The sequence below is a fragment of the Streptomyces sp. NPDC059534 genome (genome assembly GCF_042743475.1).
Classification (GTDB): Bacteria; Actinomycetota; Actinomycetes; order Streptomycetales; family Streptomycetaceae; genus Streptomyces.
In genome coordinates, this window is the sequence record NZ_JBHWAQ010000008.1 from 226,520 (window position 1) to 283,233 (window position 56,714).

Sequence of the window (56,714 nt, forward strand, 5' to 3'; positions counted from 1 at the left end):
GACGTCCTGACCCGCCTGCTGGTACGGGATCCCTCCGCCCGGCCCGGCCCGGAGGAACTCGACCGCGCCCTCGCGGCCGTCGCGGCGGCTCACCCGGAGACACGTCAGGACCTGGGCGGGGTGCGGGACTCGGTGCCGGCGACGACGCAGGACGGGCCGCGCCCCGGAGCGGCGGACCCCCGGACCGCAGGCGAGGGCGCGGGCGGTCCGGCGGAGACGACCTCGTTCCACCTGGCGGCCCCGTCGCCGTCGGAACCCGCGAAAGCACCGGCCGCGGTCATGGCGGCCGCCGCCGCGTCGGCCGCCGTCACCTCGGCCACCGCCTCGTCAGCCGACGCCTCGTCGGCCGTTCCCTCCCCCGTGACGACCGCCGCCTCCCCGGCGCGTACCGTCGGCGGGCGCCGGCGCGGGCGCACCGGACGGTTCCTGGGATCCGCGGCCGTGGTGGTCCTCGCGATCGGCGTCCCCGTCGGCGCCATGGCCTGGGAGTGGCAGCCGGGCGAGGCCGGCGGCAGTCCGACGTCCGCTCCTCCCTCGAAGCAGGGCACGGCGGGCGGGCGGGCCACGGCGTCCGCCGCGCCGGGGAAGGGCGCGACGACACCGGTGCGGCGCGATCTGCTGACCCCCGAAGGGGTCCGGGCGGCCGTCGCCGCGGTGCACGCGGCGACGGGCGGCGCCAAGGTGACCGGCTTCGTCGTCTACCCGGAGTACGCGGTGGCGGAGTCGCTGGTCAAGGGCAGTACCAAGCGGTACGACCGGTACGTGTACCGGGGCGAGGACGTGGCCGTCCGGCAGGGGCCCGGCGGCACCGCGTTCCCCGGCGCGGTGCCGACGGACCTGGACGCCTTCGACTGGGACGCCCTGCCGGCGCTCCTCAAGCGCGCCGACAAGGAGCTGGGTGTCGACAAGCCGACGAGCCGCTATCTCGTCGTCACCCCGGCGTCGACACTCCTCGGCAGCGACGCCGGCCTGAGCGTCTACCTCTCCGACACGTACGGCTCCGCCTATCTCAGCGCCGACCGGAAGGGCCGGGTGATCGCCACCTACCCGCGCGAGAACTGACCGCCGCCCGTCCCGGCCCGTACCACCAACGAGGCGAGTCCGGCCCGGGTCTCCACTCCCGTCTTGCGGTAGACCCGGGCGACATGGCTCTCGACCGTGCGCGGGCTGAGGCAGAGCCGGTCGGCCACCGCCTGGTTGGTGAGCCCCTCGGCCACCAGGGCCGATATCTCCCGCTCGCGCGGGGTGAGGACGGCGAGCCGCCCTCCGGCGGCGGGCGGGCCCGGCCGGGTCCGGTCGGCGAGGTCCACCAGCATCCGGGCGCCGCTCTCGGCGGCCAGCCGTCGGCCACGCCGCCACACCGCCGCGGCCTGCGGTCCGTCGCCCGCGGCCTGCAGATGAGGGGCGGCGAGGAGCAGGCTGTGCGCCTCGCGCACGACGGCGCCCGAGCGCGCGCTCTCCCGGGCCGCCTCGACGAACGCCCCCGCGGCGGCGGCCGGTTCGCCCCGCTGGGCCAGCACACGTCCCCAGGCGCGCCGGGCCGCGCCCCGCTGGACGGGCAGGCCGAGGGAGTCCGCCTCGGAGCGGGCGCGCCGGGCCACTCGCCCGGCTTCCGCGAGGTCGCCGGCGGCGAGCGCCGCCCCGGAGAGCAGTTCGAGGTAGCCGGGGCGCAGGGAGGACTGGAGCCGGGACAGGTCCGGGTCGCCCCCGGCGCGCGTGAGCACCTCCCGCACCCGGTGCGGGTCCTGGCCGAGCGGGACGCTGTAGCCGAGCAGGCAGCGGGCCTGTGTGGCCCACCAGCCCTCCGCGGTCCCGACGGTGGCGGCGGCCTCCTCGGCGGCGGCCAGCGGCTCGGGGTCCCCCAGGGGACGGGCGTGGAGCAGGACGGTGGCGCGGACCGCCCGGCTGAAGCCGAGGAGTTCGGCTCCGCCGAGGGAGCGGGCGACGGAGACCGACTCGTCGGCCAGGTCGAGCGCGGTGCCGATTCTGCCGGTCAGGAAGTGGACGTACGCCGAGCAGAGCAGGAGCTGGGAGAGCGCGAAGGGCCGGCCGGCGCGGCGGGCCATGGCGACCCCGCGGGTGGCGTGCCGCTCGGCCGCCGCGTACTGCTCCAGGAAGACCTCGCACCAGCCGAGGCGTACCAGCGACTCGGCGTGGCCCGCCAGGTCGCCGTCGGTGAAGGCGTCGGTGAGGGCCGCGGCCTGCGCCGCGTGGGCACGGGCGGCGGCGGTCTCCCCCTCGTACACCTCGCCGAGCGCGGCGAGGGTCAGGACCTCCGCCGTGCCCGCCTCGTCGCCCCGGCGGCGGGCCTCGTCGAGGGTCTCGGCGACCACCGGGCGCACCTCGGGGTACCCGGCGGCGAAGAGGGCCCGGCAGCCCCACTCCACGACGAGCCAGGTCCGCAGGTCGGAGCGGGGCCCGGGGTTCCGCTCCAGTTCCCGGCGGAGCAGGGCGTCCGCCTCGGGATAGCGGCCGAGGTGGCGCTCCATGAACGCGCACAGCAGGACGGCGGAGGTCCGCAGCTCCGCCGCGGCGGCGTCGTCGTCACCGCGGCATTCGTCGATGAGCCGGTGGAGCAGGTCCCGGCTCTCCGCGACGCGCCCCGCGCATCCCAGGGCGCGGGCCCGCCGGAGCTTCAGTTCCCTTCGGGTGGCGTGGTGTTCGGGGGTCTCGGGCAGCAGGGCGAGGACGGCGGCCAGCCAGTCGGCGGCGCGGGCGGGGTCGGCGGCGCCGACCCGCTCGGCGGCCTGGACGACTTCGGCGGCGGTGGCCGGGTCCCAGGCCGTCGCGGCCCGCACAAGGTGCGGGGCCCGCTCGGTCACGGGCGCCCCGGCCTCGGCGAGCGCGGCCGCGGCACGCCGGTGCAGTTCCCGGCGCCGCCAGGGGTCGAGAGCGTCGCGGACGAGCTCGGGCAGGGCGGGGTGGCGCAGACCGAGGCGGTGTCCGTCGTCGTCCGGCCGGACGAGGTCGCGGCGGGCCAGGGCTCTCAGCGCCGCGTCGGCCTCCTCGCGCCCGTCGGGGCCCGCGGTGGTGGGGGCCACGGCAGCGACCAGTTCGGCCGTCGCCCCCTGGCCGAGTACGGCGATCGCCTCGACGACGGCCCGTTCCGCCGCGCCGAGCGAGGTGAGTTCGTCGAGGACCACGGCCACCGGGCCCCTGCCGACCGGCTCGCCCCGGCGCGTCCGGGTGGCCGCGAGGGCCCGGTAATGGAGGGGGAAGCCGAGGCTCTCGCGGTGGACCTCCCGGGCCTCTTCGGGCGGCAGCCCGGGGGCGAGTCCCGCCGCGCAGTCCGCCGGCCCCAGCGGGCCGACGGCCAGCGGGACGACGGCCCCCGCGTCGATGCCGCGGGCCAGCACCGACGCGAGGCCGGGCGGGGTCTGGCGCTCCCGGCGGGCCACCACCAGCAGGACGGGCGCCCGGCCGGGATGCCGCAGGAGGTGGTCGAGGAGCTCCACGGACGCCGGGTCCGCGCCGTGGAAGTCGTCGAGGACGAGCAGGAGGCCGGGGTCAGGGACCTGTCCCAGCGCCGCCGCGACGCGGCGTACGTGGCCGGTCCGTACCGCGCCCGGCCCGCTCCGTCCGGTCGTGGGGCGGTCGCCGCCCGTCCCTCCCTCCGGCGCCGGGACGGGCGGCGCCTCCACCAGGTCCGCGAGCGCGGCGAGGGCCGGGGCGGTGGCGCGGTCCCGGTGGTCCAGGTCGGCGAAGGCGTCGGCGAAGACGTGGAAGGGGGTGCCGGGACGCTCCGGGCCCGCCGGTCCCGGGCGGCCGTGCAGGACGGTCGTCCCGCGGCGGCGGGCGCGGCTCGCGAACTCGGCGAGGAGCCGGGTCTTGCCGATGCCGGGGTCGCCGGTGACGTCCACGGCGAGCGGGCCGGTCCCCCCGGACCTGCGGCTCAACAGCCCGTCGAGCCGGTCGAGTTCCCCGTCCCTCCCGACGAGGGGCGCGCGGTCGGCGCACCCCCGGTCCGCGAAAGTGTCCACGTACAGTCCCCCTCGTACGGTCGTACGCCGTGCCGTGTGCCGTCTGTCTCTTCCCCGCCCCCAGTTGTACGGCACTCCACCGACAGCGGGCCCGCCGGTCGGTCGGGAGGTCCTCGGCGGCACGGCGGAGAGGGTCCGCCGCGAGCGGGCGTCCGGGGGGGGCGGGGGCGGCCGCTGTCAGGGGTGCATGCGCGCTCCCTTCAGCACCTTGTCGACCGCGTTGCGCGGCCCGTACACGGCGAGGCCGGCGAGGTCCAGCCGGTCCGTGCCCACGGCCCGTACCGCCGCCCGGTTGTCGCGGTCGTTGCCGGTGGTGAAGAGGTCGGTGGTGAACACCGCCCGGGGCAGCGCGCGGGTGAGCGCCCGGCCGTGCGCCGCGGTCAGCGTCTCCTTCGTCCCCTCGAAGACCAGGACGGGCTGGCGGAACATGGGCAGGTACGGGACGTCGTCGCCGTCGGCGTACGGTTCGCCGATCACCTCGGGCAGCTGCGAGCCGAGGCCGCTCACGAGGAAGGCGGTGACGTTCAGCCGCTGCCAGGTCTCCAGGTCCTCGCGGAGCAGCACGGCGATCTTGGTGTCGCATCGGACGGGCGCGGTGTCGGTGGTGTTCATGCACCGAGACTGCCGACCGCCCCGCCGCGCCGTCTTGTACATTCCTTGCATGCCTGCCAGGCAAGAGATCTCGGCGTGGCGGCCGCGGGTTCCGGGGGTCGTGGAGGTGTTCCACGCGCATTTCACCGAGCACGCGTACCCGATGCACGTCCACGACGTGTGGACGCTGCTGATCGTCGACGACGGCGCCGTCCGCTACGACCTGAACCGGCGCGAGCGCGGCACTCCGGACGACACGGTGTCCCTGCTCCCGCCGCAGGTCCCGCACAACGGCTCCCCCGCCACCTCCCGCGGTTTCCGCAAGCGGGTCCTCTATCTGGACCTGACCCAGCTGGACGAGAGCTTCATCGGCCCGGCGGTCGACGGGCCGGACCTGGTCGATCCGCTGCTGCGCCGCCGTGTCGGGCAGTTGCACACGGCGCTCGCGGACCCGGGCGGCGAGCTGGAGGCGCAGAGCCGGCTCGCGCTCATCGGCGAGCGGCTGCGCGACCACCTGCGGCCCCGGATCGCGACCCGCCCGCTGCCGGCGGCCGGTCCCGGCGTCGCCCACGGCCTGCGTGACCTGCTGGACGAACGGCTTCCGCAGGGGCTGTCCCTGGACGAGGCGGCCCGGCGGCTGCACGCCCATCCGGCGCACCTCGTACGGGCGTTCAGCGGGGCCTTCGGCATCGCGCCCCATCAGTACCTGACGGCCCGCCGGATCGACCGTGCCCGACGGCTGCTGCTCGACGGGCAGGCACCGGGCGACGTCGCCGCCGCGACCGGCTTCTACGACCAGTCGCATCTCGGTCGCGCCTTCCGGCGGTTCGTGGGGACCACCCCCGGACGCTTCGCCCGGCAGCAGCCCGGCGGGGTGCCCCTGCCGTAGGCCGGCCGGGCGCCGGACCACCTCGGCCCGCCGGGAACCTCCGGCGCCGCCTCCCCGTTGGACGATGTACCCCCTAGGGGTATACCGAGGAGGCTGTGTGACCACGAGAAGACTGACCGCGCTCACCCCTGAGCAGGCGCCCGGCCGCGCGGGCGAGTTACTGGCCGACATCGCCGAACGGCACGGCTCCGTCGGCGAGATGGTGTCGACGATGGCGCACTCGCCCGCGCTGCTCGACGGCTATCTGAGCCTGTCCCGGGCCATGAGGCGGGTCAGGATCCCCCGCGCACTGAGCGAGAAGCTGTCGCTGGCCGTCCAGGAGTGGATCGGCTGCGGCACCTGCCGCGACGCGCACCGCGAGGCGGGCCGGGCGGCGGGGCTGACCGACGGCGACATCGAGCTGGCCCGGCAGGGCACGTCCACCGACCCTCGCGAGGCGGCCCTCATCGGTCTCGCCCTGCGCGTCCTCGCCGAGCCGGGGTCCCTCTCCGACGGCGACGTCGCCGAGGTACGGGCGCACGGCTGGAGCGACCGGGTCATCGCGGAGGTCGTCGGGGTGGTCACCCTCAACCTCCTCACCGGCGCCTTCAACCTGCTCGCCGGCATCCAGCCGGAGCCCGAAGGCTGACCGGTCCGGCCCGGACCGGTCGGCAGCGCGTCCCGGGACGTCCCGTGGCCCGTCAGGGGAACAGCGGACGGCGGGGTGACGTTGGCCAGAACACGAGAGCCACCTGAGCGCGGACACGAGCACGCGTGCCCGTGCGAGCACCACCAACCCGGAACAGAAGGAAGCACCATGAAGATCGGCATCATCGGCGCCGGGAACATCGGCGGCAACCTCACGCGCCGTCTCAGCGCCCTCGGCCACGACGTCTCCGTGGCCAACTCCCGTGGCCCCGAGACCCTCGGCGCGCTCGCCGAGGAGACCGGCGCCACCCCGGTCGCCGCCACCGAGGCCGCCCGCGGCGCCGAGGTCGTCGTCGTGACGGTCCCCCTGAAGAGCGTCCCCGACCTGCCGGCCGGGCTGTTCGACGGCGCCGCCGAGGGGTTCGTCGTCATCGACACCGGCAACTACTACCCCCGGGAGCGCGACGGCCGCATCGACGCCATCGAGGACGAGGGCCTGACGGAGAGCCGCTGGACCGAGCGTCAGATCGGTCACCCGGTGGTCAAGGCGTTCAACGGGACCTACGCGCAGGACATCCTGGAACGGCCCCGCCCGGCGGGCGACCCGGGGCGGCTCGCCCTCCCGGTCGCCGGGGACGACGCGGCGGCGAAGGAGCGGGTCCGGAGCCTGATCGACGAACTCGGCTTCGACACCGTGGACGCGGGCGGCATCGACGACTCGTGGCGCCAGCAGCCGGACACCCCGGTCTACGGGCTCCGCGACGGCGTGGACGCCGTGACGAAGGCCCTCGCCGAGGCGTCCCCCGAGCGCCCCGAGGGCTTCCGCGGCTGAACCCCCGCCACCAGGACGGCACCCGCGCCGCGGGCCCTGCCCTCCGGGCAGGGCCCCGTGCGTCCGCCATGTTCCCGAAGCAGCAGCGTGCGCGCCGGGATTCAGCGCGCCGCGGATGCCCTGAAGGTGACGGCGGACGCGGGGACGGTGACCTCCGCGTCGCTGCCGAGGGCGTAGGCGGCGACGCGGGAGACCGTCGCGGCCGGGACCGGTTCGCTGACCCCCGGCACCGCCGGGCAGTCCTGGGTGGCGTGCGCGTCGTGCGGCACGACCACCCGGTAGCCGCGCGCCAGAGCCGTACGGGCGGTGGCCTGGACGCACATCTCCGACATGACGCCGCAGACGGCGACCGCCCGCACCCCCGCGTCCGCGAGCACGCCGCCGAGCGGGGTGCCGTGGAAGCCGTCGTCGCGGGGCTTGCGGATCACCACCTCCCGGGGGCCGGGCTCGACCGGGTGGTGGAGCTCCCAGCCCGGTGTGTGGGGCTCGTCCTCGGATCCGGGCGGACCGTCGTTCTGGAGGTGGGCGACGAGCGCCCCTTCCCTGCGCGCCCGGGCGATCAGGTCCGTCGTACGGTCGACGAGCCGGGCGGCCGCGGGCACGGCCCCGTCCCCGGTGACGAACGCCGACTGCACGTCCACGACGATCAGGGCGTCCACGGGCTGTACGAGCTGGGTCATCCCGCCATCATCACGCCCCACCGGCCTTCGCCGCCACGGAGTTACACCGCCGGGACCGGCGGAAACACCCCTGCGCGCGCCACGGACCACGGGTTAGCCTGGCGCGCTGACCAGCAGGACGAGCGGGGTGGGGATGACAGGCATGGAAACGTCCGAGTGGTGGGAGTCGCTGCCGGCCGGGATTCGCGAACAGGTCGACGGCTTCGTCCTCCAGGACGCCCGGATGCAGGCGGTCCGCGCCGTCCTCGACGTCGGCCGCGCCCGCGGCATGGGACTCCACGACATCGAACGCGTCGTCCACCAGCGCTATCTGCACCACGGCGACCGGGTCGCCCGCACCCCCGACAGTCCGCTCGACCAGGAGTCCCTGGCCGCCCGCGCCGCCGGCTGCCCCGGGCGGGTCGTCGCGATCGAGGCGGTGTGGGACGGCGACACCGTCCACGACTGGTTCGTGATCCTCCTCGCGATCCTCGACGAACCCGCCGGCGAGCGGTCCCTGGCCACCCTCTACTGGGACACGGCCGTGCGGTACCTCGGCGACGAGCAGAACGAGCTCAGGAAGCACGGCGGCAAGGGCAAGCCGATCCCCCGCCACCCGTCGGCCGTCGTCGCCGAGCGCGCGGGCGGAGTCTTGGCCGCCGGTCTTTCCGTGCCCTTCCACTTCGCGAGCCCGGACAAGCCGGACGACGATGCTCCGCGCTGGCGGCGCTGAGGACGGCGGAGCTCCGCGCCGGCACAGCCGAGGACGGCGGCGGTGCCGGCGCCCGTCACCGGCCCGGCGCGCTCGGGCGTCCGGCCCGGGACAGCAGCCACTGTCCCGAGACCCCGGTCGCGAACAGGCCGGTGACCAGGGCCGCCAGGGAGACCCCGGGGCCCGAGGTCCAGTCGACGGAGCCGGCGTGCACGGCGAGGACGACGGCGGCGGCGAGGGCGACCGCGGGGACCGCGCGGAGGGCGGGACGGGTGCGGGCGAGGTCGTCCTCCGCCAGGGAGGCGAGCACGCCGACGCCGAGGGACAGCGCCCAGACCCCGAGGCCCTGCGCGTCGGCGCGGTTCACGGTCCAGGGGACCAACGGCCCCCAGAAGGCGGGGAAGGCGAGCAGGCCGGCACCGATGCCGAGCCAGCCCGAACCGAGGACCGCGAGCAGGGGCTTGGACCAGCCGGGCAGCGGCGCCACCGGACCGCCCGGTGCGACGCCCGCGCCGTACGCCGCGCCCCCGCCGCCCTCCCCGGCCCCGTACGCGACCCCGTCCCCGACCGCGTGCGCGGGCCGGACCGGTCTGCGGTACTGGGCGGCGAGGCAGCCCACCGCGGCGAGGGCGAGGGCTCCGAGGGTGGCGACCCAGCCGAGGCTGAACAGGGCCAGGAAGATCGGGCCGCCCTTGAACGCCTGGAGGCTGCCCGCGTTCAGGAGGCTCACGGCGAAGAGGCCGACGAGGACGGTCACGAGCGGCAGCGCGAGGCTTCGCACCTCCTCCCAGAAGCGGGCCCGGCCGATCGTGAACAGGGCGGGCGCCACACCCAGCATGGCCGCGCCGACGAGTCCGGGGCTCAGCGCCTCCGGCGACACCCAGGCCCCCGCCCGGTACCCGAGGAGGCTGGTCACGGCGAGCAGCCCGCCGACGGCGAGACTGATGCCTCCGACGACACCGCTCAGGAGCACGACGGCAGGCGAGAGCTCCCGGCCGCCCACCACACCGGCGCCCTCCGTCCCACGGGCGGGTTCCGTCCCACCGGCCCCTTTCGCCCCCGTACCCGTACCCGCCCCCGACGTCACGCCGCTCTCCTCCACAGCCCCCGCCTCCTCCCCCGTACCCGCGCCGCCGGTCGTCCGCCGGTCGTCCTCGTTCACGCCCGCCGTCCTTCCGGGGCCGTGCCCGCGGTGGCCGCGGCCTGGGCCGAGCGGGTCGGCGGACCGTCGAACGCCCGCCCGCGCTTGAGGAGTTCACGGGCGTACAGGACGCGCAGGCTCACCGCGGTGACGGCGGCGTAGGCGAGCATGCCGCCGCCGATGCCGGCGCCCGCCAGCAGGGCGGTGGGCCGGTCGAGGTCCATGGCCCGTTCCAGTACGGGCACGGTCACCGCCGAGAACGCGGGGGCCAGGCACAGGGCGACGAGGTGCAGCCGCCACTCCTCGCGCGCCCAGGCCGCGCCGCGTGCGCCGGCCCGGGCCGCCCGTACGGCGATGACGGCGTAGGTCACGGCGTAGGGGACGAGGTAGGCGACGAGCAGCCGCCGCCCCGCGGTCCCCTCGTCGAGGAAGGCGACCGTGATCCACGCCAGGCCCGCCGCGCCCGCGAGGTGGGCCGCCACCTGGACCGGGAGCGGGCACCAGGTGCCCGTCAGGCCGGGCACGGTGGCGCGCCGGTCGAGGGCGCGGGAGGCGAGGAGGGCACCGAAGGCCACGAGGGTGCCGAGGTGCATGATCGCGACGCGGTTGATGTCGAGGATGCCGAGCCCGGGGTAGAGCCAGGGCAGGAAGCCCCATTCGAGCCGCAGCAGCGGGGCGGTCATGAGGAAGCCGTAGCAGAGCAGCATCCAGCGCTGGTGCAGGTCGGGGAAGCCGCGGACGGCGGCGAGGACGCCGAAGGTCACGCTGCCGACCGTGCCGACCAGGATCGTGGCGAGCACGATCCAGAACGCGGCGCCGCTGAATGCCTGTTGCGGCGGGGTGCGGACGAGGTAGAGCGCGGCGCCGGCCATCGACACGTACACGGTCACGGCGAACACGGTTCCGGTGATCCGGTGCAGCCGGACGCGCCGTCGTACGGCGGAGAGCAGTTGCACCGGCCCGAGCAGCATGAGGAGGCCGCCCAGCACGGAGTGCACGATCAGCGGGAGCAGGCTGCGCCCGTACGGTCCGATCCGGTCGCGCACCGCCTCGGCGACGAACTCCGGGGAGACGGACCGGCCGAGGAGCCACTCGCCGATGGCGGGCGCCCCGGGGCTGGCGTAGGGCCAGAGTTCGGTCATGGCGATCGGCGCGTACGCCAGGCAGACCACCGTCACCGCGACGGTGGCGGCCCGCCCCCGCCTCGTGCTTGTCGGACGCCCCACGACGGTCCTCCTCCTCCGAAACCGGCATAGTCCTTTCTGGACTATGGAGGAAGGTAGGGCGGGGCCGGGACGAGGTCAACCGGTCGGTAACAAACTCAGGGCTCGCGGCTTTCGACCCACTGCCAGAAATCGACCATCATCCGCTCATAGCGGATGCCGAACTCCAGCGCCTCGCGCTGACCCCGGGTCAGCAGCTCGCCGACGTCGTCGGCCAGCACCTCGTACTCGTCGAGCGTCCGGCGGTGCTCCTCCACCTGGACCGGGGCGTGGACGCGCGGGCTCGCGCCGAACCACAGTTTGAGGATGCCTCGTTCGCGGGCCTCGACCGGCACGAAGGAAGGGTCGGCGAGCCAGCCCCGCAGCGCCGCCGCGCCCTCCTCCGTGAGCCGCATGAGGCGCCGGTTCCGGCCGCCCGGCTGCCGGACCTCGGACAGAAGTCCGGCCTCCAGGAGCCGGTCGCACTGCGCGTAGACCTGCGCGTGCGGCATCGACCAGAACGGCGCCACGGTCCGCGCCGCCTCGACCTTCACGTCGTACGGACTGGCCTCGCCCAAGGTGTCGATGATGCCGAGCACGAGAAAGGAGGGCGTGGTCAAGCGGACTTCAGACATGCCGCGACGGTACCGCGCGATCCGGCCGAAGTCCCTGGTGAGGCGGCCACCCGCCACCCCCACCGGTCGGGAACCCGCCACGCCCGCACCCCGCCCCCGCCGGGTCCCCTTCCGGCCCGGACCCGGCAGCGGCGGCCGTCCGTCACTCCGCCCGCAGGGCGCGCGCCGTGCTCGTGCGGGCCGCCCAGCCGGCCGGGAGCAGGGCTCCGGCGGTCGCGATCAGGACACCCGCCGCCACGAGGAGCAGCAGCAGGGGCGTGCCGTACACGTCGATGTCGGCGGGCGGGATCGTGGTGCCCACGGCACGGCCCATCGCGGGCATGACCCAGCGGTGGAGTCCCACGCCGAGCGGTACGCCCACCGCGCCCGCGACGAGGCCGACGCCGCCGACGGAGGTGAGGACCTGGGCGACCGTCTGGCGCGGGCTCATCCCGAGGGCCTTGCAGACGCCCAGGTCACGGACCCGGTCACGGGTGTCGAGGACGACGGTGTCGAGCACGCCCAGGCAGGCGACGACGACCAGCATCACGGTGAGCATGCCGATCAGGGCCCGCATCGCCCGGATGACGCTCGACTTGCCCTCCTCGGTCACCGCGGCCTCCGCGCCGAGCGGGGCCACGGCGGCGTCCAGCCGCTCGGCGTACGCCGCCGGGTCCGTGCCGGGGGCGACGGTGACGGCGAAGTCGCCCGGCAGATAGCGGGGGTGCAGCGCGGCGACCGACGCGGTGGCGGTCCGCACGGTCATGCCGCCGTCGCCCAGGTCGAAGACCTCGCCGACGATCCGGACCCGGACCGTGCGGCCCTGTTCGGAGAGGGCGACCGACTCCCCCACCCGGACGCCCGCCGCGCGCAGGAAGCGCGTCGCCGCGACGGCTTCCCCGGTGGCCCCGAACCAGCGTCCGGAGACCATCGTGTGGCGGCTGCCCGCGGTGTCCCCCTCGTACGCGACGAGCGGCGCACCGCCCTTGAGGCCGGCCACCCCGATCTGCGTACGGGCGATCCGGTAGAACGACGCCGTCCCCGGCAGCGCGGCCGTCGCGGCCGCCACCGCCGCCGGGTCCGCGGGCCTCCCCGGCCGGGGCTCGCCCGGTCCGTCGCCGGGCCGGGCCAGGGTGTTGACGGTGACGTCACCGCCCCTGTCCGGGTCCCCGTCGGCCTTCACGGCGGTCAGCGTGCTGCCGAGCCCCACCGCGAACGTCACCGCGAGGGCGCCGAACGCCACCGCCGCGGCCGTGGTCGCCGAACGCCCCGGCCGCGCGAACGGCGCGGCGAGCCCCAGGGTGACCGGGCGGGGCAGCGGCAGTCGGCCCAGCGGGCCGCGGATCCACCGGCCCCGGGTCCGGCCGCCGGCCGGGCCGAGGCGGAGGGCCGTCGCGGTCGGCAGCCGGGCCGCCCGCAGCGCGGGGCCGAAGGCGGTGACGGCCACGACGAGGAGGGCGCCGGCCGGCACCAGGAGGTTCACCCGGAGCGGGATCAGCACCGCCGTCGTCCCGTACGTCTCCGCCACCTCGGCCATCAGGGGCACGGCGAGCGCGTTGCCCAGGGCGACGCCGAGCACGGCCCCCGCGGTCCCCGGGATCAGGGCCTGGGCCACGTACGCGCGCCCGATCTGGAGCGGGGTGAAACCGAGGGACTTGAGGATGCCGATCCGGCGGGTCGCGGCGCTCACGGCGCCGCTCACCACGATGCCGATCACCAGGACCGACAGGGCGAGACCGAGGAGGGCGAAGGCGGAGACGAAGGGGACGAAGGCCGCCGTGTTCTCCTGCGCGTCCTCGCGGACGTCGAGATACGACCGGCTGCCGGCGACCGCGCCCGGCGGCACGGCGGCCGCGATCGCCCCGCGCCCCGCCGCGACCTCGGCGCGGGTGTCGGCCCGGGTCAGCCGGTACAGCATCTGGAGCGCGGGGCGCTGCGCCCCCGCGAGGGGAGCGAGCTGTTCGGGCACGACCCAGGCGTCGGCGCTGCCGCCCGCCGTCTCGGCGATGCCGACCACGGTGAGAACGAGGTTCCCCGCCGTCAGCCGCGACCCCGGGCGCACGCCCGGCGGGCCGGAACCCGTCTCCAGGACGATCTCCCCCTGCGCGCGGACCCAACGGCCGGCGGTCAGACCCACCTGGTCCACCGGCGCGCCGGCGGCGGCCCGGCCGACGATCGTCAGGGGCGGCGGCTCGAAGCCGGGCGGCGCCGCCCCGTCCGCACGCAGGCGTACGGAGGCAACGCCGAAGGGTCCCGCCGCGGCGGCCACGCCGGGCACGCCCGCCGTTCCGGCCAGTCGGCCCGCTGTGACGGCGGTGCCGTCGAACTGCACGGTCAGATGTGCCCCGTTCTGACGGGCGAAGGCCCGGTCGAAGGGCGCCGACGACGCCACGAGGAGGCCGACCGCGAGGACGGCCGCCGCGACCGACAGGAGAGTCGTCAGCACCATCACGGCGGTCTGCGTCCGCCGCCGCCCCACTCCGGCCCGTACGACCCGGCCGAGGGCGCCGCCGTTCATCGGGCCACCGCCGTGACGTCCCGGGCGACGCGGCCGTCGACGAGTTCGATCGTGCGGGTCGCGCAGGCCCCGGCCAGGGCGAGGTCGTGGGTGACGAGGACGACGGTCTGTCCACCGGCGTGGAGCTCGCGGAGGAGGTCGCGGACGTCCGCGCCGGACGCGGAGTCCAGGGCACCCGTCGGCTCGTCGGCGAGAAGCAGCGGAGGCCGGTTCATCAGGGCCCGCGCGACGGCGACGCGCTGGCGCTCGCCGCCGGAGAGCCGGCCGGGGTGTGCCTTCGCGTGCCGGGCGACGCCGAGCTGTTCGAGCAGTTCGGCGGCGCGCGCCGCGGCCCTGGCCCTCGGCATCCCGGCCAGCTGGGCCGGGAGGAGGACGTTGTCCGTGACCGTGAGGTCGTCGAGGAGGTGGAAGAACTGGAAGACCATGCCGATGCGGCTGCGCCGGTACTTCGCCGAGGCGGCCTCCGTCAGCCGGTCGACGCGGAGCCCGTCCACCGTCACCCGGCCGGTGCTCGGGCGGTCGAGCCCGGCGAGGAGGTTGAGCAGGGTCGACTTTCCGCTGCCCGACGGGCCGAGGACGGCGACGGCCTCGCCCCGGCCGATCTCCAGGGTCAGGTCCGACAGCGCGGCCCGGCCGTCGTCGTACGTCCTTCCGACGTCTCTCAGCTCGATCAGGGGATCGGAATCGGTCATGGGCGGGTCCTCCGGGGTCTCGGGGTGTCGCGTCGGGGTCTCGGGGTGTCGTCGAGTGGCTCGGGATGTCGTCGGGGGTCGCCGCTCGCTCGCGGGCCCACCGGGAGGGCCGCCGGTCCGCTCCCGACGGCCGGGCCGGACGCTCGTCCGACCGCCCCCGACGCTAGGAACGGCCGCCCCGCGCCCGCGTCGGCCGCGGTGACCACCGCGCGTACCGTGTCCGGCGGAGGCGCGCCCGTGTCATCCGCGCGATGTACACCGCGGGGACGGCGCCCTGGTCCCCGCGACCGATCCGCGGCGCGCCCGCCGCTTGGCACACTGCACCGGTGAGCAGGTACGAGAGATTCGCCGACCGGATACGCGGGGCGCGCGCGCTCGGCGCGTTGCGGACGTTCGGAGCGACGCGCACGTTCGGAGCGATGCCCCCGCTGTCCCGCTGGGCGTGGGCAGCCGACGGGCTGCTCGCGCTGGCGCTGGCGGTCGCCACGATCGTCGGCGATCTGAACCGCGCGTACGTCGAGCTGCGGCCGGATCTGGCGGGGAGCCCGGTCCGGGTGCCCGGGCAGCTGCCCCTGCCGCCGCAGCCGACGGAGGGCCCACCGCTGCCGCGCCCCGTGCCCGCCGTGGAACACCTCCTGCCGCCGGTGGAGTTGTGGGAGGTGGCCGCGGCGGCACTGACCGCGCTGCCGCTGGTCCTGCGCCGCCGCTTCCCGCTCACCGTCTACTGGGTGGTGACGGTGGCGGCCGTCCTGCTGCACCTGGGCGACACCGCCGACGACGCGACGACCGTCACGTTCGCCTCGGGGCTCGTCGCCGCGTACAGCGCGGCCATGTACAGCCCGCACCGGAAGGCCGTGGCCGGCTCCCTCCTGGCGGGCGTGCTGCTGTACGCCGTGTTCCCGCTGGTCCCGGACGTGGAATCCGACCTCGTACCCGTCCTCGTCCTGCTGCCGGTCGCCCTCGCCTCGCACGGCGTCCACCTCTGGCGGGAACGGGAGCGGGCACTGCGCGCGGAGCGGGAGGAGGACCTGCGCGGGGCGGTCGAGGCGGAACGGGCCCGGATCGCCCGCGAACTGCACGACGTGGTCACCCACAACGTGAGCATGATGACGATCCAGGCCGGTGCCGCGCGCACGGTCCTGGCCACCTCACCGGACCTGGCGCGTGAGGCGATGCTGGCGGTGGAGGCGGCGGGACGGACCGCCCTGTCGGAACTCCGGCACGTCATGGGGCTGCTGACGATGGCGGCGGACGGCCCCGATCCGGCGACGGACGTGGACCTCGCGCCGCAGCCGGGCCTGGACCGGCTGACCGAACTGACCGACCGGGTGCGCTCCTCCGGCGTACCGGTGGCGCTGGAGGTGCGCGGCACGCCCGTACCGCTGCCGTCGGGCATGGACCTCGCCGCGTACCGGGTGGTGCAGGAGGCGCTGACGAACGTGGTGAAGCACGCGGCGGGCGCGCGGGTTTCGGTGACCGTCGCGTACGCCGCGGACCGGCTGGAGGTCGAGGTCTCCGACACGGGCGGCCGGCCGCGACGGTCCCCGGAACCGACTCCCGGCGGCGGTCACGGCCTGCTCGGCCTGCGGGAACGCCTCGCGGTCTACGGCGGTACGCTGCGGGCCGAAAGACGCCCGCACGGCGGCTACCTGGTCCGTGCGGAGATTCCGTGGGAGGCACCGTGACCGACGCTCCGCGTGTGGTGATCGTCGACGACCAGGCGCTCGTGCGGACCGGGTTCCGGATGATCCTCGCCGCCGACGGCATCGACGTGGTCGCGGAGGCGGCCGACGGCGACGCGGCGGTGTCCGCGGTCCGCCGGACCCGGCCGGACGTCGTCCTGATGGACATCCGGATGCCGGGCACCGACGGCCTGGAGGCCACCCGCCGGATCCTCGCGGACGACGGGACCCCACCCAGGATCGTCGTCCTCACCACCTACGACCTCGACCGCTACGTGTACGCGGCCCTCGCCGCCGGCGCGAGCGGCTTCCTCCTCAAGGACGTCACCCCCGAGCACCTCACGGCGGCGGTCCGCCTCGTCCGCTCCGGCGACGCCCTCCTGGCACCCGCGATCACCCGCCGCCTCGTGGAGCGCTTCGCCACCTCCGGCACCGAGGCGGGGCCGATCGCTCCGCACCGCGAACTGGCCACCCTCACCCCGCGCGAGCTGGAAGTCCTCGAAGCCCTGGCCCGCGGCCACAGCAACGCCGAACTGGCCGCGCGCTTCCACCTGAGCGAGGCCACGGTGAAGACGCACGTCGCCCGCGTCCTGTCCAAACTACGGCTCCGCGACCGGGCCCAGGCGGTGATCGCCGCCTACGAGACGGGTCTCGTGACTCCGGGATCCGACCAACGGGGCTCCACCCCCGGCGCGGGAAACTCCGGGAACGGCGGAAACGCCGCCTCCGGCTGAGCCGCGAGCCCGTCCGCCGGCGTCGCCTCCGGACGGAGCAGGTCGCCCAGCGCGCTCAGCCGGATGAGCCGGAGGATCCACGGCTGGTCGCACAGAAGCCGCCACCGCGTCCCGCGCCGCTGCGCGCCCCCGGCACACCGCGCGAGGAGGCCCAGCCCGGTGGCGTCGCAGAAGCCGACGCGCCGGATGTCCACGGTCAGCGCATCGGACTCCCGCACGAGTGCGTCGAGCTCTGGCCGCAGGTGCCGCACCAGCACGAGGTCGAGCTCACCGCGCAGCGCGGCAACGGTCACACCGTCCGCCGAGCGGACGACAAGGTACGGGTCATGACGAGGAATCAGCTGCATCGGACGCTCCACAGGGCGGCTCCATGTGTCACGTCGAGGGTGGCCGTGCCCCCACGGGCAGGGACGTTTCGCCTCGACCGCTATCACCTGAATCGGTGAATCCGTACCCCGTCCCACCCCGCCCGTCCGCCCGAACTCCGAACTGACGCTCGACAGACGGGGCCTTCGCCGTGGTGATCGCGGGCGGCCCGGCTAGGGAAGGGACTCAAGCCGGGCAGCCACTCCGAGCGAGGTCCGCAGCTCGTCCTCGAACCGCGCGGGGTGGAGCGCCGCGAGCTTCCGGTAGTGGCCGGTGGATTCGCGGATCGCGACCAGACCTTCCTCCGTCAGCCCCACTTCGCCCAACTGGGTAGCGAGGTTGTTCAGGGACCTGGCGAGGTCGGGTACATAGGCGTCGGGACTCGCCTCGGCCAACGCCCGATAGTGGCCGACGGCCTCGCGGATCGCCACCAGACCCTCCTCCCGCGCCCCCACCTCGCTCAACCGGTTGGAGAAGTTGTTCAGGGACATGGCGAGGTCGGGCACATAGGCGTCGGGACTCGCCTCGGCCAACGCCCGGTAGTGGCCGACGGCCTCGCGGATCGCCACCAGACCCTCCTCCCGCAGCCCGACTTGACTCAACCGGATGGAGAGGTTGTTCAGGCATCCGGCCAGATCGGGCAGGTGAGCGTCGGGGCTCGCCTCAGCCAACGCCCGGCGGATCTCGAAGGCTTCGCGGATCGCCGCCAGACCCTCCTCCCGCAACCCCACCTCTGCCAGGTCGGTGGACAGATTGTCCAGGGACATGGCGAGGCCAGGCAGGTAGGCGTCCGGACTCGCCTCGGCCAACGCCCGATAGTGGCCGACGGCCTCACGAATCGCGACCAGACCCTCCTCCTGCACCCCCGCTTCCCTCAACTGGATGGAGAGGTTGTTCAAGGACATGGCCAGGTCAGGCACATAGGCGTCCGGAATCGCCTCGGCCAACGCCCGATAGTGGCCGACGGCCTCACGAATCGCGACCAGACCCTCCTGCCACACGCCCGCATCCCTCAACCGGTTGGAGAGGTTGTTCAAGGACATGGCCAGGTCAGGCAAGTAGGCGTCGGGACTCGCCTCGGCCAACGCCCGATAGTGCCCAGCCGCCTCACGGATCGCGACCAGACCCTCCTTGTGCAACCCCACCTCCCCCAGGTCGACAGAGAGGTTGTTGAGGGATCCGGCGAGTTCAGGCAGGTACGCGTTGGGACTCTCCTCGGCCAACGCCCGGCGGATATCGACGGCTTGACGGGTCGCGGCCAGGCCCTCCTCCCGCAGCCCGACCGCCCCCAATCGGTTGGCCAGATTGTGCAGGGATCGGGCGAGATCGGGCAGGTAGGCATCGGGATTCGCCTCGCACAGAACCCCGTCGTGGGCGACGGCCTCACGGATCGCCGCCAGACCCTCCTCCCACAACCCCAACTCCCCCAGACCGGCAGAGAAGTTATTCAGGGATATGGCAAGGTGGGGCAGATAAGCGTCGGGATCCGCGTCGGCCAGTACCCGGTAGTAGCCGACAGCCTCGCGGATCGCCACCAGACTCTCCTCCCACCGCCCCACCGCCTCCAACCGTAGGTAGAGGTTGTTCAGCGCCAGGGCGAGGTCAGCCAGGTGGGCATCCGGATTCGCCTCTGCCAGCGCCCGGTAGTGACTGGCGATGGCAGCCGCGAGGCGTGCCGCGGTGCGGGCGAGGCGGCGGCTGGACTCGGGGAACTGCTGAAGGAGGTCGTCGAGAGGGGTGGCGGGGTCGGCGATGAGGGTGTCGAGGGCGGTGATGAGGGGGGGTGGGGTGGTCGGTCTGGGTGGCGGTGGCGACGGTCTGCGCGGCAAGGCGACCGTGGTGGCGTACGCACAGGCCGGTCAGGTGGGTGTCGAGGCGGCCGTCGAAGACCGGGTGGGAGGCGGCGCGGCTGTAGACGGTGAGGAGGTGGGCCGTCTGGGCATCGTCTGCCGCGTGAACGAGGTGGTCGGCGAGTGCGGGGTCGGCGTCGAGGACGCGCCCGATATGGCGTTCGGCGAGGCGGTCGGGATGCAGGGCGCCCCAGGGCCGGCCGGGGGCGGTGGGCGGGTAGAGGGCGGCGATCCAGGCGGTGACGGCGTCGCGGCGGTCGCGGGTCTGGTCGGCCAGGACGGGGAGCCCGCGCCATGTCCGGTCGGCCTGCTCGCGGTCGGCGGAGCCCACGAGGTGGGCGGCCGCCAGTGCCGCCTCCAATGTGCCGGTGCTCAGGAAGGGGGTGAGGCCGCGGGAGGCGGCGGTCTGGTCCCAGTAGCGGCGCTCGTGGCCGAGGAGCCGGTCCTCCACCCCCACCGCCCCGCTCCGCGGCCCGCCTCCGCCGTCGGCGGGGTGTCCGGGTGCGGCGGTGTCGAGGAGGTCGGCGAGGGCGGTCATGTGGAGGGTGAGCGCGTTGCCGTACGCGTCCTGGTCGAGCCGGGGCACGGGAAGGGCGGCGGCCGCGGCTTGCCAGTCGTCGCCCCCGAGCCCGTCCACGCGCGGGAGGGCGGCGGCCAGCGCGCGGGCGGCGGCCCGGTAGGCCGGGGGCCGGCTCGCGGGGTCGTGCTCCAGAGGCGCCAGGAGGTGGGCGGGGGCGGCGTCGAGGTACTCCTCGGCAAGCCGGGTGGCGGATTTCGCCCTGGTCCACCAGTCGCCGTCGGTACGGGCCAGCAGGAGGATCTTGAACGGCGTCGTGCCGGAGTGCTCGGCGGCGGCCTCGACCAGGGCGGTGAGCTGCCGGGTGCGGGTCTCGGCGTAGTCGACGACGACCAGCAGGGGCTTGGCGGCGTGGCGTGTCTCGCGCAGCTGCTCGGGGGAGGCGTCGGGGTGCGGCCACAGCACGGTCCACCGGTCGGCGGCCAGCTGCCGGCCGAGATGGTGGGCGAGGCGGGTCTTGCCCTGGCCGCCGGGTCCGTGGAGCAGCCAGGCGCCGAACCCGCCCCGTGCGCACCACGAGGTCAGTCGCTCCAGCAGCTCCTCGCGGCCGTGGAACGGGACGGTCTGCTGACCGGCCTGCAACAGCGCCGCCGGCGAACGCGGCGCACCCGCCGCCGTGGTGGCCGTGGGATCGGCCAGGGACTGGAACTCCACCGCCTCCATACCCGTGTGCCCGCCTAGGGCGGCCCGGAAGGCGGGGTCGTGGAACAGGACGTACGCGGGAACGACGTTGAGCTGGCCGTGTGCGGAGTGCGCCCGGTCGGAGGCGACCACCCCCGCGAGGAGGCGGCCGCAGAACGCCGCGGCGCCGGACAGGCCGCCCCACGGCGAGGTGCCGTCCGGTGACCACTGCGGGGGGTGCTGGAGCAGGTCCATGACGTACCGGTTGCTCACGTACCCGCTGCCCGGATTCACCCGTCCCGCGAGCTGGACGGCCTCGACCGGCGCGACCGGCCCCGGGGCGCCCTCCGTGGCCGCGGCGTGCGGGCGTTGCGCGATGTTGGGTACGCCCCAGGTCTCGCAGCCCGCGCCGGGCAGGTCCGTCACCAGCCGCCCCCAGCGCACCGCCCCTGACGGAGCGTGCCATCGCGGGTCGTCGTCGACGAGGACCAGCGCGGCGTCGTCCCGCCCACCGGGGGTGCCGCACCACACCACCGCCCCGCCCACCACACCCGCGGTACCCGGGCGGAAGACCTCGACCCGCTCTTCGGCACGGGCGACCACGTGGGCCGACGTCAGGACAAGCCGTCCGCCGACCGCGTACCCCGACCCCGGACCGCCCGGCCCGGTCACCCCCACCAGCCGTGCCCGCTCCACCCTCAACCCCCGCAGGTCACCAGAAAGCGACGAACTCTGAATCCGTTCGGCACATTTGCTCGGCGAGCCCCTGCCCGCCGGCGCCCCAGGTCAGTCCACGATGCGCCCCGAGACGTCCCCGGGGCCCGACAGCCGGTCGGGCGAGCCGCCGACCAGCAGGTCACCACCGCCCGCCTTCCTGGGCGTCAGCGTGAACGCCACCCGGTGCGTTCGCCCGCGCGACACCCCGGCCTCCGTCTCCGCGCCCACCGCCCACAGCTTGAACCCGGCCTTCGCCCTCGCGTCCGCGCGCAGCTCGACCTCGAACTCCATCTCCACCGGCCCCACCGCGAACACCAGATCCGGATGGCTCCCGCCCACGGCCGCCGCCGCCATCAACTCGTCGCGCACCGCGGCCACCGCATCCACCAGAGGAACGTCCATCACACCCACCCCTCGACCCCGAAGACCTTCCATCAGCACGGAAACCCTAGGACCACCGCGCCGTCCGCCGCAGCCGAACCCGCCCGACGGGTCACCAACACCGGTGACGCATAAGCCGGTTCACGTCGCCTTACGGCCTGTCGCGGAGGCGAATCCCAGCCAGGTGTGCCGGTTTCCCCACCAACACCAGCCGACCTTGGGGGCGTTGCGGCGCTCGCGGCCGTCGCGACCGGCGCCGTTGCTGATCCAGATCGCGGGGGTGCGGGCGTCGAAGGTGTCGTTCGCCTTGCGCAGCCGGGAGCCGATGGTCATGAAGCAGCGGTTGCGCTCCAGGGTCTCCGGTCGCTGGAGCACCCAGTGGATGCCCTCGGTGAGCAGCAGAGGGGAGCGGTCCTCGTCGGCGAGGACGGGGAGCGCCTCCTCCGGGCTCCAGTCGGCCTTGTCGTCGCCGCGGTCGAGGCCGGTGACGAGGTAGAGGGGGGTCTCGGGCAACTCGATCTCGACCGGGGTGAACTGATCGACGTCGGGCATGTCGACGACGACGAAGCCGGGCTTGTCGTCGCGGCGGAGCAGCGGCGCGAGGGCGGAGGCGGGGGCGCGGTCCGGGTGGACGGCCAGCAGGGCATCGGTGCGGTCGGCGCCGGCCGCTTCGACGAAGGCGCGCAGTACGTCGGCGGGAATGCCCGCGCGTTCGGGCACCCCGAGCTCGCTCAGGAGCTCCGCCTGAGCGGTGAGCGACGGGAGAGGGCCGATCGGGGCGCTGAGGGGCTTCGTATCGGGCAAGGCTCTCCTCGGTTCGTGGTGCGGGACAAGGAGATCAACGGAGCTGCCGGCCGGGTGGTTCCCGCCTGCGTCGGAGCCGCGCCCCACGAGGACCCGGCGGCCGCGGGGCCTCCGGCACGGAACGGCGTAGCCGATTCGGGGCGGGCGTCGTGCAGCCGGTACGGGACGGACGCCTCCGGAACAGGACGGGCATCGTGCAGCCGTACAGGACGGGCGTCGTGCAACCGGCGCCGGGCCCCGCACGGCCCGGCGCCGATCTCCCCCGTCCGGATGGTCCGGTCGGCCGCGCGGCGAGCGGACCCGCGGCCGTGGCGACGAGATCCGCCGCCGCTCCCACGGCCCCACGCCCCACGGGTCCCCCCGCCGTCCGCCGTCGTGGCGCCGCGTCACGGCTCACGGCCGAAGATCACCGCCGGAGGAGGCGGCCGGCTGAACGCGGGGGCAACACCGGGCAGCGCAGACGCGAAACCCATGGGACGGCGGAAGCGAGGGCCGTGGGCGGAGGGGAGAGCCGTGGACGCGTGGAGCGTCAGCCCGCGAAGCGGGCCATCCACGCCTCGACGTCGGACGAGGAGCGGGGCAGGCCCGCCGACAGGTTCTCGTTCCCGTCGTCGGTGACGAGCAGGTCGTCCTCGATGCGGACGCCGATGCCGCGCCACTCCTCGGGGACGGTCAGGTCGTCCGGCTGGAAGTAGAGACCCGGTTCGACGGTGAGGACCATGCCCGGTTCGAGGACGCCGCCGACGTACTCCTCGGTGCGGGCCTGGGCGCAGTCGTGGACGTCCAGGCCGAGCATGTGGCCGGTGCCCGCCATGGTGAAGCGGCGCTGGAGGCCGAGCTCGTAGGCGCGGTCGACGGGGCCCTCGATGAAGCCCCACTCGACCAGGCGCGCGGCGAGGTGGCGCTGGGACGCCTCGTGGAAGGCGCGGTAGGGGGCGCCGGGCTTCACCGCGGCCATGCCGGCTTCCTGGGCCTCGTACACCGCGTCGTACACCTGGCGCTGGACGGGGCTGAAGGTGCCGCTGATGGGGAGGGTGCGGGTGACGTCGGCGGTGTAGAGGGAGTGGGTCTCCACGCCGGCGTCGAGCAGGAGGAGGTCGCCGGGGCGCACCGGGCCGTCGTTGTCCGTCCAGTGCATGATCGTGGCGTGCTCGCCGGCGGCGCAGATCGAGCCGTAGCCGACGTGGTTGCCCTCCAGGCGGGCGCGGCGGAAGAAGGTGCCCTCGATCCAGCGCTCGGAGGAGGCGACCGCCCGGGAGAGTTCGCCGACGCAGTCGGTGAAGCCGCGCACGGTGGAGTCGACCGCCTTGCGCATCTCGCCGATCTCCCACGCGTCCTTGACGAGGCGGAGGTCGCTGAGCGCGCCCTCCAGCTCGGTGTCGCGCTCCTCGTCGGTGGTGACGGCGGCTTCGAGGGCCGCGTCGACGCCGCGGACGATGCGGGTCGGCACGCCGGTGCCGGCGGCCAGGTCCTCGGCGATGGTGCGGACGTCGCGGCAGGCGAGGCCGAGGACGACCTCGGACTCGGCGAGGGTGCGGCGGCGGCCCATCCACAGTTCGGCCGTGTAGCCGATCCAGAACTCGTCGGTGTCCCGGCTGTCGCGGGGCAGCTGGTAGCAGTACGCGTCGTGGCCGCCGTCCGCGCGGGGTTCGAGGACGAGGGCGCCGTCGCGGGCCTGGTCCCCGGTCATGTGGACGTAGCCGGAGTACGCGCGGAAGGGGTACGTGTCGTCGTTGGAGCGGGTCTTGAGGTTGCCCGACGGGATCACCAGGCGCTCGCCGGGGAAGAGCTCGGAGAGCGCGGCGCGGCGGCGGGCCGCGTGCGGGGCCTGCTCGTCGGGCTCCAGCCCGTGCCGCTCGGTGTCCGCCCAGCCCGTCCGCATGAGAGCGGAAAGCTCCTCGGAGACGCCTTCGTAGAGGCCGTTCTTGCGACCCTTCGCCACGTCCTGCACCTTCTTCCGCGTGAGTTTCTCGGCCACCGGTCGTCGGCGGCATCCGGACGGTACTCCGCGGCGGGGCGGCCGGGTGCCCTGTTCCGCCAGTGGCACTGATCGGCCATTCGCACGGGTGTCGGGGGCCGATAATGCGGTCATGGCGAACACGAAGCTCAGTGAGGCCCTCCGGCTTCTGGGGATCGGTGACGAGGCCGGGCGGATCTATCTGAAGCTCCTGGAGCTCGGGCCCGCGCCGCTGAGCGCGGTCGGGTCCGCGGCCGGTCTGGCGGGCGGGGAGCTGGCGGCGGCGTACGGGGAGCTGGTCGACGCCGGTCTCGCGAGCGCCGCCGAGGAGGGCCCCGAGGTGGTGGCGCCGGTGCCGCCCGCCGCCGGCCTGGAGATCCTCGGCCGGCACCGGGCGGCCGAGCTCGACGAGTCCCGGATCACCGTCGGCGGCGCGTTCGAGACGTTCCGCCGGCAGCGGCTCGCCACCCACGGCGACCATCTCGTGGAGGTCGTCACCGGGGATGCCGTCGGGCTGCGGATGCGGCAGGCGTGGGCGAGCGCGCGCGAGCAGATCCGGCAGCTCGACTCGCCCCCGTACTTCCCCCTCCCGGGCGCGACCGACGACGCGCTGGCGACGCTCGCCCGCGGGGTGACGCAGCGGGTCGTGTACTCGCGGGAGTCGCTGGAGATTCCGGGGAACCTGGAGACGGCCATCGAGCCGTGCATCGAGGCCGGGGAGCAGGCCAGGGTCCTGCCGTCGGTGCCGGTGAAGCTGGTGATCATCGACGAGGCGTACGCCATGGTCTCCCTGTCGATCAGGGAGGCGGACGTGCACAACGCCATGATGGTGGTGCAGCCGTGCGGGCTGCTGTCGGCGCTCGTGGCGCTCTTCGAGCAGGTCTGGCAGACGGCGCTGCCCTTCCACGGCCGCACCACACGGCCGGCCGGGCTCCTTCCGGCCGACCGGCGCCTGCTGCGGCTGCTCGCGGGCGGCGCCGCCGACGAGGTCATCGCCCGTGAGCTCGGCGTCAGCCGCCGTACGCTCTTCCGCCGGATCCAGGTCCTGATGGCCCGGCTCGGTGCGACGAACCGGTTCCAGCTGGCGCTGCAGGCGCAGCGCTCGGGCTGGCTGTGACCCGGGACGGGGGCGGCCCTGCCCCGGAGCGGGGTGACTCCGGCTCCGGAGCGGGGCGGTCCCCGCTCCGGAGCCGGGCGTCCCGTCAGGCCAGGTGCCGCCGCAGGAAGGTGTACATCAGGGCGCTGTTGTGGGCGGCCTGTTCGTTGTCGCCGGCGCCCGCGTGGCCGCCGCCGGTGTTCTCGTGGAACAGCACCGGATGGCCGAGTTCCCGCAGCCGGGCCGCGGCCTTCCGGGCGTGGCCGGGGTGGACGCGGTCGTCACGGGTCGAGGTCATGAGGAGCACCGGGGGGTACGGGCGGTCCGCCTCCAGCCGGTGGTACGGGGAGATCTCCAGCAGGTGCGGGAGGTCGGCCCCGTCGTCCGGGTCGCCGTACTCGGCGATCCAGGACGCGCCGGCGAGGAGCTTGTGGAAGCGGGTCATGTCGAGCAGCGGCACCTGGGCGACGATCGCGCCGAACAGCTCCGGGTAGCGGGTGAGCATCGCGCCCATCAGCAGTCCGCCGTTGCTGCCGCCCGCCGCGCCGAGGGTGGCCGGGGTGGTGACACCGCGGGCGACGAGGTCCTCGGCGACGGCCGCGAAGTCCTCGAAGGCCCGGGGCCGGTCCGCGCGGAGCGCGGCCTGGTGCCAGTCGGGCCCGTACTCGCCGCCGCCCCGGATGTTCGCGATGACGTAGGTGCCGCCCTGTTCCAGCCACGCCCGGCCGGTCACGGCGCCGTAGTAGGGGGTGAGGGAGACCTCGAAGCCGCCGTAGCCGTAGAGCAGGGTGGGCCCCGGTCCGGTCACGGCGTGGTCGGGACCGATCACGAAGTACGGGACGCGGGTGCCGTCGCGGGAGGTGGCGAAGTGCTGCTCCACCGCGAGGCCGGTCGGGTCGAAGCGGGCGGGGGCCTGCTTGAGGGTCTCGGTGTCGCCGCCGATCCGGCCGCGGTGGAGCGTGGAGGACTGGAGGAAGCCCGAGACGTCCAGGAAGTACTCGTCGGAGACGTCCGGGTCGGTGTCCACGACGCTGACGGCGGAGAGTTCCGGGACGCCGACGAGCGGCTCGCGGGTCCATCCCCCGCCGGGGGCGGGGGTGAGGACCTCGATGCGGGTGCTGACGTCCCGCAGCGTCTCCAGGACGAGATGGCGGCGGGTCCACGCGTGCCCGGCCAGGGCCGTCCGCTCGTCGGGGGTGAACAGCACCTCGGGGGTGCGGTCGCCGGCCAGGAAGGCGTCGAAGTCGAACGCGAGCAGCGAGCCCGTGGGCTGCCCCAGCCAGTCGGACTTCAGGGTGACGACGAGGTGCCGTCGGTGGGCGTAGGCGAGGGCGTCCTCGGGCACGTCGATCCGGACGAGCGTGCCGTCCGGCCGCACCCAGTGCGTCTCGCTGCGGAAGAAGTCCAGGGACCGGCCGACGAAGTCCCGCTCGAAGCCGGGTGTGCTGTCGTGCAGTCCCCAGGCGGACACGTCGCCCTGTCCGGCCTCGAAGACGAGCTCGGCCTCCGCCAGTGGGGTGCCGCGCCGCCATCTGCGGACCTGGCGCGGGTAGCCGGAGTCGGTGAGCGAGCCGGGGCCGGTGTCCGTGCCGACGAAGACGGTGTCGGCGTCGATCCATCCGATCCGCGTCTTGGCCTCCGGCAGCCGGAACCCGTCCTCGACGAACTGCCGTGTGGCGAGGTCGAACTCGCGGACCACGACGGCGTCCCCGCCGTCCCGGGAGAGGCGGATCAGGGCCAGGTCGTGGTCGGGGCGGCGCACCCGTGCCCCGTCCCACACCCACTTCTCACCCTCGGCCTCGGCGAGTGCGTCGAGGTCGAGGAGGACGTCCCATTCGGGGGCGTCCTTGCGGTACTGCTCCAGGCTCGTACGCCGCCAGACACCGCGGACGTGTGCGGCGTCCCGCCAGAAGTTGTAGAGGTGCGGGCCGCGGCGGGTGGTGTAGGGGATGCGGTCCGAGGCGTCCAGCACCTCCCGCAGCCGCTCCTTCAGCGGGGCGAACCCGGGGTCGGCGGCCAGCTCGCCGGCCGTCTCGGCGTTCCGCTCGGCCACCCAGGCGAGCGCCTCCTCACCGGAGACGTCCTCCAGCCACAGATACGGGTCGTCGTCGGTCACATCTCCCATGGCTACTTCCCGTCCTCACGTCGCAGCTGTGCCGAAAGGTGGTGCCCCAGCGGCTGCCCGACCGCCGCCATGTCGTGGACGAAGTCGAGCGTGCCGTCGTCCGCGAGGGTATAGCGGCGGCGGGTGGCCTCGACGTCCTTGGCCGTGGGAGCGAGGGCGACCGTGTGGGTGGCGAGGTCGACCGTGCCGTCCTGCGCCCGGCCGACCATGATCTCCGCGATGCCGGTGGGCTGGGTGACGAGCGCCTCCACACCGCCGTCCGGCTTCAGCCGCCACCAGCCGCTCTCGCGCGCCGCGGGCCGCAGCGGTGTGCCGTCGGCGTCGATCAGCCAGGCGCGCGCCTCGTAGTGGAGGAACGGCCGCCCGTCGTGGCTGAAGGTGACCTCCTGCTCGTACGCGAAACCCTCGGCGAGCGTCGGGTACTCGCCGCGGCCCCGGCCGGCCCAGGTGCCGAGCAGTCCGGTCACCGGCGCGAGCAGCTCGTGCGGCACGGGCGTCCCGTCCGGCCGCAGGGCGTCGGGGTAGGGGTGGTGCCGCTCGCGGTCGAACATGAGGTGCGCTCCTGGGTCGGGGCCTGTGCCGGATCGCAGCTTATGGGGTGCCTTGTCGTTCCGGCCGGGCCGGCGGCGCCCGGAGCCGCGCCTCGCCGCCTTGTCGTCCCTGGCCGCAAGAGGGGATTCGGCCACGTGCGCGGGTCCACGCTCCGAGACGGCCGTTGACCCGACGGGTGACGGCCGCTACCTTCGCGCCATGTTGCGTACAGCCCTGCTCACCTCGCGCGGTCACATCGACCTGCTGCGGGTGGCCTCCGCCGCGTGTCGCCGCGGCTGCTGACGCCCTCTCACCCGCATCGCCTCCTGACGCCCTGACCGCCGTGCGCGCGTGCTTCTCCCGCGCCCACGGGCGCTGAGGCGTACCTCCACCCCGCTCTCCCCCAGAGACCCGGAGCCCCGCCATGACGGTCGACCATGCCCCACCCGCCTCACCGCCCGACATATCGCCTTTGCCGGATGTCGAGTCGCTCGTTCCCGCCCGGGGGTCCGGGCGCGGCCCCGCCGTTCCGCGCTGGCTGCGCCGGGGCATCGGGCCGGTGGCACTGCTCGCGCTGTGGCAGATCCTCAGTTCGACGGGCGTCCTCCCCGCCGACGCGCTGGCCTCGCCGGGGACCATCGCCCGGGCCGGCGGCGGGCTGATCGCGGACGGGACGCTGCCGACCGCGATGGGCGTCTCCCTGTGGCGGGTCGCCGTGGGACTGCTGATCGGCGGCGTCGTGGGGGTCTCGCTCGCCCTGGTGTCGGGGCTGTCGCGGCTCGGCGAGGACCTCGTCGACGCGCCCGTGCAGATGCTGCGGACGGTGCCCTGGGTGGGCCTCATCCCGCTCTTCATCATCTGGCTGGGCATCGGCGAGGCGCCCAAGGTGGCGCTGATCGCCCTCGGGGTCGCGTTCCACCTCTATCTGAACGTGTACGCCGGGATCCGGGGTGTGGACGCCCGACTCGTGGAGGCCGGTGAGTCGTTGGGGCTCGGGCGGTGGGGTCTGGTCCGGCACGTCGTCCTGCCGGGCGCCCTGCCGGGGGCCATGACCGGGCTGCGCTACTCGCTCGCCACCGCCTGGCTCGCGCTGGTCTTCGGGGAGTCGATCAACGCCGACGCCGGGATCGGCTTCCTGATGAATCAGGCGCGGGAGTTCTTCCGTACCGACGTGATCGTCGTCTGCCTGGTCGTCTACGCCTTCCTCGGCCTGCTCGCCGACGCCGTCGTCCGCTCTCTCGAAAGGCTGCTGCTGCAATGGCGACCGACCTTCACCGGGCAGTGACCGTCCAGGGTCTCACCCGTTCCTTCGACGGACGTCCGGTCGTCGACGGGCTCGATCTGACCCTGCGGGCCGGGCAGTTCACCGCCCTCCTCGGCCACAGCGGCTGCGGGAAGTCCACCCTCCTGCGCGTTCTCGCGGGTCTCGACCGGGAGATCTCCGGCACCGTCCTCGTCCCGCGCCGCCGGGCCGTGGCGTTCCAGGCACCGCGCCTGATGCCATGGAAGCGGGTCTGGCGCAACGTCCTCCTGGGACTGCCCGGCAAGCCGGGCCGCGCGGTCGCGGAGAAGGCCCTGGAGGAGGTCGGGCTCGGCCACCGCTCCGGGGCGTGGCCGAAGACCCTCTCCGGCGGCGAGGCCCAACGCGCCTCTCTCGCACGGGCGTTGGTACGGGACCCCGATCTGCTCCTGCTCGACGAGCCGTTCGGCGCGCTCGACGCCCTCACCCGGATCAAGGCCCAGCGCCTGGTGGCGGAGTTGTGGCAGCGGCGCGGCTGCACGGTCCTGCTCGTCACCCACGACGTGGACGAGGCGCTGCTGCTCGCGGACCGCGCCCTGGTGATGCGGGACGGCGTCATCGCGTACGACACCCCCGTCGCCCTCGACCGGCCCCGCTCGCCCGGCGATCCGGAACTCGCCGCGCTCCGTACCCGCCTCCTGGCCGAACTCGGCGTCACGGAGGGCGAGTTCGCGTCCTCCACGGTCGCCTGACCAGCGCGCGTCCGGCCCCGACCCACTCCTGTCCCCCACCGCCCCGGCCCGCCTCGTCCCTGTCCCCACCGCCCCCTCCCGTCCCGCCCTGCCTCCGCCCCACGCCGTCCCGCCCGCCCCGCCTCCGCCTCGCCCCGTCCCCTCCCGCCCCTCCCCGAGGAGAGAACCCATGAAGTCCCTCCGCCTGTCCCCCGCGGCACTGTTGGTGCCCCTCGCGCTCCTCGTCTCGGCCTGCTCCGGTGTCTCCGCGGCCGGGGAGACCTCGAACTCCGACGGCAAGGGGACTCTCGTCCTGCGCGTCGGCGACCAGAAGGGCGGCGCGGAGGCCGTCCTGCGCGCCGCGGGTGAGCTCGACGACCTGCCCTACCGCGTCACATGGTCGACGTTCACCTCCGGCCCACCCCTGCTCGAAGCCGTCAACGCCGGGGCCGTCGACATCGGAGGCGTCGGCAACACCCCGCCGGTCTTCGCCGCCGGCGCCTCCTCGAAGATCACCGTGATCGCCGCCACCCACAGCGACTCGGCGGGCGAGACGATCCTCGTCCCCAAGGACTCCCCGCTGCGGACCGTCCGCGACCTGAAGGGGAAGAAGGTCGCCGTCGCCCAGGGCAGTTCGGCCCACTTCCAGCTCATCGCCTCGCTCGCGAAGGCCGGGCTCACCCTCGGCGACATCCGGCCCACCCTGCTCCAGCCGGCCGACGCCCTGGCCGCCTTCACCAGCGGCAAGGTGGACGCCTGGGCGGTCTGGGACCCGTACACCTCCCAGGTCCTGGAAGGCGGGCGGGGCCGGGTGCTGACCGACGGCCGCGGGATCGTGAACGGCCTCGGCTTCCAGGTCGCCGCCCCCGCCGCGCTCGCCGACAAGGAGAAGGCCGCGGCGATCGGCGACTACGTCGAGCGGCTGCGGCGCGCCCAGGAGTGGGTCTTCGGCCACCCCGACGTCTGGGCGAAGGTCTGGGCGAAGGAGACGGGACTGCCGTACGAGGTGGCCCTCGCCGCCGTGAAGCGCAGCAACGGCACCCGCATCCCGGTGGCCCTCGACGACGCGGCCGTCGCCTCCGAGCAGCGGATCGCCGACACCTTCGCCCGCCTCGGGCTGATCCCCCGCACCTTCCGGTTCGCCGACTTCGTCGACCCCCGCTTCAACAAGGACCTGCCGCCGTCGACCACCCCGGCGCGCAGTTACGGAAAGGCCCACTGATGACCGTCCACCTGCACTGGTTCCTCCCGACCGGCGGCGACGGCCGCACCCTCGTCGACCGGCACGCCTACACGGACGGCGGAATCACCCGGAACCGGACCGTGTCCGGTGTGCGCGCGCCCGACATCGACTACCTGGTCCAGATCGCCAAGGCCGCCGAGCAGCTGGGCTTCGAAGCGGTCCTGACGCCGACGGGGACCTGGTGCGAGGACGCCTGGCTGACCACCGTCGCCCTCGCCCAGCACACCGAGCGGCTGAAGTTCCTGGTGGCGTTCCGGCCCGGGGTGATCTCCCCGGTCCTCGCGGCCCAGATGGCGTCCACGTACCAGCGGATCACCCGTGGCCGGCTGCTCCTCAACGTGGTGACCGGCGGTGATTCGGCCGAGCAGCGCCGGTTCGGCGACCATCTCGACCACGACCGGCGGTACGCGCGGACGGCCGAGTTCCTCTCGGTCGTGCGGGGTGCCTGGGGCGGCCGGCCGTTCGACTTCGAGGGTGAGCACTTCCGTATCGAGGGCGGGCTCACGGCGCTGCCGCCGGACCCGTTGCCCGAGATCTTCTTCGGCGGCTCCTCCGAGGCGGCCGGACCGGTGGCGGCGGAGCACGCGGACGTCTACCTCACCTGGGGCGAGCCGCCCTGGCAGGTGAAGGAGAAGATCGACTGGATCCGGGGGCTCGCGGAGGAGCGCGGCCGGACGGTCCGGTTCGGCATCCGGCTGCACACCATCTCGCGCGACTCGGCGCGGGAGGCGTGGGCGACGGCCGACCGGCTGCTCTCCGACCTCGACACCGAGACGGTCGCCTCCGCGCAGGAGCTCCTCGGCCGCAGCGAGTCCGTCGGCCAGCAGCGGATGCTGGCCCTCCACCGCGGGGGCTCGCTCGACCGGGACAAGCTGGAGATCTCGCCGAACCTGTGGGCCGGGGTGGGCTTGGTACGGGGCGGGGCCGGGACCGCACTCGTCGGCAGTCACGCCGATGTCGCGGACCGGATCGAGGAGTACCACGACCTGGGCGTGGAGCACTTCGTGCTGTCGGGTTACCCGCATCTGGAAGAGGCGTACTGGTTCGGCGAAGGCGTGACGCCCGAGCTCGCCGCGCGCGGGCTGCTGCCGCGGGTCCCGGCCTCCCCGCTGCTGGGCGTCCCGGCGGTGAACGGCCGCCCGGCCTCCGCCCCGGGCGGCGCGCCGCTGCTGGTGCCCGGCGGGCGGTAGGCCGCGCCGGGGCGGGGTGGGGGTGCGGGAAGATCCGCGCCCCCACCCCGGTTGGTAGAAACGTGAACGATTTCGAGGTCGAAGAGGGCGCGGAGGGCGGAGAGGTCGCCGCGCTCGAAATGGTCGCGGAGCCCGCCGCGCGCGGAGAGGCTGCGGAGCCCACCGCGCTCGACGAGGCCGCCGCGCTCGCCACGGCCACCGGAGGCAGCGCCTCCCGGACGGTGGACGTCGTCGTCATCGGCGCCGGGCAGGCGGGCCTCTCGGCCGCCTTCCACCTGCGGCGCGCCGGCCTGGAACCGGACCGCGACTTCGTCGTCCTCGACCACGCCCCGCACCCCGGCGGTGCCTGGCAGTTCCGCTGGCCGTCCCTCACGTACGGCAAGGTGCACGGCATGCACGCGCTGCCCGGCATGGAGCTGACGGGCGCCGATCCCGCGCGCCCGTCCTCGGAGGTGATCGGCGCGTACTTCGACACGTACGAGCGGACCTTCGACCTGCGCGTCCACCGGCCCGTGGACGTCACCGCCGTCCGGGAGGGCGACGGCGGGCGGCTGCGGGTGGATACCTCGGAGGGGGTGTACGCCACCCGTGCGCTGATCAACGCCACCGGCACCTGGGACCGCCCGTTCTGGCCGCGCTATCCGGGCCAGGAGACCTTCCGGGGGCGTCAGCTGCACACCTCCGGCTATCCGGGCCCGGCGGAGTTCGCGGGGAAGCGGGTGCTCGTCGTCGGGGGCGGCGCCTCCGGTACCCAGCATCTGATGGAGATCGCCGAGGTCGCCGCCGGTACGACCTGGGTGACCCGGCGCGAGCCGGTCTACCGCGAGGGGCCCTTCGGGGAGGCGGAGGGGCGGGCCGCCGTCGCACTCGTCGAGGAACGCGTCCGGCTCGGCCTGCCACCGCGGAGCGTCGTGTCGGTCACCGGGCTCCCGCTCAACGACGCGATCCGCGCCGCGCGCGAGCGCGGCATTCTGGACCGCCTGCCGATGTTCGACCGGATCACCCCGACCGGGGTGGCCTGGGACGACGGCCGGACCGCCGACGTGGACGTGATCCTGTGGGCGACCGGCTTCCGGGCGGCGATCGACCACCTGACACCGCTGCGGCTGCGGGAGCCGGGCGGCGGCATCCGGGTCGAGGGAACGCGGGCGGTGCGCGACGAGCGCGTCCACCTCGTCGGCTACGGCCCGTCCGCCTCGACGATCGGTGCCAACCGGGCCGGCCGCGCGGCCGTCTCCGGCATCCGCCGCCTCCTCGGCCGCGAGCCGGCCGGCGTCGCCGCCGGGTGAGACCACCTCACTGCTTCGCGGTGCTCCGGTTGGCGTTGAACTCGGCCACGTTCTCCAGGTGGGCCGCGTAGTCGGCCGTGAAGCGGGTGTCCCCGGGGGCGACCGTGACGAAGTAGAGCCAGTCGCCGTCCGCCGGACGGATGACGGCGTCCATTGCCTGGTCCCCGGGATTGCCGATCGGGGTCGGCGGGAGTCCCTTGCGCTCGTAGGTGTTGTACGGGCTCGTGTTCCGGGTGTCCTCGTACGTCGTGTCCACGGTGCTGCGGCCCATCGCGTAGTTGAGCGTCGAGTCCATCTGGAGGGCCATGCCCCGGGCGAGCCGGTTGTGGACGACCCGGGCGACCTTGGCCATGTCCTCGGGGTTGTCGGCCTCGGCCTGGACGATGCTGGCCGCGATCACCGTCTGGTAGACGCTCAGCCCGTGCGCCCGCGCCCCCTCGGCGATCTTCGCCGACCCGAAGCGCCGTGAGGCGGTGTCCGCCATGGCGCGGAGCAGCCCCTCCGGCCTGGTGGCGGCGAACACCGGGTAGGTCGCGGGGAAGAGGTAGCCCTCGGGGTTGCCGCCGGCCTCGGCGGGGAGTGACAGGGCGGTGCCGGGCGCGGTCGCGGTCTTCCGCGCGGTTCCGTCGGGCAGGCCGAGGGCCCGGTCGACGGCCGTGTACACCTGGCCGGCCCGCCGGCCCTCGGGGACGAGCAGCATGCGGGGCTGTTCGGCGGCCGGTTCGTCGGGGGTGAGCAGCAGGGGGACGGTGATCGCGCCGGCCACGGCGAGGACGGCTCCGAGGAGCAGGGCGAGGCGGCCGCGCCGGGTGAGCCGGGGGCGTCGGCCGCGCCGGGGCGGCCGGGGCAGCGCGGGACGGCGGCGGCCCAGCGCGGGCAGTGCGCGGCGGGCACCGCGCGGGGGTGCGTACGGGGAGGGCGACCGGTACGTCATGGCCGCACGCTAACCCGGCCGGTACGAAAATCCGGGGAACCCGCGCACGCGGCGGCGCCGCCGGTTCCCTGGGACGGGGAACCGGCGGCGCCGGGCACTGCGATCGTCAGACGAGCCAGCCCAGGAAGTGGAGGACGCCGGCGAGCAGGTTGGTGATGACGTTCATGGTGGTGCTTCTCCTCGTACAGGTGCATCAGTGGGACGGTGCGATCGCGGTCTGCAGCACGTCGCTCGCACTCCGTAATCTTCCGACGCCGTACGGGAGTCGGGCAACGATCTCCCGAAACGATCACACGTTCTGGGGAACAACCGCTCCCACGTTCGTTTGTTCGCCTCCGGCTTCGGCCGGAGCTCCGGAGGGGGCTTCGGACGGGGCTCCGGCCGAAGTCCCGGCCGAGGCGTCGGCCGTCCGGGCGTCCCTGCGGACCAGGGCCGCGTAGCGCCCGTCCCGCGCGAGCAGCTCCTCGTGCGTCCCGCGCTCGGCGATCCGGCCCGCCTCCAGGACGACGATCTGGTCGGCGTCGCGGACGGTGGAGAGCCGGTGGGCGATGGTGATGGTGGTGCGGCCCTCCGACAGGGCGTCGATGGCCTGCTGCACCGCGTGCTCCGTCCGGGTGTCGAGGGCGCTGGTCGCCTCGTCGAGGATGAGCACGGGCGGGTCGCGCAGGATGGTGCGCGCGATGGCCAGGCGCTGCTTCTCGCCGCCGGAGAACCGGTAGCCGCGCTCGCCGACCAGGGTGTCGTACCCGTCGGGGAGCGAGGCGATGTGGTCGTGGATCTGGGCGGCGCGCGCGGCGGCCTCGATCTCCTCGTCGGTGGCGTCCGGCTTGGCGAAGCGGAGGTTGTCCGCGACGGAGGCGTGGAAGAGGTACGTCTCCTGGGAGACGACGCCGACCGCGCGGGCGAGCGTGTCGAAGTCCAGGTCGCGCACGTCGACGCCGTCGAGGGCGACCCGCCCTCCGGTGACGTCGTACAGCCGGGGCACCAGGTAGCTCAGGGTGGACTTGCCGGAGCCGGTGGGGCCGACGACGGCCAGGCTGCTCCCGGCGGGGACGGTCAGGTCGACCGCCTCGAGGGTGGCGCGGCCCGGCGCCTCCGGGTCGTAGCGGAACTCGACCTTCTCGAAGGCGACCTCGCCGCGGATGCGCGGGAGCCGGACCGGCTCGGCGGGTTCGGCGATGTCGACGGGCAGATCGAGGTACTCGAAGATGCGCTGGAAGAGCGCGAGGGAGGTCTGCATCTGCACGCCGGTGGAGAGCAGGCTCACGGCCGGCCGGAAGAGGCCCTGCTGGAGCGTGACGAAGGCGACGAGCGTGCCGAGCGAGATCGTGGCGCCGCCCGGGCCGAGCGCGATGCCGGCGGCCCAGTAGACCAGGGCGGGCATGGCGGCCATGACGATGCTGATGGTGGACATGCGCCAGCGTCCGGCCATGGAGGAGCGCACTTCGAGGTCGACGAGGCGCTCGGACTCCTCGGCGAAGGACTGGGTGAGGGAGTCGGCGCGGCCCATGGTGCGGCCCAGCAGGATGCCGCTGACCGAGAGGGACTCGGTGACGGTCGCGGCCATGGCGGCCATCTGCTTCTGGCGCTGGGTGGTGATCCGCTTGCGCTCGCGGCCGACCCGCCGGCTGATCCAGACGAAGACGGGCAGCAGGAGCAGCGAGACGAGGGTGAGGCGCCAGTCGAGGGCGAGCATGGCGACCACGGTCGCGATGACGGCGGTGAGGTTGGAGACGAGCGAGGTGGCCGTCGAGGTGACGGTCGCCTGCATGCCGCCGATGTCGTTGGCGATGCGGGACTGGACCTCGCCGGTGCGGGTGCGCGTGAAGAAGGCGAGCGGCATCCGCTGGAGCTGTTCGTACACCCCGGTGCGCAGGTCGTGCATGACGCGCTGGCCGACGGTGGTGGAGATCAGGGTCTGGAGCACTCCGAACACGCCGTTCAGCACGGCGGTGGCGATCATGCCCAGGGCGAGCAGGCTCAGCAGCCCGGTGCGGCCCTGCGGGATCGCGACGTCCAGGAGCTCCCTGAGCAGGAACGGCGAGGCGACCGAGACGAGCGAGGCGGCGCCGACCAGGAGGCCGACGAGCGCGAGGCGCGCGCGGTAGGGACGGAAGAGCCGCAGGATGCGCCGCACCTGGGCGGGCTCCTTCGGCCGGGTGGAGTCACGGGACGGGGGCGTCCAGTCGGACTGGTCGTGGGGGCGCATGGGCTCCTTCGGGAAATGAGGCGATTCGAGCAGAGCATAGCTCATTGTTACCTACACTCACAATGAACCAGGTCCTGATATTGTTCCCACATGACCACCTCCGACCGTACGAGCGCGGCCGACCGTAGGAGCGAGGGGCCGGGCGGACCCGACGCCGACGGGATCCTCGCCGAGCAGCTGCTGCGGCTCACCCGCCGCCTGCACCGCATCCAGAAGCGCCACCTGGAGCCGGTCGGCATCACCCCCGCGCAGTCCCGGCTGCTGCGCACGGTCGCGCACTTCGGCGAACCGCCCCGGATGGCCGACCTCGCCGCCCGCCTCGAAGTCGTCCCCAGGGCCGTGACCAGTCTCGTCGACGGCCTGGAGGCGGGCGACCGGGTGCGCCGGGTGCCCGACCCGAGCAACCGCCGGGTCATACGGATCGAGCTCACCGACACCGGCCGCGCCACGCTGCGGGAGCTGCGCAGCGCGCGCCGGGCGGCCGCAGAGGACATCCTTGCTCCATTGACTGTCGAACAGCGCGAGGTGCTCGGAGGTCTGCTGTCCGCCCTGGTCGACCACGGCCCGGAGAGCGGCTGCTGATCCCACCGGGCGCGGGGACGCGCCGAAGGGGAGCCGTGACATGCCGCTGCTGGAGCCGAACCCGCAGGCCCTCCGCCCCGCGACGAAGCGGACTCCGGCGCCGGACCGGGTCCCGGAGCTCCACGCGCGTGGCACGCCACGGCGGCTGCGCGAGGAGCTGACCGAGCTCCTCGGCCCGGAGAAGGTTTTGTCGAAGATCTCCGACCTCGTGCGGTACGCCTCGGACGCGAGCCCGTACCGCTTCGTGCCGCAGGTCGTCGTGGTCGCCGAGGACATCGACGACATCTCCACGATCCTGTCCTACGCGCACGGCAAGGGCCGCGAAGTCGTCTTCCGGGCCGCCGGGACCAGCCTGAACGGCCAGGCGCAGGGCGAGGACATCCTCGTCGACGTCCGCCGCCACTGGGTCGGCGTCGAGGTGCTCGACGACGGCGCCCGGGTCCGCGTCCGGCCCGGCACCACCGTCGTCCGGGCCAACGCGGCGCTCGCCCCGCACGGGCGGGTGCTCGGGCCCGATCCGGCCAGCGCGATCGCCTGCACGATCGGCGGGGTCGTCGCCAACAACGCCTCGGGCATGACGGCCGGGACGACCAGGAACTCGTACCGGACCGTCTCGTCCCTCACCTTCGTGCTGCCGAGCGGCACCGTCGTCGACACCGGGGACCCGGACGCCGACGAACAGCTCGCCCGCGCCGAGCCGAGGCTGTGCGCGGAGCTCCTCGCAATGAAGGCCGAGATCGAGGCCGACCCGGAACTCCCGGCCCGGATCCGGGCCAAGTACGCCATCAAGAACACCAACGGCTACCGGCTCGACGCCTTCCTCGACGGCGCCACGCCCGCGGAGATCCTGCGGGGCCTCATGGTCGGTTCCGAGGGCACCTTCGGCTTCATCTCCGAGGTCGTCTTCGACACCCTGCCGCTGGACCGCGCGGTCTCCACCGCCCTGCTCTTCTTCCCCTCGCTCCCGGCCGCCGCGGCGGCGGTGCCCCTGTTCAACGAGGCGGGGGCGCTCGCCGTCGAGCTGATGGACGGCAACACCCTGCGGGCCTCGGTGAGCGTCGAGGGCGTGCCCGCCGACTGGGCGGACCTGCCCAAGGAGACGGCGGCGCTCCTGGTGGAGTTCCGGGCCCCGGACGAGCCGGCCCGGGAGGCGTACGAGCGGGCGGCCGAGACCGTCCTCGCCGGACTCGACCTGGTCGCCCCGGTGCCCTCGGTGGCGAACGCCTTCACCCGCGACCCGGGGACGATCTCCGGGTACTGGAGGGCCCGCAAGGCGTTCGTGACGGCGGTCGGCGGCTCGCGCCCCTCCGGGACGACCCTGATCACCGAGGACTTCGCGGTCCCGCCGGACCGCCTCGCGGAGGCGTGCGCCGCACTGCTCGACCTCCAGTCCCGGCACGGCTTCGACGCGGCCGTCGCCGGTCACGCGGCCCACGGCAACCTCCACTTCCTCCTCGCCTTCGACGCGGCCGACCCCTCCGACGTCGAGCGGTACGCGGCCTTCATGGACGAGTTCTGCAAGCTCACCGTGGAGCGCTTCGACGGCTCGCTGAAGGCCGAGCACGCCACCGGCCGCAACATCGCGCCCTTCCTGGAGCTGGAGTGGGGGACACGGGCGACCGAGCTGATGTGGCGGGTCAAGGAGGCCATCGACCCGGACGGGGTGCTCGCCCCGCGGATCGTCCTGGACCGCGACCCGCACGCCCATCTGCGCGGCCTCAAGACGATCCCGACCGTGGAGCGGATCGCCGACCCCTGCATCGAGTGCGGCTTCTGCGAACCGACCTGCCCCAGCCACGACCTGACGACCACTCCGCGCCAGCGGATCGTGCTCCGCCGGGAGATGATGCGCCAGGCCGACGACTCCCCCGTCGAGGCACGCCTCCTGGAGTCGTACGGCTACGACGCCGTCGACACCTGCGCCGGCGACTCCACCTGCAAGCTGGCCTGCCCGGTCGGGATCGACACCGGCGCGCTGATGAAGGAGTTCCGGCACCAGCGGCACTCGCCCCGCGAGGAGCGGATCGCCGCCCTGGCCGCGCGGAACTTCCGCGCGGTGGAGGCGTCCGCGCGGCTCGCGGTGGCCGCCGCCGACCGGATCGGCGACCGGGTCCTGGAGTCGGTGACGGGCCTGGCGCGCCGGGCGGTCCGCCCCGACCTCGTACCGGAGTGGCTGCCGGAGATCCCCGGCGCGGCGGCCCGGCGGCTGCCCCGCACCCACCGCCCGGCGGCCGTCGCCGTCTACTACCCCGCCTGTGTGAACCGCATCTTCGGCGGGCCCGACGGCCACGAGGGCCCCTCGCTCCCGGAGGCCGTCGTCGCGGTGTCGGCGCGGGCCGGGAAGCCGGTGTGGATCCCGGACGACGTGGCCGGTACGTGCTGCGCCACCATCTGGCACTCGAAGGGGTACGAGCGGGGCAACGAGGTGATGGCCAACCGGATCGTCGAGGCCGCGTGGGGGTGGACGGCCGGCGGGACGCTGCCGCTCGTCGTGGACGCCTCCTCGTGCACCCTCGGCATCGCCCACGAGGTGGTGCCGTACCTGACGGAGGACAACCTGGGGCTGCACGCCGAACTGACCGTGGTCGACTCGCTGGTATGGGCGGCGGACGAGCTGCTCCCCCGGCTCGACGTACGCCGCCGGGTGGCGTCCGCCGTGGTCCATCCGACCTGCTCGATGCGGCATCTGGGCGACGAGGAGAAGCTGACGGAGCTGGCCGGGGCCTGCGCGGAGGAGGTCGTGGTCCCGGTCGACGCGGGCTGCTGCGCCTTCGCGGGCGACCGGGGCATGCTGCATCCGGAGCTGACCGCCTCGGCGACGGCCCGTGAGGCGGCCGAGGTCACGGCCCGCCCGTTCGACGTCCACCTGTCGGCCAACCGCATGTGCGAGATCGGGATGGACCGGGCGACGGGGCGCGGCTACCAGTCGGTGCTGCTGACCCTGGAACGCGCGACACGCCCCTGACCGTCCGTCGTCCCGCGGCCGGATCGGCCCGGCCGAAGGGCCCCTCACCCCCCGTGGTGAGGGGCCCTTCGTATGTTCGGGTGATCGTCGCTGTCCGCTACGGCCCGGTGCGATATCCGGAACAGTACAGTCCAACCACCCGTCGCAAGAGTCCTGTCGGCGCCCTTGCGCACCATCGGCCACCGGGGCCAGGGGCCTGTGCGGGATTCATGAATCAGCCGTGCACACAGCTCCGGGAGGTTCCATGAACGAGCGGACACCGCGCACTCCGAGCCGCCGCAAGGTGCTCAGGAGCACCGCGGCGGCGGCCGGGACGGGCATCGGCATCACCGCCGCCCAGTCGGCCGCCGCGTCCACACCCGCGACCACACCCGTGGCACCGGCCGCCCCCGACACCGCCGCGGCGGCGCGGCGCCTCGGCGCCACCATGGCCGGGGTCCCCTTCGAGGGCCGCTCCACGGTCCGCGTCGGCCTCATCGGGCTCGGCAACCGGGGCAACGCCATGATCGGCCTCTACCTCGCCCTCCCCTGGGTGCGGGTGGTCGCCGTCTGCGACCCGGTGCGCGAGAAGGCCGAGCGGGCCACCGCCAAGGTGGTCGCCGCCGGACAGCCCGCCCCCGCCGTCTACACCAACGGCGAGGAGGACTACGAGAACCTCTGCGCCCGCACGGACGTCGACTTCGTCCACGTGGCCACCCCCTGGGACAGCCACTACGCGATCGCCCGGGCGGCGATGCTGAACGGCAAGCACGTCGGCGTGGAGTGTCCGGTCGCGATGCGGCTGGAGGAGCTGTGGTCCCTGGTCGACCTGTCGGAGCAGACCCGCCGGCACTGCATGCAGCTGGAGAACTGCTGCTACGGGCGGAACGAGATGCGGGTCCTGCGGATGGCGCACGCCGGCAGGTTCGGCGATCTGCTGCACGGGGCCGGTGCGTACAACCACGACCTGCGCGCCCTGATGTTCTCGCCGACGTACTACGAGGGGCCCTGGCGCCGGCTGTGGCACACGCGGCTGCGCGGCGACCTCTACCCCAACCACGGCTTCGGTCCGGTCGCCAACTACATGGACGTCAACCGCGGTGACCGGGTCGTCAGCATCAGCAGCTTCGGCACCCCGGCGCTCGGGCTCGCCGAGTACCGCAAGGAGCACATGCCGGCCGGTGACCCGAGCTGGAAGGAGACGTACATCGAGAGCGACCGGACGATCAGCGTGGTCCAGACGGCCAAGGGCCGGGTGATCCGGCTCGAGCACGACGTCTCCACCCCGCACCCGTACAGCCGGATCAACAGCCTGGGCGGTACCCGGGGGGTCTTCGAGGACTACCCCGCCCGGATCTATCTGGAGCCGGACCACAAGGACGACCAGTGGGGCGACTTCTCGGCCTACGCCGCCGAGTACGACCACTGGCTCTGGAAGGAACACGCCAACCCGCCGGGCGGCCACGGCGGGATGGACTACATCATGGTCTACCGGCTGATGCAGTGCCTCCAGCTGGGACTTCCGCCGGACTTCGACGTGTACGACGCCGCCACCTGGACGGCCCCGGTGCCGCTGAGCCACGCGTCGATCAAGGCCAAGGGCGCGCCGCAGGAGATCCCCGACTTCACGCGCGGGGAGTGGAGCAAGGCGCGCTCGGGCGTGGACTCGGCGAAGCCGGCCTGAGGCCGCGGTGCCCGGCCCCGGCCCACCGCCGGGGCCGGGCACCGCCCCGGTCAGCAGCGCCGCAGGTCCTCGGTGACCGTGCCCTGAACGGTCGTCAGGCTCCGGTCGTGGCAGCCGGCGGAGCCGTACAGCCGGTAGCGCTCGGCCGTGGTGCCGACCGCGTGCCGCTGGTCGCGCGGGACGCCGGTGGTGTAAGTGGCGTCGCCGGTGTACGTGTCGTCGAGGCGCGACCAGGAGACGCGCCGCCCGTCACGGAGGACCACGGTGTCGGCCCGGTCCCCCAGGGTGAGGACCGTACGGAGCCGGTCGCCCGCGCCGACCGTCGTCTCACCGTCCATGGTGTGGACGCGGTGGACCCGGCTGACGGACCGGCCGGCCGTCACGGTCTCGTCGTCGGTCCAGCGCGCGGTGTACGCGTCCGGGTTCTCTCCCTCGCCCCAGCGGTGCACGGAGGTGTGGGCGACGGCCCGGTCGACGGTGGTGGCGACGCGGCCGTGCGAGGTGTTCAGGTGGCCCGCGACGGTCAGCCGGTGCGCGGCCTCGGTGTCGAGCCGGTGCGGGGTCGCGCCCTCGGAACCCGCCGAGTACACCGACGCGTTGCGCGGGGCGCTCTCCTCGTGCCGGTCGAGCCCGCCGGTGACCACCCGGCTGCCCTCGTCCTGCCAGAGCAGCACGTTGGTGGGGGTGGACCAGCCCGCGAGACCGGCCGGGACGCCGGCGACGGTGACCTCGACGCGGTGGGCGCGGCCGTCGTTGAGGAGGGCGGCGAAGGGGGTGAGGTCGTAGACGATCGGCTGGACGTCGAAGGCGCGCGGCGCGGGCGTGACGTACCAGAGGAAGGGGTTGGACCAGCCGCCGGTCCAGACCGTGGGGAAGGGGGCCGCGATGCCGGCGAGCCGGCCGTCCACGGCGATGCGGACCTCACGGTGCGGGCCCTCGCCCGCCCGGCAGGAGTACGGGGCGGCGTCGGGGACGGAGAGGTACCAGTACTCCTCGCAGCCGCCGCCCGAACCGGTGGCGTAGACCTCGGCGAGGACGCGTTCGGTGTTGCGCGGGACGGTGAGGACGGCGCCGGTGAGCGGGAGCACCCGGTCGGGCGTGCCGGCGGCGGGTCTCACGCGGCCCTCGGCGGTGTGGAAGGTGAGGGTGACACGGACGTCCAGGACGCCGGTGTACGTCTCGTTCACGACATTGCCGATGAGCATCTCGACGGGCTGCGGGCGGCTGAGGGTGTCGCGGTAGCGGGTGACGTCCTTCTCGACGGACCAGGCGATGCCGTCGGGCGAGGGCTGGGGCGTGGAGGTGCGGAGGATCTCCACGCCGCCGACGGTGAGGTAGCCGAGCCGGTCGTACTGGCGGCCCTTCACGTTCCCTTCGAGGCGCAGGACGACCTTGTTCCAGCGGGTGCCGCACTCCTTGGGCGGGGTGTAACTCCCCTGGTACGGGGTGAAGTCGCGGAACTGCGCGGCGGCGAGGGTGACCTCGCAGCTGCGGGTGCCGGGGGTGGTGACGGGCGGCGCGGCGGTGACCGGGTCGTGCCAGTCGGTGGTGAACTCGGCCGGGGGCGTCGGGCCGTTCGGACCGTCGGCGGCGGCCGGCTGGGCGGCGAGCAGGGTTCCGGCGGCCAGGATCAGGCCGCTGATCATGCTCATGATCTTGAGTGATCTCATGGGGCGGAAGTGAAGCGCGGTCACCTCGGCGCGGTCCAGAGGACGATGAGCGGACATGGCGCGATCTGTTCCCTCATGGGGAAAATCGATTGCCGCCCTCCGGCGAAAAAGCGAACCTTGCACGGTTTCCCCCAGCCGCACCGCCGTCGCACACCTCCGGCGCGCGGTCCCCCAGACACACCCGGAGACCCTGGGACGCCATGCAGATTCGAGATCTTCCCTACCCCGACCCAGGGGTCCCCGACGTCCGCTCGGGTACCCGGTTCCTCGTCTGGCTCGGCCGTCAGCAGCTCGGCGGACAGGTGAAGTGCCTCCTCTGGGGGCTGCTGCACCACCTGGGCATCGCCGGTCTTCCGCTGGGCATCGGCATCGCCGTGCAGGCGGTCGTGGACCACGACGGCGGGCGGCTCGCGCTCGCCGGCGTGCTGCTCCTGGCCTGCGGGGCCGCCATCGCGGCCGGCGACGTGATGCTCCACCGCACCGCCGTCACCAACTGGATCACGGCGGCCGCCCGGGTCCAGCAGCTCCTCTCCCGCAAGACCGTCGAACTGGGCTCCGTCCTGACCCGGCGGGTCGCGGCCGGCGAGGTTCTCGCGGTCTCCACCGCCGACGTCGAGAAGATCGGCTGGTTCGTCGAGGCGCTCTCCCGGTTCGCCGCCGGAGCCGTCGTCCTGGTGCTCATCTGCGGGGGCCTCCTCTTCTACCAGCCGTCCCTGGGCATCGTGGTCGCCGTCGGCGTGCCCGTCCTGGCCCTTGCGGTGCTGCCCCTCCTCCCCCGCGCGACACGGCGGGCGGACGTCCAGCGCGAGAAGGCGGGCAAGGCCACCGAGCTGGCCTCCGACACCGTCGCCGGGCTCCGGGTCCTGCGCGGCATCGGCGGCGAGGACCTGTTCCTCGGCCGCTACCGCGCCGCCTCCCAGGAGGTCCGCAGGGCCGCCGTGCACAGCGCCCGGATGTGGGCCCTGATCGCCGCCGTCCAGGTCGCGCTGCCCGGCATCCTGCTCATCGTCGTGGTGGCGTACGGGGCCGGGCTCGCGCTCGACGGGCGGATCACGGTCGGCGAACTGGTCACGGTCTACAGCACCGTGGCCCTGACCCACCACCCCCTGCGCAACTTCGAGGAGATCGCGATGGCGTACTCCTTCTCCCGCCCGTCCGCGAAACGGGCCGCCCGGGTCCTCGCCCTGTCCCGCACGACGACGGCCACCGCCGACGACGGCGGAGGCGCGGCGACCGGCGACCTCTACGACCCGCTGACCGGGCTGCTCGCCCCGTCCGGCCGGTTCACCGCCGTCGTCTGCGGCGATCCGGACGTCGCCGGACGGCTCGCCGACCGGCTCGGCGGCCACCCGGCCGAACCGGGCGCCGGCCACACCTCGGTGCTCCTCGGCGGCACCCCCCTCGACGAACTGACGCTGGAGTCGGCCCGTACGGCCGTCCTCGTCCAGGACAAGGACCCGGTCCTGCTCTCGGGCACCCTGGGCGACCTGCTCGACGTGCCCTCCTCGGGCGCGGTCCGGGCCGAGGAGGCGCTGGCCGCCGCCCAGTGCGACGACGTCCTCGACGCGCTGGCACAGGCGTCCGTGGACACCGACGGCGATCCGATGCGCGCCCGCATCACCGAGCGGGGGCGGTCGCTCTCCGGCGGCCAGCGCCAGCGGCTCGCCCTCGCCCGGTCCCTGGTCGCCGACCCGGAGGTGCTCGTCCTGGACGAGCCGACCTCGGCGGTCGACGCGCACACCGAGTCGCGCGTCGCGGTGGGCCTCAAGGAGCTGCGGAAGGCCAGGACCACCGTCGTCCTCGCCTCCTCGCCGCTCCTCCTCGACCGCGCCGACCGCGTCGTCCTGGTCCACGAGGGCCAGGCGGTCGCCGTCGGCACCCATCGCGAGCTGCTCGCCCAGGAGCCCCGCTACCGCGCGGTGGTCACCCGCGAGACCGACGAGGAGCTCGCCTCGGCCGTCGGCCGCGTCGGCGAACTCGAAGCACTGGAAGGGGAATCGGCATGATCGGCCTGGCGCCGCCGGAGTACGACCCGGCCGCCCCGAAGACGGCGACGACGCTGCCCGTCGCCGCCACCGCGACCGTCCGCGGCTACGTCCGCGCGCTCCTGCGCCGCCACCGCCGGGCGTTCGCGCTGCTCATCGGGGTGAACGCGGCCGCCGTGATCGCCTCGATGGCGGGCCCGTACCTGCTCGGCTCGGTGGTGGACGGCCTCGCGGACGGGGCCCGCGAGCTGCACCTGGAGCGTACGGTCGCCCTGTTCGCGGCCGCGCTGCTCGTGCAGACCTTCTTCGTGCGGCTCGTCCGGCTGCGGGGCGCGATGCTGGGCGAGGAGATGCTCGCCGATCTGCGCGAGGACTTCCTCGTCCGCGCGGTCGGGCTGCCGCCCGGCGTCCTCGAACGCGCCGGCACCGGCGACCTCCTCTCCCGGATCACCACGGACGTCGACCGGCTCTCCAACGCGATGCGCGAGGCCGTGCCCCAGCTGGCCATCGGTGTCGTGTGGGCGGGGCTGCTGCTCGGCGGTCTCGCGGTGACGGCGCCCCCGCTGGCGGCGGCCGCGCTGCTCGCCGCGCCCCTGCTCGTCGTCGGCTGCCGCTGGTACTTCAAGCGGGCGCCCGCCGCCTACCGCTCGGAGTCCGCGGGGTACGCGGCGGTCGCCGCCGCGCTGGCCGAGACGGTCGACGCGGGCCGCACGGTCGAGGCGCACCGCCTGGGCGCGCGCCGGATCTCGCTGTCGGACCGCCGTATCTCCGAGTGGGTGGCCTGGGAGCGGTACACGCTCTTCCTCCGCTCGGTGCTCTTCCCGGTCGTCAACCTCACCCATACGACGGTGCTCTGCGCGGTGCTGCTGCTCGGCGGCGTGTTCGTGCTCCAGGGCTGGATCGACGTGGGTCAGCTGACGACCGGCGCCCTGCTGTCGCAGATGCTGGTGGACCCCATCGGCATCGTGCTGCGCTGGTACGACGAGCTCCAGGTCGCCCAGGTGTCCCTCGCCCGGCTCGTGGGCGTCCGCGACATCGAGCCGGAGGCGGGAGACCCGGGGGTGCGGCCCGACGGCCGGGCCGTCCGGGCCGACGAGGTCCGGTTCGGCTACCGCGAGGGCGTCGACGTCCTGCACGAGGTGTCACTGAAGGTGGCGCCCGGTACGCGGCTCGCCCTGGTCGGCCCGTCCGGCGCGGGCAAGTCCACGCTCGGCCGGCTGCTCGCGGGCATCTACGCCCCGAGGACCGGTTCCGTGACCCTCGGCGCCGCCGAACTGGCACGGATGCCCGCGGAACAGGTCCGCGAACACGTCGCCCTGGTCAACCAGGAGCACCACGTCTTCGTCGGCTCCCTCCGCGACAACCTGCTGCTCGCCCGGACCGGCGCCGACGACACGGCCCTGTGGGCCGCCCTCACGGCGGTCGACGCGGACGGCTGGGCCCGCGCGCTGGGCGAGGGCCTGGACACCGAGGTCGGCTCGGGCGGCCACGCGCTGACCCCCGCCCAGGCCCAGCAGATCGCCCTCGCCCGGCTCGTCCTCGCCGATCCGCACACCCTGGTCCTCGACGAGGCCACCTCGCTCCTCGACCCCCGGGCCGCCCGGCACCTGGAGCGCTCCCTCGGCCGCGTCCTGGACGGCCGCACGGTCGTCGCCATCGCCCACCGGCTCCACACCGCCCACGACGCCGACCTCATCGCCGTCGTCGAGACCGGCCGCATCACCGAACTCGGCACCCACGACGAACTGGTCGCCGCGGACGGGGCCTACGCGGCGCTGTGGAGGTCATGGCACGGCTGACGCGTCGAGCCGTACGCGTCCGGGCCGGGCCGCCGCGAGGCAGCCCGGCCCGGATACGTACGGGAGCCGGCCGTGAAACGACGGCGGCCCGCGCCGGCCGGCTAGAAGAAGCCGAGTGCGGAGGCGCCGCCGACGCCGCCGAGGAGCATGAAGGCCGGCATGAGGACCTTCAGCTCGACCCAGCTGCCGGCGCGGAAGCGCATGCCCTTCGGGGGCCCGATCGGGTACCAGCGCTTGCGGCCGACGGGGATGGGCCAGAGGATCGGGCAGCCGGAGACGGTGAGGGCGTCGCCGATGTCGTGGACGAGGGCGCCCAGGACGATCGGCAGGCCGAGCCACAGGTACTCCTGGCCGGGGCCGGTGAAGAACCAGTCCGAGCCGTTGCCGGGCTTGTCGAGGACGCCCGCGAGGATCCAGGCGCCGGTCGCGCCGAGCAGCCACACGAGGACGTCGCTGGACATCCGCGCGGCCCGCCACAGCAGGCCCTCCACGGCGAGGACGAGGTGGATGAACAGGATCGTGAGGACCGCCCACCGACCGCCGGTGACGGCCGCGACGGAGGCCCCGCCGCCGATGAGGACCGCCCAGAGCCAGGTGTGGGTGAGGGTCCGGTGGCCGCCTGACCTGCGCGGGTCGGCGGTGGAGCGGGTCGCCTTGTAGACGGCGTACGACAGCTTGTCGACGATCTCGCAGAGGCCCCGGGAGACGGGGCCGAAGGCGCGCGAGATGGTCGCGGACTTGTGGTCCAGGTCGGGGGCGAGGGCCGCACCCGCGCAGATGAGCGCACCGACCACGAGAACCGGCCAGGGCATCGGGTGGTCGAAGGCGGCCGCGGCCGCTCCCACACCCAGCCAGGCCGCCGCTCCGGACAGTGAGTGTGCCGGTCCCATCATGGTCGCTGCCGCCCCGTTTCTCGTGCGCCGGCGCTCAGTTGACGACCGGTCGACGGACGAGCCTATCGTCCGTGATCAAGACGGTCGGCGGCCGGTTCCCTCATCCGAGCGGAATGCGGGCAAGATGGTGTCGTGACCCTTATCGATCAGCTGCCGCCGACCGCCGACCCCGACGCCCTCTTCGAAGCCTTCTCCTCCTGGGCCGAGGACCGGGGCATCACGCTCTACCCGGCCCAGGAAGAGGCGCTGATCGAGGTCGTGTCCGGGGCCAACGTGATCCTTTCCACCCCCACCGGCTCCGGAAAGTCACTGGTCGCGGCGGGTGCGCACTTCACGGCGCTCGCGAACGACCAGGTGACGTTCTACACCGCGCCGATCAAGGCGCTGGTGTCGGAGAAGTTCTTCGACCTGTGCAAGCTCTTCGGCACCGAGAACGTCGGCATGCTGACCGGCGACGCCTCCGTGAACGCGGACGCCCCGGTGATCTGCTGTACGGCGGAGGTGCTGGCCTCCATCGCGCTGCGGGACGGCAAGTACGCCGACATCGGCCAGGTCGTGATGGACGAGTTCCACTTCTACGCCGAGCAGGACCGCGGCTGGGCCTGGCAGATCCCGATCCTGGAACTCCCCCAGGCGCAGTTCGTCCTCATGTCGGCGACGCTCGGCGACGTGGCGATGTTCGAGAAGGACCTGACCCGGCGCACGGGCAAGCCGACCTCGGTGGTCCGCTCGGCGACCCGCCCGGTGCCGCTGTCGTACGAGTACCGGCTGACCCCGATCACGGACACCCTGACGGAGCTCCTGGAGACCAAGCAGGCGCCCGTCTACATCGTCCACTTCACGCAGGCGCAGGCCGTCGAGCGCGCGCAGTCGCTGATGAGCATCAACATGTGCACGCGCGAGGAGAAGGACCGGATCGCCGAGCTGATCGGCAACTTCCGCTTCACCACCAAGTTCGGCCAGAACCTCTCGCGTTACGTCCGCCACGGCATCGGCGTGCACCACGCGGGCATGCTGCCGAAGTACCGGCGGCTCGTCGAGAAGCTGGCGCAGGCGGGCCTCCTGAAGGTGATCTGCGGGACGGACACCCTGGGCGTCGGCGTGAACGTGCCGATCCGCACGGTGCTCTTCACCGCGCTCACCAAGTACGACGGCAACCGGGTGCGCACGCTGCGGGCCCGCGAGTTCCACCAGATCGCGGGCCGGGCCGGGCGGGCCGGCTTCGACACGGCCGGGCTGGTCGTCGCGCAGGCCCCCGAGCACGTCATCGAGAACGAGAAGGCGCTCGCCAAGGCCGGCGACGACCCGAAGAAGCGTCGCAAGGTCGTCCGCAAGAAGGCCCCCGAGGGCTTCGTCGCCTGGAGCGACACCACGTTCGACCGGCTGATCGACGCCGAGCCCGAGCCGCTGACCTCCCGCTTCAAGGTCACCAACATCATGCTGCTCTCGGTGATCGCCCGGCCGGGCAACGCCTTCGAGGCGATGCGCAAGCTCCTTGAGGACAACCACGAGCCGCGCAAGGCCCAGCTGCGGCACATCCGCCGGGCCATCGCGATCTACCGTTCGCTGCTCGACGGCGGTGTGGTGGAGCAGCTGGCCGAGCCGGACGCCGAGGGCCGCACGATCCGGCTGACCGTCGACCTCCAGCAGGACTTCGCGCTCAACCAGCCGCTGTCGACGTTCGCGCTGGCCGCCTTCGACCTGCTGGACCCGGAGTCCCCCTCGTACGCCCTGGACATGGTGTCCGTCGTGGAGTCGACGCTGGACGACCCGCGCCAGATCCTCGCCGCCATGCAGAACAAGGCGCGCGGCGAGGCCGTCGGGCAGATGAAGGCGGACGGCGTCGAGTACGAGGAGCGGATGGAGCGGCTCCAGGACATCTCGTACCCGAAGCCGCTGGAGGAGCTCCTCTGGCACGCGTACAACGTCTACCGGAAGTCGCACCCGTGGGTCGGCGACCACCCGGTGTCGCCGAAGTCGGTCATCCGCGACATGTACGAACGCGCCATGACCTTCACGGAGTTCACCTCCTGGTACGAGCTGGCGCGGACCGAGGGCATCGTCCTGCGGTACCTGGCGAGCGCCTACAAGGCGCTCGACCACACCATCCCGGACGACCTGAAGACCGAGGACCTGGAGGACCTGATCGCCTGGCTGGGCGAGCTGGTGCGGCAGGTCGACTCCTCGCTCCTCGACGAGTGGGAGCAGCTCGCCAACCCCGAGGTCCAGACGGCCGAGGAGGCCCAGGAGAAGGCCGACCAGGTCAAGCCCGTCACGGCGAACGCCCGCGCCTTCCGGGTCCTGGTGCGCAACGCGATGTTCCGCCGGGTGGAGCTGGCCGCCCTCGACAACGTGGACGCGCTCGGCGAGCTGGACGCCGGGTCCGGCTGGGACGCGGACGCGTGGGGCGAGGCGATGGACGCGTACTGGGACGAGTACGAGGACCTCGGCACGGGCCCCGACGCCCGCGGCCCGAAGCTGCTCGCCATCGAGGAGGACGCGGCGCACGGCCTGTGGCGCGTCCGGCAGACCTTCGCCGACCCGAACGGCGACCATGACTGGGGCATCAGCGCGGAGGTGGATCTCGCGGCCTCCGACGAGGAGGGGCGCGCGGTGGTCCGCGTGACGTCCGTCGGACAGCTGTAGAGGAGATCTGTGGTGACCAATCCCGCCGAGAGGCTCGTGGACCTGCTCGACCTGGAGCGGATCGAGGCCGACATCTTCCGCGGGCGCAGCCCGCAGGAGTCGCTGCAACGGGTCTTCGGCGGGCAGGTCGCCGGACAGGCCCTGGTGGCGGCCGGCCGCACGACCGAGGGCGACCGGCCGGTGCACTCGCTGCACGCCTACTTCCTGCGGCCCGGCCGGCCCGGCGTGCCGATCGTCTACCAGGTGGAGCGGGTGCGGGACGGCCGGTCGTTCACGACCCGCCGGGTCACCGCGATCCAGGAGGGGCGGACGATCTTCAATCTGACGGCCTCCTTCCACCTGCCGGAGGAGTCGGGCTTCGAGCACCAGCTGCCGCCGCGGCACATGACGGACCCGGACACCCTGCCGATGCTCGCGGACGAGATCCGCGACCACCTCGGCGCGCTGCCGGAGGCCCTGGACCGCATGGCCCGGCGCATGGCCTTCGACATCAGGTACGTGGACCGGCTGCGCTGGAGCAAGGACGAGGTCAGGGGGGCGGACCCGCGCAGCGCGGTGTGGATGCGGGCCGTGGGGCCGCTGGGCGACGACCCGCTGGTCCACACCTGCGCCCTGACGTACGCCTCGGACATGACGCTCCTGGACGCGGTGCGCATCCCGGTCGAGCCCCTGTGGGGCCCGCGCGGCTTCGACATGGCCTCCCTCGACCACGCGATGTGGTTCCACCGGCCGTTCCGCGCGGACGAGTGGTTCCTGTACGACCAGGAGTCCCCGATCGCCACGGGCGGCCGGGGACTCGCGCGGGGCCGGATCTACGACCGCGAGGGCCGGCTCCTGGTGTCGGTGGTCCAGGAGGGTCTGTTCCGCAAGCTGTGAGGGCCCGCGCGCGGGCCCTCCGGGCCGGTCACTCGAACTCGGTGCCGCCCTTGCGGGTCAGATGGGCCGGGCTGACCGCCTTGGCGATGGCCCGGCCGCCGACGACCGGGCTGTACCGCTCGGTGACGGGCCGGATGACGACGCCCTCCCGCAGGTGCGTCTCCCGGCCCGAGACCGTCTCCCGGCCGCTCGCGTACGCCAGGACCGTGTCCAGGTCGTACGGCCCCGAGTACAGCCGCGGCACGACGGGGACCTCGCCCGGCTCCAGCACCTCGGCGGGGTCCAGCCAGCGGACCTGGCCGTCGATCTCGGCCGACACGTCGAAGAGCGCGTAGCCGACGGTCTCGCTCCGCGCGTCGGCGCCGTACGCCAGGTCCTGCACCCCCGCTCCGTACACCTCGCCGAAGAGGCCGACCCGGCGGGCGCCGAGCCGCTCGGCCAGCCGCGCGGCGACGTCGGCGAGACCGTGGCCGTGGACGGCGCGCCAGTACAGGTTGCGCGGGTCCTCCTGGAGGGCGAGGCCCTTCGCCCCGAACCCCTTGGAGGAGACCTGCACGCGCCCGTCCCCGGCGCCGTAGGTCAGCAGGCACGCGGTGCCGTGCAGCTTCTCGGTCAGGACCACGGGCTCCCCGGGCTCGAACAGGTCCGGATAGCGCTGGAGGTTCTCGATGTCCACCCAGGGCAGCAGGTCGGGCGCGATCTCCACGTCACCGCTCATCGTCGGCGGTATCGGCGGCACCCACTTCACGATCCCGAGCGTCTCCGCGAAGTCGGTCCCGTCGGCCGCCGCCCGTCCCAGGTCGACACCGGCGAGGGCGCCCGGCCGGCACACGATCCCCTGCGACAGCTCGCCGCGCAGCCGCACCGCCTTCACCCGGTCCGCGTTGCTCCCGGCGAGGCGGCCGGTCAGCCCCAGCTCGTCGACGAGCGGCGCGGGCAGTACGGCCTGCTCGGGGATGTAGACGGCGGCCTCACCGGTCCGGTAGGCCCCCTTGGCGACAACGGCCCGGTAGAGGCCGACCTGGGCCAGCTCCAGTGCGTCGGCGTTCGGGTGGGGATGGACGGTGAGGACTTCGGCGGTGACACGCAGGGTCGACATGGTTCAGGACTCCGGTCTCGGTGGCTCGGGTTTCGCTCGCATCGCGCCCCACTGTGCCGACCCGAAATTCCCGTGGGCGACCGCTTTACCGCCTGGTAGCGTCGCCGGGTTCCGGCCCTACGGCTCCTGGTCGATGCCCGGCAGGGTGTCCTGTGCCACCTCGTGGCGCCGGGTGCGGATGTCCGGGGCCGGGGGGTGGAGTTTGGCGTCGCAGGTGGGGCCGAGGCCGGTGCGGCGTGAGTCGCTGCCGGTCAGGGGGCGGCCGCAGAGTCGGCAGGTCACCCTGCGGGGTCGTTCGTCCGCCGTGGAATCGATCGAGATTGCCAGTGGTTCGTCTCCCATGCTGAGATCAAACCAAATTCCGACGAGGAGCTGTCCATGAGCCTGTACGACATACCGCTGAAGCGCCTGACCGGCGAGCCGGTCTCCCTTGCCGACTACCGGGACCACGCGGTGCTGGTGGTGAACGTCGCCTCCAAGTGCGGTCTCACCCCTCAGTACGCCGGTCTGGAGCGGCTGCAGAAGGAGTACGGGGAGCGCGGCTTCACCGTGCTCGGTGTGCCGTGCAACCAGTTCGCGGGGCAGGAGCCCGGCAGCGCCGAGGAGATCCAGAGCTTCTGTTCGGCGACCTACGGGGTGTCGTTCCCGCTCCTGGAGAAGGCCGAGGTCAACGGCGACGGCCGCCACCCGCTCTACTCGGAGCTGGTGAAGGTCGCCGACGCCGAGGGCCAGGCCGGTGACGTGCAGTGGAACTTCGAGAAGTTCCTGATCGGCCGGGACGGCCAGGTCACGCGCTTCCGTCCGCGCACCGAGCCGGATGCCCCGGAGGTCCTGGCGGCGATCGAGGCCCAGCTTGTCTGACCTGGGGACGGGAACGGGCACGGGCGCGGGCGTCGTCGAGCGGCTGCGGGCCGCCGGCTGCGTCTTCGCCGAGGAGGAGGCCGAGATGCTGCTCGCGTCCGCCGCCGGGCCCGCCGAGCTGGACCTGATGGTGGAGCGGCGGGCGGCGGGCCTGCCGCTGGAGCACGTCGTGGGCTGGGCCGGGTTCGCCGGGCTGCGGATCGAGGTCGACGGCGGGGTCTTCGTGCCCCGGCGGCGCACGGAGTTCCTCGTCGGGCACGCGGTGGAACTGGCCCGGCCCGGGGCCGTCTGCGTCGACCTGTGCTGCGGCTCGGGCGCGGCGGGCGCGGTGCTCCTGGACCGGGTGACGGGTGCGGAGGTGCACGCCTCCGACATCGAGCCGGCGGCCGTGCGCTGCGCCCGGCGGAACGTCGAGCCGCGCGGCGGCCGGGTGTACGAGGGCGACCTCTTCGCGCCGCTGCCGCCGGAGCTGCGGGGCCGGGTCGAGGTACTGGTCGCCAACGTGCCGTACGTACCGACGGAGGAGATCGGGCTGCTGCCGCCCGAGGCCCGCGACCACGAGCCGCTGGTCACGCTGGACGGCGGCGGGGACGGTCTCGACGTGCTGCGGCGGGTCGCCGCCGAGGCGCCGCGGTGGCTGGCGCCGGGCGGGCACCTGCTGGTGGAGACGAGCGAACGGCAGGCGGAGTCGGCCGCGGCGGTCATGTCGGCGTGCGGCCTGTCGCCTCGGGTCGTCACCTCCGAGGAGTGGTGGGCGACCGTCGTCGTCGCGACACGGCCGTAGCGCCCCGGCGGGCCGGTCCCCGGTGACCGGCCCACGGAAACGGTCCGGCTTCTCTCCCGAGGAGCCGGACCGTTTCCGTGGGTGGGGGCTACGCCGTCCTGGGAACCAGGCGGCAGCGGGCCGGGCCCGCCGTCTGCAGGGTGATCGCGGAGCCGACGGGCACCTCGGTGTCGATGGCCTCGAAGCCGTACTTCTGCAGGATCATCGCCAGGGCGATCACCGACTCCAGCATCGAGAAGTGCTGGCCGATGCAGGCGCGCGGGCCGCCGCCGAAGGGGAACCAGGCGTACCGGGGGCGGGCGGCCTCCGCCTCGGGCGTGAAGCGGTCCGGGTCGAAGCGCTCCGCGTCCTCCCAGTAGGCGGGGTGCCGGTGGGTGACCCAGGGGGCGACGATGACGTCCGCGCCCGCCGGGATGGTGACGCCGCCGACCTCGGTGGCGGCGACGGCGCGGCGCCCGATGACCGGGGCGGCGGGGAAGAGCCGCATGGCCTCCTTGAGGACCTGGGTGACGTAGGGCAGCGAGTCGAGGTCGGCGGCGCCGGGGGTACGGCCGGCGAGGACCCGGTCGATCTCCTCGTGGGCCCGCTTCTGCGCCTCCGGGTGCTTGCCGAGCAGGTGGAGGGCGAAGCCTAGGGAGGTGGCGGTGGTCTCGTGCCCGGCGAGCAGGAAGACGAGGACCTGCTCGCGCAGTTCGGTCGCGTCGAAGCCGGCGTCCTCGGCGCTCTCGGCCTCGACGAGGAGGGTGAGGAGGTCGTCGCCGCCGTGGGCCCGGTCCGAGCCTCGCCGTTCGGCGATGATGCGGTCGCACACCTCGTACAGCGCCTCGTGGATCGCGGCGGCCTTGCGGTTGCCGGGGGTCGGCCAGTCGCGGGGGAACTTGAGCGGGGAGTAGCCCCGGCGCAGCACGTAGGCGCCGAGCTCGGGGAAGCTGCGCTCGACGATCTCGACGGCCGTGTCGACGTCGGTGCCGAAGAGGATGCGGGCGACGGCGCGCAGGGCGAGGCGGGTCATCTCCTGCAGGACGTCGACGGACGCCGCGCCGCCGTCCTGCCACTCGGCGGTCAGGGTGGTGACCTCGGCGGCGACGGCCGCGGCGTATCCGTCGACCCGGCGCTTGGTGAAGAGGGGCTGGACGAGCCGGCGCTGGCGGAGGTAGTCCTCGTCCTGGCTGGTGAGCAGGCCGTTGCCGAAGGACTCGCGGATCTCCTGGTAGAAGGCGTTGTCCTTGCGGAAGTTGGCCGACTCGCCGGCCAGGACCTGCTGGGCGCCGTCGGCGGAGAAGACGCCGTAGACGGTGGCGCGGACGCCGGGCGGTCCGGCGCTGATCCGGACGACGTCGCCGAGCTCGCGCTGGGCCCGCAGGAAGGTTCCCAGGGAGTCCTTCTTGAGGTCGAGCATGGAGCCGAGCAGCGGTAGTCCCGCGAGTTCGGGCGCTTCGGTTCCGGTGGTGATGGCCATGAACGGTTCCCCCTTGATCGTCACCTGCGGCGTGATTCTCCCCCCAGGGGGTGCCCCACGGGGAGAGCTGCCCGAACAGTGGACCGAATGTGGCCGGTTGACTCGAACCGGCCGACTGTCAGTGGCCTCTGGCAGGCTCGTTCCATGGACCGACCCGAACCGCCGCAGCACGCCGAGCGACCCGAGCTGACCCTGCAACTCACCATCGACTGCGCCGACCCCCAGCGCCTGGTGCCCTTCTGGCTGGAGGCCCTGCGGTACGTCCCCGATCCGCCGCCCGCCGGCCACGCCACCTGGCGGGCGTACTGGGAGGCCATCGGCGTCCCCGAGGACGAGCTGGGCGACGACGCCGGGGAGCTCCCGGAGTCCATCGTGGACCCCGCGGGCGTGGGCCCGCGGGTCTGGTTCCAGCGCGTCCCGGAGCCCAAGACCGTCAAGAACCGCGTCCATCTCGACCTCAAGGTCGGCGGCGGGCGCGAGGTCCCGCTCGCGCTGCGCCGCGAGCGGGTGGACGGCGAGGTGGCCCGCCTCACGGCCCTCGGCGCCACCATCCTGTACGCCATGGACGAGCCCAACGGCATGGACTACTACGCGGTGGTCCTCCAGGACCCGGAGGGCAACGAGTTCTGCCTGGTCTGACCACCGGTTCCGGGTCCCCGCCGCGAGGACCCGGACGTCCGGTGTCGCGTTACTTGGCG

47 protein-coding genes (2 of these 47 running past the window's edge) are annotated in these 56,714 nt (G+C 74.0%); 23 read left to right on the forward strand and 24 right to left on the reverse strand.

Annotated features, from left to right (window positions below):
- On the forward strand, positions 1–1,062 hold the 3' portion of the coding sequence (locus ACFVZH_RS13110; protein ID WP_384896269.1) for a serine/threonine-protein kinase. 732 nt of this gene lie to the left of the window's left edge; only the last 1,062 of its 1,794 coding nucleotides appear in the window; its start codon lies beyond the left edge, outside the window; the stop codon is at positions 1,060–1,062.
- Here the strand turns inward: ACFVZH_RS13110 and ACFVZH_RS13115 are convergent.
- Together ACFVZH_RS13115 and ACFVZH_RS13120 are read right to left on the reverse strand one after the other, a co-directional pair.
- Entirely contained in the window at positions 1,044–3,980 is a 2,937-nt protein-coding gene (locus tag ACFVZH_RS13115) for an AAA family ATPase (protein WP_384896271.1), read from the reverse strand. The genes ACFVZH_RS13110 and ACFVZH_RS13115 overlap by 19 nt on opposite strands.
- Positions 3,981–4,157: 177 nt before the next feature.
- Complete coding sequence (locus tag ACFVZH_RS13120) at positions 4,158–4,643, reverse strand: DUF2000 family protein (protein ID WP_384896273.1); 486 nt, start codon at positions 4,641–4,643, stop codon at positions 4,158–4,160.
- Here ACFVZH_RS13120 and ACFVZH_RS13125 point away from each other — a divergent pair.
- The 3 genes from ACFVZH_RS13125 (at position 4,642) to ACFVZH_RS13135 (ending at position 6,919) form a co-directional block, all read left to right on the forward strand.
- Positions 4,642–5,460 carry an AraC family transcriptional regulator gene (locus tag ACFVZH_RS13125; RefSeq protein ID WP_384896275.1) on the forward strand — a complete coding sequence of 273 codons (819 nt, stop codon included), beginning with the start codon at positions 4,642–4,644 and terminating at the stop codon, positions 5,458–5,460. The two genes, ACFVZH_RS13120 and ACFVZH_RS13125, sit on opposite strands and share 2 nt — an antisense overlap.
- Positions 5,461–5,557: 97 nt before the next feature.
- The gene (locus tag ACFVZH_RS13130) at positions 5,558–6,088 is read left to right on the forward strand and encodes a carboxymuconolactone decarboxylase family protein (RefSeq protein WP_384896277.1); all 531 of its coding nucleotides are present in this window, start codon (positions 5,558–5,560) and stop codon (positions 6,086–6,088) included.
- Between the two features lie 75 nt (positions 6,089–6,163).
- Entirely contained in the window at positions 6,164–6,919 is a 756-nt protein-coding gene (locus ACFVZH_RS13135; protein ID WP_384896279.1) for an NADPH-dependent F420 reductase, read from the forward strand.
- A gap of 101 nt (positions 6,920–7,020) precedes the next feature.
- Here ACFVZH_RS13135 and ACFVZH_RS13140 read toward each other — a convergent pair whose 3' ends face one another.
- The gene (locus ACFVZH_RS13140) at positions 7,021–7,599 is read right to left on the reverse strand and encodes an isochorismatase family protein (protein WP_384896281.1); all 579 of its coding nucleotides are present in this window, start codon (positions 7,597–7,599) and stop codon (positions 7,021–7,023) included.
- A gap of 142 nt (positions 7,600–7,741) precedes the next feature.
- Between ACFVZH_RS13140 and ACFVZH_RS13145 the strand changes: the two genes are divergently transcribed.
- Entirely contained in the window at positions 7,742–8,311 is a 570-nt protein-coding gene (locus ACFVZH_RS13145; RefSeq protein WP_384896283.1) for a hypothetical protein, read from the forward strand.
- A 55-nt stretch (positions 8,312–8,366) separates the two neighbouring features.
- On the opposite strand, the gene ACFVZH_RS13150 is transcribed toward ACFVZH_RS13145, so the two are convergent.
- The 5 genes from ACFVZH_RS13150 to ACFVZH_RS13170 form a co-directional block, all read right to left on the reverse strand.
- On the reverse strand, positions 8,367–9,452 hold the full coding sequence (locus ACFVZH_RS13150) for a hypothetical protein (RefSeq protein ID WP_384896285.1): 1,086 nt from the start codon (positions 9,450–9,452) through the stop codon (positions 8,367–8,369).
- Complete coding sequence (locus ACFVZH_RS13155; RefSeq protein WP_384896287.1) at positions 9,449–10,657, reverse strand: DUF2306 domain-containing protein; 1,209 nt, start codon at positions 10,655–10,657, stop codon at positions 9,449–9,451. The genes ACFVZH_RS13150 and ACFVZH_RS13155 overlap by 4 nt, the downstream gene beginning before the upstream one ends.
- A 95-nt stretch (positions 10,658–10,752) precedes the next feature.
- Complete coding sequence (locus tag ACFVZH_RS13160; RefSeq protein ID WP_384896289.1) at positions 10,753–11,268, reverse strand: PadR family transcriptional regulator; 516 nt, start codon at positions 11,266–11,268, stop codon at positions 10,753–10,755.
- Positions 11,269–11,410: 142 nt separating this feature from the next.
- Positions 11,411–13,765 carry an ABC transporter permease gene (locus tag ACFVZH_RS13165; RefSeq protein WP_384896291.1) on the reverse strand — a complete coding sequence of 785 codons (2,355 nt, stop codon included), beginning with the start codon at positions 13,763–13,765 and terminating at the stop codon, positions 11,411–11,413.
- Positions 13,762–14,457: an ABC transporter ATP-binding protein gene (locus ACFVZH_RS13170; RefSeq protein ID WP_384896293.1), complete on the reverse strand. Its 696-nt coding sequence runs from the start codon at positions 14,455–14,457 to the stop codon at positions 13,762–13,764. Before ACFVZH_RS13170 ends, ACFVZH_RS13165 begins: the two co-directional genes overlap by 4 nt.
- A gap of 326 nt (positions 14,458–14,783) precedes the next feature.
- Between ACFVZH_RS13170 and ACFVZH_RS13175 the strand changes: the two genes are divergently transcribed.
- Complete coding sequence (locus tag ACFVZH_RS13175) at positions 14,784–16,142, forward strand: sensor histidine kinase (protein ID WP_384896295.1); 1,359 nt, start codon at positions 14,784–14,786, stop codon at positions 16,140–16,142.
- Complete coding sequence (locus ACFVZH_RS13180) at positions 16,139–16,873, forward strand: response regulator (protein WP_384896297.1); 735 nt, start codon at positions 16,139–16,141, stop codon at positions 16,871–16,873. The genes ACFVZH_RS13175 and ACFVZH_RS13180 overlap by 4 nt, the downstream gene beginning before the upstream one ends.
- On the opposite strand, the gene ACFVZH_RS13185 is transcribed toward ACFVZH_RS13180, so the two are convergent.
- From ACFVZH_RS13185 to ACFVZH_RS13210, 6 genes are all read right to left on the reverse strand, one after another.
- Positions 16,777–17,220, reverse strand: coding sequence for an STAS domain-containing protein (locus ACFVZH_RS13185; RefSeq protein WP_384896299.1), 444 nt, complete (start codon positions 17,218–17,220; stop codon positions 16,777–16,779). The genes ACFVZH_RS13180 and ACFVZH_RS13185 overlap by 97 nt on opposite strands.
- A gap of 192 nt (positions 17,221–17,412) precedes the next feature.
- Entirely contained in the window at positions 17,413–18,774 is a 1,362-nt protein-coding gene (locus ACFVZH_RS13190; protein WP_384896300.1) for a tetratricopeptide repeat protein, read from the reverse strand.
- A gap of 67 nt (positions 18,775–18,841) precedes the next feature.
- Positions 18,842–20,983 carry a hypothetical protein gene (locus ACFVZH_RS13195; protein ID WP_384896302.1) on the reverse strand — a complete coding sequence of 714 codons (2,142 nt, stop codon included), beginning with the start codon at positions 20,981–20,983 and terminating at the stop codon, positions 18,842–18,844.
- A 90-nt stretch (positions 20,984–21,073) separates the two neighbouring features.
- The gene (locus tag ACFVZH_RS13200) at positions 21,074–21,406 is read right to left on the reverse strand and encodes a trypco2 family protein (protein ID WP_384896304.1); all 333 of its coding nucleotides are present in this window, start codon (positions 21,404–21,406) and stop codon (positions 21,074–21,076) included.
- Positions 21,407–21,526: 120 nt separating this feature from the next.
- Positions 21,527–22,189, reverse strand: coding sequence for a DUF5701 family protein (locus ACFVZH_RS13205; protein WP_384896306.1), 663 nt, complete (start codon positions 22,187–22,189; stop codon positions 21,527–21,529).
- A gap of 529 nt (positions 22,190–22,718) precedes the next feature.
- Positions 22,719–24,131 (reverse strand): aminopeptidase P family protein, encoded by a 1,413-nt coding sequence (locus ACFVZH_RS13210; protein ID WP_384896308.1) that lies wholly within the window; start codon positions 24,129–24,131, stop codon positions 22,719–22,721.
- 148 nt (positions 24,132–24,279) lie between these two features.
- Between ACFVZH_RS13210 and ACFVZH_RS13215 the strand changes: the two genes are divergently transcribed.
- The gene (locus ACFVZH_RS13215; RefSeq protein WP_384896310.1) at positions 24,280–25,263 is read left to right on the forward strand and encodes a LuxR family transcriptional regulator; all 984 of its coding nucleotides are present in this window, start codon (positions 24,280–24,282) and stop codon (positions 25,261–25,263) included.
- Positions 25,264–25,348: 85 nt separating this feature from the next.
- Here ACFVZH_RS13215 and ACFVZH_RS13220 read toward each other — a convergent pair whose 3' ends face one another.
- Positions 25,349–27,367 carry a prolyl oligopeptidase family protein gene (locus ACFVZH_RS13220; protein WP_384896312.1) on the reverse strand — a complete coding sequence of 673 codons (2,019 nt, stop codon included), beginning with the start codon at positions 27,365–27,367 and terminating at the stop codon, positions 25,349–25,351.
- Between the two features lie 2 nt (positions 27,368–27,369).
- Positions 27,370–27,918, reverse strand: a complete 549-nt coding sequence (locus tag ACFVZH_RS13225) for an FABP family protein (RefSeq protein WP_384896314.1) — start codon at positions 27,916–27,918, stop codon at positions 27,370–27,372.
- Positions 27,919–28,322: 404 nt separating this feature from the next.
- Between ACFVZH_RS13225 and ACFVZH_RS13230 the strand changes: the two genes are divergently transcribed.
- The 5 genes from ACFVZH_RS13230 to ACFVZH_RS13250 all read left to right on the forward strand — a co-directional run bounded on the left by ACFVZH_RS13230 (position 28,323) and on the right by ACFVZH_RS13250 (position 33,591).
- Positions 28,323–29,183: an ABC transporter permease gene (locus ACFVZH_RS13230; protein ID WP_384896316.1), complete on the forward strand. Its 861-nt coding sequence runs from the start codon at positions 28,323–28,325 to the stop codon at positions 29,181–29,183.
- A complete protein-coding gene (locus ACFVZH_RS13235) occupies positions 29,156–29,890 on the forward strand; it encodes an ABC transporter ATP-binding protein (RefSeq protein WP_384896318.1) in 735 nt (244 codons plus the stop codon). The genes ACFVZH_RS13230 and ACFVZH_RS13235 overlap by 28 nt, the downstream gene beginning before the upstream one ends.
- 169 nt (positions 29,891–30,059) lie before the next feature.
- On the forward strand, positions 30,060–31,091 hold the full coding sequence (locus ACFVZH_RS13240; protein ID WP_384896320.1) for an ABC transporter substrate-binding protein: 1,032 nt from the start codon (positions 30,060–30,062) through the stop codon (positions 31,089–31,091).
- Entirely contained in the window at positions 31,091–32,302 is a 1,212-nt protein-coding gene (locus tag ACFVZH_RS13245; RefSeq protein WP_384896322.1) for an LLM class flavin-dependent oxidoreductase, read from the forward strand. The genes ACFVZH_RS13240 and ACFVZH_RS13245 overlap by 1 nt, the downstream gene beginning before the upstream one ends.
- Positions 32,303–32,523: 221 nt before the next feature.
- Entirely contained in the window at positions 32,524–33,591 is a 1,068-nt protein-coding gene (locus ACFVZH_RS13250; RefSeq protein WP_384896404.1) for an NAD(P)-binding domain-containing protein, read from the forward strand.
- Positions 33,592–33,598: 7 nt separating this feature from the next.
- On the opposite strand, the gene mltG is transcribed toward ACFVZH_RS13250, so the two are convergent.
- Together mltG and ACFVZH_RS13260 are read right to left on the reverse strand one after the other, a co-directional pair.
- Positions 33,599–34,441: an endolytic transglycosylase MltG gene (gene mltG / locus ACFVZH_RS13255; RefSeq protein ID WP_384896406.1), complete on the reverse strand. Its 843-nt coding sequence runs from the start codon at positions 34,439–34,441 to the stop codon at positions 33,599–33,601.
- 373 nt (positions 34,442–34,814) lie between these two features.
- Entirely contained in the window at positions 34,815–36,734 is a 1,920-nt protein-coding gene (locus ACFVZH_RS13260) for an ABC transporter ATP-binding protein (protein WP_384896324.1), read from the reverse strand.
- Between the two features lie 90 nt (positions 36,735–36,824).
- On the opposite strand from ACFVZH_RS13260, the gene ACFVZH_RS13265 reads away from it, so the two are divergent.
- From ACFVZH_RS13265 to ACFVZH_RS13275, 3 genes are all read left to right on the forward strand, one after another.
- Entirely contained in the window at positions 36,825–37,316 is a 492-nt protein-coding gene (locus tag ACFVZH_RS13265) for a MarR family winged helix-turn-helix transcriptional regulator (protein WP_384896326.1), read from the forward strand.
- Positions 37,317–37,356: 40 nt separating this feature from the next.
- A complete protein-coding gene (locus ACFVZH_RS13270; protein ID WP_384896328.1) occupies positions 37,357–40,281 on the forward strand; it encodes an FAD-binding and (Fe-S)-binding domain-containing protein in 2,925 nt (974 codons plus the stop codon).
- 244 nt (positions 40,282–40,525) lie between these two features.
- Entirely contained in the window at positions 40,526–41,944 is a 1,419-nt protein-coding gene (locus tag ACFVZH_RS13275; RefSeq protein WP_384896330.1) for a Gfo/Idh/MocA family protein, read from the forward strand.
- A 50-nt stretch (positions 41,945–41,994) separates the two neighbouring features.
- Here the strand turns inward: ACFVZH_RS13275 and ACFVZH_RS13280 are convergent, their stop codons facing one another.
- Positions 41,995–43,614, reverse strand: coding sequence for a peptide-N4-asparagine amidase (locus ACFVZH_RS13280; protein WP_384896332.1), 1,620 nt, complete (start codon positions 43,612–43,614; stop codon positions 41,995–41,997).
- Positions 43,615–43,814: 200 nt separating this feature from the next.
- Between ACFVZH_RS13280 and ACFVZH_RS13285 the strand changes: the two genes are divergently transcribed.
- Positions 43,815–45,620 (forward strand): ABC transporter transmembrane domain-containing protein, encoded by a 1,806-nt coding sequence (locus tag ACFVZH_RS13285; RefSeq protein ID WP_384896334.1) that lies wholly within the window; start codon positions 43,815–43,817, stop codon positions 45,618–45,620.
- Positions 45,617–47,398, forward strand: coding sequence for an ABC transporter ATP-binding protein (locus ACFVZH_RS13290; protein ID WP_384896336.1), 1,782 nt, complete (start codon positions 45,617–45,619; stop codon positions 47,396–47,398). The genes ACFVZH_RS13285 and ACFVZH_RS13290 overlap by 4 nt, the downstream gene beginning before the upstream one ends.
- A 101-nt stretch (positions 47,399–47,499) precedes the next feature.
- Here the strand turns inward: ACFVZH_RS13290 and ACFVZH_RS13295 are convergent, their stop codons facing one another.
- Positions 47,500–48,291, reverse strand: coding sequence for a metal-dependent hydrolase (locus ACFVZH_RS13295; protein ID WP_384896338.1), 792 nt, complete (start codon positions 48,289–48,291; stop codon positions 47,500–47,502).
- Positions 48,292–48,423: 132 nt separating this feature from the next.
- On the opposite strand from ACFVZH_RS13295, the gene ACFVZH_RS13300 reads away from it, so the two are divergent.
- Together ACFVZH_RS13300 and ACFVZH_RS13305 are read left to right on the forward strand one after the other, a co-directional pair.
- Entirely contained in the window at positions 48,424–50,937 is a 2,514-nt protein-coding gene (locus ACFVZH_RS13300; RefSeq protein WP_384896340.1) for a DEAD/DEAH box helicase, read from the forward strand.
- A gap of 12 nt (positions 50,938–50,949) precedes the next feature.
- Entirely contained in the window at positions 50,950–51,813 is an 864-nt protein-coding gene (locus ACFVZH_RS13305; RefSeq protein WP_384896342.1) for an acyl-CoA thioesterase, read from the forward strand.
- A 28-nt stretch (positions 51,814–51,841) separates the two neighbouring features.
- On the opposite strand, the gene ACFVZH_RS13310 is transcribed toward ACFVZH_RS13305, so the two are convergent.
- On the reverse strand, positions 51,842–52,912 hold the full coding sequence (locus ACFVZH_RS13310; protein WP_384896344.1) for an RNA ligase (ATP): 1,071 nt from the start codon (positions 52,910–52,912) through the stop codon (positions 51,842–51,844).
- 117 nt (positions 52,913–53,029) lie between these two features.
- Positions 53,030–53,254 carry a DUF6011 domain-containing protein gene (locus ACFVZH_RS13315; protein ID WP_384896346.1) on the reverse strand — a complete coding sequence of 75 codons (225 nt, stop codon included), beginning with the start codon at positions 53,252–53,254 and terminating at the stop codon, positions 53,030–53,032.
- 36 nt (positions 53,255–53,290) lie between these two features.
- Between ACFVZH_RS13315 and ACFVZH_RS13320 the strand changes: the two genes are divergently transcribed.
- Positions 53,291–53,773 carry a glutathione peroxidase gene (locus ACFVZH_RS13320; RefSeq protein WP_384896348.1) on the forward strand — a complete coding sequence of 161 codons (483 nt, stop codon included), beginning with the start codon at positions 53,291–53,293 and terminating at the stop codon, positions 53,771–53,773.
- Positions 53,766–54,557: a putative protein N(5)-glutamine methyltransferase gene (locus ACFVZH_RS13325; protein ID WP_384896350.1), complete on the forward strand. Its 792-nt coding sequence runs from the start codon at positions 53,766–53,768 to the stop codon at positions 54,555–54,557. The genes ACFVZH_RS13320 and ACFVZH_RS13325 overlap by 8 nt, the downstream gene beginning before the upstream one ends.
- Before the next feature lie 88 nt (positions 54,558–54,645).
- Here the strand turns inward: ACFVZH_RS13325 and ACFVZH_RS13330 are convergent, their stop codons facing one another.
- Positions 54,646–56,016, reverse strand: a complete 1,371-nt coding sequence (locus tag ACFVZH_RS13330; protein ID WP_384896352.1) for a cytochrome P450 — start codon at positions 56,014–56,016, stop codon at positions 54,646–54,648.
- A gap of 144 nt (positions 56,017–56,160) precedes the next feature.
- On the opposite strand from ACFVZH_RS13330, the gene ACFVZH_RS13335 reads away from it, so the two are divergent.
- Complete coding sequence (locus tag ACFVZH_RS13335; RefSeq protein ID WP_384896354.1) at positions 56,161–56,655, forward strand: VOC family protein; 495 nt, start codon at positions 56,161–56,163, stop codon at positions 56,653–56,655.
- A gap of 49 nt (positions 56,656–56,704) precedes the next feature.
- Here ACFVZH_RS13335 and ACFVZH_RS13340 read toward each other — a convergent pair whose 3' ends face one another.
- Positions 56,705–56,714, reverse strand: partial view of an acyl-CoA dehydrogenase family protein gene (locus ACFVZH_RS13340; protein ID WP_384896356.1) — the 3' end only. The gene runs 1,208 nt beyond the window's last position; 10 of the gene's 1,218 nt are visible here — the last part of the coding sequence; the start codon falls outside the window, past its right edge; the stop codon is at positions 56,705–56,707.

What these genes read in the sequence shown, in the direction of transcription:
- ACFVZH_RS13320 (WP_384896348.1), top strand. Translation starts at nt 53,291, where the DNA reads ATGAGCCTGTACGACATACCGCTGAAGCGCCTGACCGGCGAGCCGGTC.
- ACFVZH_RS13265 (WP_384896326.1), top strand. Translation starts at nt 36,825, where the DNA reads ATGACCACCTCCGACCGTACGAGCGCGGCCGACCGTAGGAGCGAGGGG.
- ACFVZH_RS13160 (WP_384896289.1), bottom strand. Translation starts at nt 11,268, where the DNA reads ATGTCTGAAGTCCGCTTGACCACGCCCTCCTTTCTCGTGCTCGGCATC.
- ACFVZH_RS13310 (WP_384896344.1), bottom strand. Translation starts at nt 52,912, where the DNA reads ATGTCGACCCTGCGTGTCACCGCCGAAGTCCTCACCGTCCATCCCCAC.
- ACFVZH_RS13235 (WP_384896318.1), top strand. Translation starts at nt 29,156, where the DNA reads ATGGCGACCGACCTTCACCGGGCAGTGACCGTCCAGGGTCTCACCCGT.
- ACFVZH_RS13270 (WP_384896328.1), top strand. Translation starts at nt 37,357, where the DNA reads ATGCCGCTGCTGGAGCCGAACCCGCAGGCCCTCCGCCCCGCGACGAAG.
- ACFVZH_RS13200 (WP_384896304.1), bottom strand. Translation starts at nt 21,406, where the DNA reads ATGGACGTTCCTCTGGTGGATGCGGTGGCCGCGGTGCGCGACGAGTTG.
- ACFVZH_RS13285 (WP_384896334.1), top strand. Translation starts at nt 43,815, where the DNA reads ATGCAGATTCGAGATCTTCCCTACCCCGACCCAGGGGTCCCCGACGTC.
- ACFVZH_RS13330 (WP_384896352.1), bottom strand. Translation starts at nt 56,016, where the DNA reads ATGGCCATCACCACCGGAACCGAAGCGCCCGAACTCGCGGGACTACCG.
- ACFVZH_RS13225 (WP_384896314.1), bottom strand. Translation starts at nt 27,918, where the DNA reads ATGTTCGACCGCGAGCGGCACCACCCCTACCCCGACGCCCTGCGGCCG.
- ACFVZH_RS13275 (WP_384896330.1), top strand. Translation starts at nt 40,526, where the DNA reads ATGAACGAGCGGACACCGCGCACTCCGAGCCGCCGCAAGGTGCTCAGG.
- ACFVZH_RS13170 (WP_384896293.1), bottom strand. Translation starts at nt 14,457, where the DNA reads ATGACCGATTCCGATCCCCTGATCGAGCTGAGAGACGTCGGAAGGACG.
- ACFVZH_RS13245 (WP_384896322.1), top strand. Translation starts at nt 31,091, where the DNA reads ATGACCGTCCACCTGCACTGGTTCCTCCCGACCGGCGGCGACGGCCGC.
- ACFVZH_RS13290 (WP_384896336.1), top strand. Translation starts at nt 45,617, where the DNA reads ATGATCGGCCTGGCGCCGCCGGAGTACGACCCGGCCGCCCCGAAGACG.
- ACFVZH_RS13145 (WP_384896283.1), top strand. Translation starts at nt 7,742, where the DNA reads ATGGAAACGTCCGAGTGGTGGGAGTCGCTGCCGGCCGGGATTCGCGAA.
- ACFVZH_RS13125 (WP_384896275.1), top strand. Translation starts at nt 4,642, where the DNA reads ATGCCTGCCAGGCAAGAGATCTCGGCGTGGCGGCCGCGGGTTCCGGGG.
- ACFVZH_RS13315 (WP_384896346.1), bottom strand. Translation starts at nt 53,254, where the DNA reads ATGGGAGACGAACCACTGGCAATCTCGATCGATTCCACGGCGGACGAA.
- ACFVZH_RS13185 (WP_384896299.1), bottom strand. Translation starts at nt 17,220, where the DNA reads ATGCAGCTGATTCCTCGTCATGACCCGTACCTTGTCGTCCGCTCGGCG.
- ACFVZH_RS13165 (WP_384896291.1), bottom strand. Translation starts at nt 13,765, where the DNA reads ATGAACGGCGGCGCCCTCGGCCGGGTCGTACGGGCCGGAGTGGGGCGG.
- ACFVZH_RS13220 (WP_384896312.1), bottom strand. Translation starts at nt 27,367, where the DNA reads ATGGGAGATGTGACCGACGACGACCCGTATCTGTGGCTGGAGGACGTC.
- ACFVZH_RS13120 (WP_384896273.1), bottom strand. Translation starts at nt 4,643, where the DNA reads ATGCAAGGAATGTACAAGACGGCGCGGCGGGGCGGTCGGCAGTCTCGG.
- ACFVZH_RS13335 (WP_384896354.1), top strand. Translation starts at nt 56,161, where the DNA reads ATGGACCGACCCGAACCGCCGCAGCACGCCGAGCGACCCGAGCTGACC.
- ACFVZH_RS13280 (WP_384896332.1), bottom strand. Translation starts at nt 43,614, where the DNA reads ATGAGATCACTCAAGATCATGAGCATGATCAGCGGCCTGATCCTGGCC.
- ACFVZH_RS13260 (WP_384896324.1), bottom strand. Translation starts at nt 36,734, where the DNA reads ATGCGCCCCCACGACCAGTCCGACTGGACGCCCCCGTCCCGTGACTCC.
- ACFVZH_RS13215 (WP_384896310.1), top strand. Translation starts at nt 24,280, where the DNA reads ATGGCGAACACGAAGCTCAGTGAGGCCCTCCGGCTTCTGGGGATCGGT.
- ACFVZH_RS13240 (WP_384896320.1), top strand. Translation starts at nt 30,060, where the DNA reads ATGAAGTCCCTCCGCCTGTCCCCCGCGGCACTGTTGGTGCCCCTCGCG.
- ACFVZH_RS13295 (WP_384896338.1), bottom strand. Translation starts at nt 48,291, where the DNA reads ATGATGGGACCGGCACACTCACTGTCCGGAGCGGCGGCCTGGCTGGGT.
- ACFVZH_RS13140 (WP_384896281.1), bottom strand. Translation starts at nt 7,599, where the DNA reads ATGACCCAGCTCGTACAGCCCGTGGACGCCCTGATCGTCGTGGACGTG.
- ACFVZH_RS13230 (WP_384896316.1), top strand. Translation starts at nt 28,323, where the DNA reads ATGACGGTCGACCATGCCCCACCCGCCTCACCGCCCGACATATCGCCT.